The organism is Brevibacterium daeguense (genome assembly GCF_021729135.1).
Taxonomy (GTDB): Bacteria; Actinomycetota; Actinomycetes; order Actinomycetales; family Brevibacteriaceae; genus Brevibacterium; species Brevibacterium daeguense.
Window position 1 is genome coordinate 115,344 of the sequence record NZ_JAJTWW010000008.1, and the last position, 54,744, is coordinate 170,087.

Consider the following 54,744-nt stretch of genomic DNA (forward strand, 5'->3'; position numbering starts at 1 on the left):
TCATCGTGAAGATGGACGACATCGGCCTGGGCCTGACCCAGAAGGAATCAGCCGGGAAGCAGCGGTTCGGCAGACTCCTCGTCGCCGGCATGCCGCGGGTGCTCGACTTCATCTCGATCGTCGGCACCTTCGCCATGCTGTGGGTGGGCGGGCACATCATCCTCGTCGGCCTCGACGAGCTCGGCTTCACCGTCTTCTACGACTTCGTCCATCTGCTGGAGGTGCCGGCAGCGGCGGTGCCGGTGGTCGGCGGTCTCCTCGGCTGGTTGGTCAACACCTTCTTCTCGCTGATCCTCGGCTTCATCTGGGGAAGCATCATCGTGGCGGTCCTCCATGTGCTCCCCTTCGGCCGGAAGCACGAGCGCAGTGAGTCCGACACGGGCAGCGTGGCTGCCGGCAGTGGCGAGGCCGGCCCCGGGAGCACCGGATCCGGCAGGACCGGCGGGAGCACCGGGCGGCCGGACCACGCAGGCTGACCCGAGCCGGATTCCATCCAGCGTTCTCAGCTCGAGGTCGCGCGAGCGCTGGCCCGCTGCAGGGCCTCGACCAGCTCCTCCTTGTTCATCTTCGATCGTCCCGCGATGTCGAGCTTCTTCGCCAGCCCGTAGAGATGCTCCTTCGACGCGTTGGCGTCGACGCCTCCGTAGGTGGGCGCATCGTTGCGCCCGCCCTTCTCCGCACTCGGATCCGACGGGCCGGACTCGGATTTCTGCTCCCAGTGATCGCCGACCTTCTCATGAGTGTGCTTGACCGCCGCCCAAGCGGTGGCCGCGACCCGCGAAGGGTCGTCATACTGCTCCTCCGCGGAGTCGTAGGCCTTGGCGAAGGTGTCCTGCGCCTTCCGATCGGACTTCTTCAGAGTGTCGGGCAGCTCGCTCTGCTTCGCCCTGCCCGACTTGTTCGTCTTCGGCATCACAGCTCTCCTTCTGCTCGTCCTGCAATCGTAGGAATCACCGACTGCGGTGTACAGAGGCTCCTGACCAGGCACTGCAGCTCCTTCGTCCCAGACGAGCCGGCCGTCATCGCCGCGCCGCGCGCCCTCGCTGCCGGTGTGCGCAGTCAGCGCGCCGGTGTGCATGAGGTGGAGCACCTCGACGCCGGATTCCAGCAGGACGACGTCGGAGATCATGCGTCGATGGCAGCGCCACCACACGGCTTCCGAGCACATCACGGCCGTTCTGGTGCGGTGGACATCGGCGAGCAGGTCGGGCAGCGCGGCTCGGAAGTCCTCGGATCGGGTCCACGCGGCATAGCCGCGGAACGCCTTGACCCGCCACCAGGTGTCGGGCGACGCCTCGTCCTCGGCCTTGGTCAGGTTTCGCCGGCCGCCGAGGCGCTGGTCCCATCGGTATCCGACGCCGAGTCTTTCGAGCAGATCCGGGATGGCGCCTCTGGCCGCGGCCTCGTTGGCCCGGCTGCCGGGAAAGCGCCGGACGTCGACGACGAGTTCGATGTCCGCACCGCGGACCAGTTCGCCGAGCTCGTCAGCGTCGAGGCGGCCATGACCGAAAGTCAGCAGCGGTGCCGGCACGGTGGCATCCCCCTCCTCGCACTGTCCCGCCTGGGCCCCTCCTCACCGGGGCCGGGCCCTTGGCAGGGTTGTCCGTCGAACGTAGCATGAGCGGCAGACCCGGTGCGGTGCACGCAGGCAGGAGGGCAGGACGGTGAACTCGGACGAGACGTCGGGCTCGGACCACCCGCGCGGCCCGGTGAGCCGGCGGGCAGCGAAGCCGGCCACCGTCCCGAAGATTCGGCAGGTGATGAGCGAGCTCGGCCGGGTTCCGTTCCTGCCCGAATCGCAGCACCGGTTCGCGGATGCCGATGTGCCGCTGCCGATCGGCTACGGCCAGACCAACTCGCAGCCGTCGACGGTGGCCGCGATGATCGAACTCCTCGAGGTCGTGCCCGGCACCAGAATCCTTGACATCGGCTGCGGCTCCGGGTGGACCACCGCGATCCTCGCGCGGCTGACGGGCGAATCCGGCGAGGTGATCGGAGTGGAGCGGATTCCGGAGATCACCCGTCGCGCTCGCGCTGCCGTCGCTGCCCAGGGCATGGGCTGGGCCGAGGTGCGCCAGGCTGTTCCAGGAGTCTTCGGGCTGCCGGAAGATGAGCCGTTCGATCGGATCCTGGTGTCTGCGGCGGCCGACACGCTGCCGACCGAGCTGCTCGATCAGCTGGCGCCCGGGGGAATCCTCGTGATCCCCGTGGGTACTCACATGCGCCGCCTGCGCAAGCGTCCCGATGGTCAGGTCGAGGACACCAGGCACGGTCTCTACACCTTCGTCCCGCTGATCCGGGACGAGGCGAAGGACCGCGGACGGGACCCTATTTGAGCAGGCGGTCCATTCGGCGGTCGGACAGCCTCTTGCCGCCGGTCTGGCAACCGGGACAGTACTGCATCGACCTCTCCGAGAAGGACACCTCGGCGATCGACGTGCCGCAGACGGGGCACGGCTCACCCGTGCGGCCGTGGACCTGCAGACCCTTCTGCTTGGCGGCCTTGATCCTGCCCGGCGGCAGGCCGATCAGAGCCTCGCGCGCTGCGCCGAGGAGCCGGCGCAGCGCGTCGTGGACCGGCTCCGGTTCGACAGTGTTCGCCGCCGCGTAGGGGGAGACTCGGGCGAAGTGGAGAATCTCATCCGAGTAGGCGTTGCCGATCCCGGCGATCAGGTGCTGGTCCTGCAGGACCGTCTTGATGCGCGCTCGGGAGCCGGCGAGCACCGCGGCGAACTGGTCGAGGCTGATCGTCAGAGCGTCCGGACCCAGCGCTGCGATCGCGGGAACCTCCGCCCGGTCCTGAACGACGTAGGCGGCCGCGTTCTTCTTGCTGCCTTCCTCGCGCAGGTCGAATGCGGCGCCGGAGGCGAGGTGCACGCGCATGCCCAGAGGCCCGCGTCCCATCTTCACCCGGCTGCTCGGCGCCTGCTGGTGCCAGACGATCCAGCCTCCGCGGGCGAAGCCGAAGACGAGCTCGAGTCCGTCGAACTCCAGCACCAGGCGCTTGCCGGCCCTGCTGACGCCCGTGAGCTCCAATCCGTGCAGCGCTTCGAGCGGAGGCTCGAACGTCTTGAGCAGGCTGAGCTCCGCGACCTCGGTCGCGGCGATGAAGTCGCCGACGGCTTCTGCGGTGAAGAAGGCGGCCAGCGCATCGATTTCGGGAAGCTCCGGCATGGCACCATTATGCGCGACGCTCGCAGCTGCCGGGTAGATCCTTGCGGGTGTCAGCAGGTGGTGATCGTACAGGACAAGTTGAGAAGCCCGCCCAACCCGAAGCGTCGCTTCGCCGCGCCAGTCTCCCTGCGGCGTCGGCTCCCGGTCGCCGGCCCCGGGGTGACTCCATGAGCCGTGAATCCCGTTCCTCTGTTGCGGTGTCTGCCGCTCGGGCTACCGTGGATCCATGATGAACAGCGACTCGCACGGGCAGACTCGCGGATGAAGGCTGTCAGCGTCGTCGTGACGGGGAACGTGCAGGGCGTGTACTTCCGCGACACCTGCCGACAGGTCGCCCGCCGCCACTCGGTGCGGGGCTGGGTGCGCAATCGGGAGGACGGATCGGTCGAGGCCGTCTTCGCAGGCTCCGACGACGCCGTCGATGCGCTCGTCGACTGGAGCCGGATCGGTCCTGATGCCGCTGTCGTCGAATCAGTCGTCACCGAGCCTCTCGTCCAGTTCGACCAGTCCGACCTTCCGGCCGAGTTCGAGGTCCGCTGAGACTTTCGAGTGCGCTGATCACCTCTGTCGTGCCGGCAGCTGTCAGGTCATACTGTCTCCATGGCTGACGAGGTCTTCCACGCTGATCCCGAGCATTCGGGGGTGATCGGGCAGATGCTGCACGACTTCAACGCCGAGTTCGGCGCCCCCGGCCCCGGCGCCGAGGAATTCGCCCACCGGTTCAGTCACCTTCTCACTCGCGATGACGTCATCGTGCTGCTCTCCGGTCGTGTCGATCGACCCACAGGTCTGGCTTTCCTGACGCTGCGACCGAGCCCCTACTTCGACGGTCCCCTGGCCCAGCTCGAGGAGCTCTACGTCGTGCCCGAGCTGCGAGATCACGGGATCGGCACCGCCCTGCTCCGCGCTGCCGTCGCGACGGTCCGCGAACGCAATGCCGGCGAACTGCACATCAACGTCGACGAGGTCGACGTCGACACCCGCCGCTTCTACGAACGCCACGGCTTCACGAACATCGAGCCGGGCCAGGATCACCGCATGCTCTTCTACATCCGGGAACTGTGAAGCCACAGCCAGACGGGTCCGAAGGTGACACAATGATTGGCATGCCGCACGAACTTCACCTGTCCGGCGACCGCGACGCCGATGCGCTGCTCGCCCGCAATCCCTTCGCCCTGCTCATCGGCATGCTGCTCGACCAGCAGGTCACCATGGAATCCGCCTTCGCGGGACCCGCCAAGCTGGAACAGCGGCTGGGACGGCTGGATCCGGAGATCATCGCCGGTCACGACCCGGAGGGGCTTGTCGAGGTGTTCGCGCAGTCCCCTGCCGTGCACCGGTTCCCCAAATCGATGGCCGGCCGCGTGCAGAACCTCGCGCAGGTGATCGTCGACGACTACGGCGGCCGCGCAGAGGCGCTGTGGACCGACGGCGCGCCCGACGGTCGGGAGATCCTCAAGCGACTCAAGGCCCTGCCCGGATTCGGCGCCCAGAAATCGCAGATCTTCCTGGCCCTGCTCGGCAAGCAGTTCGCTCTCGAGGCCGACGGCTGGCGCGAGGCAGCCGGCGACTACGGGGACCCGGAGGCCCGGCGATCCATCGCCGACGTCACCGACGAGCAGTCGCTGGCGGAAGTGCGCGCGTTCAAGAAGCAGATGAAAGCGCAGGCGAAGGCCGCGAAGAAGTCGTGAGCACGGACGAGCCCTCCGGAGCCGCGAGCCTGCCGGATCCGGAGCACCTGTTCGACGTCGTCGTCATCGGTGCCGGCCAAGCGGGGCTGGCAGGTGCTCACGGCCTGGTGCGGGCGGGCCTGCGCGCCGGTTCCGACTTCCTCGTCCTCGACGGCAACGAAGGACCGGGTGGGGCGTGGCGCCATCGCTGGGACTCGCTCACGCTCGGCCGCGCACACGGCATCGCCGACCTGCCCGGGTCTGAGCTGGGCGAGCCGGATCCGGAGGTTCCCGCCTCCCGGGTGGTGGCCGACTACTACGGTCGCTACGAGCACGACTTCAGCCTTGCTGTCGTGCGCCCCGCACGCGTGAATGCAGTCGTCTCCGACACCGCGGAGGAGCGCAGCGGACCTCTGCGCATCGAGTTCGATCTGCGCGGTGAGCCCACGTCGGTGCGAACACGCTATGTCCTCAACGCCACCGGCACCTGGACCCGCCCGTTCGTCCCCTATATCCGCGGAATCGATTCCTTCGAGGGCCGGCAGCTGCACACGGTCGGCTATCGGCGTGCCGAGGATTTCGCCGGCCGGCGCACGCTCGTCGTGGGCGGCGGGCTCTCCGCGGTGCAGTTCCTCCTGGAGCTCGGTCCTGTCACCGAGACGCTGTGGACGACGCGCCGGCCGCCGAACTTCAGCCCGGTGGCCTTCAACACCCAATGGGGGCGCGACGTCGAGGCTGCCGTCCGCGAGCGCACGGAAGCCGGGCAGAATCCTGCCAGTGTCGTCCGCACCACCGGCATCCCCCAGCTGCCCGAGTACATGAGAGCGGTTGAGGACAGAATTCTCGTCAGCCGAGGCATGATCGATGAGATCCATCCCTCCGGCGTGCACTTCCCCGGAGCAGCAGAGGCCCAGGCACAGGCCGCCGCTCTTCCCGGAGGGGCCGGCGGACTCGGTCCCTCGGCCGCGCGCGAGCTGCAGGTGCCGGAATCGTGGCAGCCCTTCCCACAGCCTCGGTTCGAGGAGGTCGACGTGATCTTCTGGAACACCGGGTTCAGGGCGGCGCTCGACCACCTCGCTCCCCTGGAGCTGCGCGAGCCCGGCGGCGGGATCACAGTCCGCAACGAGGTCGAGGTCGTCGTCGACTCCCGCGTGCTGCTCGTCGGCTGCGGCTCCAGCGCCTCGACGATCGGCGCCACCCGGGCCGGGAGGCGCGCGTCGCGGGTGGCCCTGAAGCGCCTCGGGCTCAGATAGCGCGACCGCGCTCGGGAGCGGTCCCACCCGAGGACCTCGTGCGCTGGGCTGCCAGATACGAGGCCGGGCTCTGCCCGATGCTGCCGGTGAAGTCACGCGTCAGATGCGCCTGGTCGGCGTAGCCGAGGCGGGCGGCCAGCTCCGCCCAGTCGATGTGGTGGCCGTCCCGTGCGGCTTCGGCGGCGTCGAGCAGTCGGTACCGTCGGATCACCCGGGTCGGGGACACACCGGCGTATCGCAGGAACGTCCGCTGCAGGGTCCGCGGAGACACTCCGGCCAGAGCCGCCAGCTCTTCGACCCGGACCAGCTCGCGGTCGTATTCGGCTGCCGCGGCGACGCGGGCGACTTCTCGTGCGGTGCTGATCGTGTCGCCGGATCGAGTCGCCAGCCGGTCGATCATCCACCCGGTGAGGAGCATCCGCGCCTCCTCGATGCCCGCTTCGGCGATCCTGTCCACGAGTGGTGAGACATCGGCGTCGAAGAGCTCTTCCGCCGGGACCTCGACGTCATTGATCGAGGCGACATCGTCCCACCATGCACCGAATCCGCCGACGGTCGTGCGAACCGCCAGATTCCAGCCGCTGCCGCTGAGCACCCGGGTCGTCAGTCCGGTCGTGACCCCGCTGACGTACATCCGCAGCGGATACGGCCCCGGCGGTGGGTCCGGGCCGGCGGGCGGGGCAGGGCCGACGCTGATGTTGACCGCGGTGTGGGCGAGCACATCCTGCCGGTGCTCCTCCCCGGGCGGCAGGTCCCAGGCGACGAACCACACGTGGGCGGCGAGTCCTGCGAGCTCCGACGGCGCGGCGGAGCGCTGGAAGTCGACGCGGCGCAGCATCGCGCGCGGGGACATGATGCCCCGCGTATCGTCAGGCGGGACCTGCTCGATCACGCTCACACGGTAGCAGGCCGCCTGGGCACCCGCCGATCAGTCATCCTGCTGCGATCGAACCCGATACCCGACACCCCGGTGGTCCTCGGCGAGATGCGGCCCCGCCCCCATGATCTGCTCGCGCACGGTGGCTCCGATCCGCGGCTCCTGCAGCAGTCCGCGCCGACGCAGCTCGGGCGAGACGAAGCGGCCGAACCGCTCCAGGTCTGCAGGGCGGACGGCGGCCGAGATGTTGAAGCCGTCGATTCCGGCCTCGTCCATCCACCGTTCGAGTTCGTCTGCCACCGTTGCGGGAGATCCGGTGATCACCGGACCGCGCCCGCCGATGGCCACGAACTCTGCCAGGTCCCGGACCGTCCAGGTGCGGTCGCCGGCCAGTGTGGTGAAGGATGCGAGCGCGGACTGGTTCGCATCGGTGGCCACGTGTTCCAGGGGCGAGTCGGGCTCGGCACCGGAGAGGTCCACGCCGGTCCAGCCGCCGAACAGCGCAAGTGCCGACTCCGTGTCCACGTACTCCGTGTACTCTGCCAGCCGTTCCTGGGCCGCCTCGTCCGTCTCGTCGACGATGACGGTGGCGAGCGTGAACATCTTCACCGCGTCCCGGGATCTGCCCCGCATCTGAAGACCGTCGCGCACGCCGTCCGCCCACCCGCGCACGAGCTGCGGGGTCCCGCCGGAGAAGAAGATCGCCTCGGCATGGTCGACGGCGAACTGCTGGCCGCGCTTGGAGGCTCCGGCCTGGAACAGCAGCGGGGTGCGCTGCGGACCCGGCGCGGCCAATGCCTGCCCGGGCACCGAGAAGTAGCTGCCTGCGTGGCCGATCGGGTGGACCTTCGCCGGATCGACGAACACGTTGGCTGCGGCGTCGGCCGCGACGGCACCCGGCTCGAAGGAGCCTTCGAAGAGCTTGTACATCACCTCCATGTACTCATCGGCCCGGTCGTAGCGCTCATCGTGCGGGATCTGCCCTTCCATACCGAGGTTCCTGGCGGCCGAGTCCTGGTAGCTGGTGACGATGTTCCAGGCCACCCGCCCGTTCGTGAAGTGGTCCAGCGTGCTCAGCGTGCGCGCCAGCAGATACGGCTGCTCGTAGGTCACGGAGGCGGTGACGCCGAAGCCCAGGCTCTGTGTGACGGCCGCCATCGCCGGCACCGCCACGAGCGGGTCGAGCAACGGGAACTGCACTCCCCCACGCGCGGCGGCATCGGCGCTTCCGCCGTACACGTCGTAGACCCCGGGGATGTCAGCCAGGAACAGGGAGCTGAAGCCGGCGCTGTCGAGTGTGCGGGCGAGGTCCGTCCAGTACGACAGCGAGGTGTAGTCGGCCACCCGGGCGCCGGGATGGCGCCACAGTCCGGGTGACTGGTGGACCGGGACCATCATGTCGAAGGCGTTGAGCAGGATCGGGCGGGGTGATGTGCTCATGCCTTCTCCTTCCCGCTCGCGTCGCCGATCGCGCTGAGGCCTTCCGGCAGGGTGCCGTTGATCCAGTAGTCGCCCAGTGCCCGTGCTCGGAAGGCGATCGGGTTGTGGGTGGCGACGGTCTGCGCGTTGCGCCAGTGACGGTCGAGCGCCTTCCCGGTCGACGTCGCCGAGGCGCCCACAGTCAGGAACAGGTCCTGCGCCGCTCCCAGCGCAAGCTCCGGCACAGTGACCTGCGCATGCTCGACGGCGATCTCCGACCAGTGCAGCGCCTCGGGCACGGCGCCCTGGTAGTCGGGGCGATCCGCACCCGCTGCGATGGCCGCGTCGATCCCGGCATCCAGTGCGCGTGCGGCGTGGAGCACGGTCGCCTCGGCGGAGAACGCCTTGGCCGCGATCCGCCCGGTCGCCTCCTGGATCAGTGGATCCTCGCGGAACGGCAGCCCTGAGCCGGTGTTGAAGGTGCGTCTGCGGGAGGCGATGGTGGTGGCGGCGTCATGCCGGGCGGCGTGCGCGATGCCGGCGAGCACGGCCAGCAGCACCAGTTGGAAGAATGCGGCCTCGTGGACCGCCTCGGGCGTGCCCGCCACCCGGTCGAGGATCGCGTCCTCGGCCACCGGAACGCCGGCGAAGGTGGTGGTCCCCGTGCCGGTGAGCCGCTGCCCGAAGCCGTCCCAGTCATCGTCGATCGTCACTCCCGGCGCGTCGGTGGCGACCACGGCGAACTGCCGTCCGTCGCGGCCCTCGACTGCGGCAGAGACTCGGGTGTAGTCGGAGAAGATGGTGCCGGTCGAATAGAACTTCTGGCCGGACAGCACCGCTCCGGCATCCGTGTGCTCCAGCACGGTGTTGAGGCTGCCGAGCGCATTGCCCCCCTTCTCGGTGGAGGCATTGCCGACGGTCAGGCCGGCGAGCACTCGCGGGTACCAGACCTGCTGTATCCGCGGGGGCTGGAACCGCAGCGACTCGAGGAAGCCGAAGTGAGACCGGTAGAGGTGGGCGATATTCGAATCGGACCGGGCGAGGTCGATGAGCAGCCGGGTGCAGGTCTCGATGCTCGCACCGGGACCGCCGTGCTCGGCGGGAACCCTGAGTGTGCCGAACCCTGCTTCGTCGAGCCGCCGCACCTCGGCGAAGGGCAGCTCACGATTGCGCTCCCGGCGCAGAGCGCCCCGGGCGATCTCATCGAACAGGGGGTGGAGGATCTCCGCGAGCGCGTCGTAATCCGCCGGAAGGACCGCAGAGGGGGCCGATTTCGGAGTCCTCGTCCGCGAGGTCCCCTGGGAGGAGGTGACCTGCTGTGCGATGTCGGCTGTCATGAGCGAATCCCTTTCGTCGAGGCAAGAACGCGCAGCAGCGCGTGTGCATACCTCGTGGAATCTAGCCAGCGGCAACGGCTCCGGGTGTAGTCGTCGTCACAGTTCGTCACCTCGGTGAGTGATATGACACGCCCGAATGTGAGCCGGTCAACAGCGCTGGCGCCGCCAGTCTGAGATGGTGGACGGGATGTCCGAAAGTCTTGTCTGGTATGTCAGCTATGGATCCAACATGTCCCGGGGTCGCCTGGGCTGCTACATCGGGGGCGGCTGCCCACCGGGAGCAGCGGTGACCTATCTGGGAGCCCGCGACTCCACTCCGCCGCGCGCCGAGGCCGGCGTCGCATTGCCCGGCCGGCTCTACTTCGCCGGCGATTCCCACGTCTGGGGCGGCGGTGTGGCCTTCTACGACCACGATGTGCCGGGTCCCACTCCCGCCAAGGCGTATCTCGTCACCACCGAGCAGTTCTCGGATATCGCCGCGCAGGAGATGCATCGGCTCCCCGACCCCGACGACCCTCTCGAAGAGGTCCTCATGGGCATTCCGGAGGGCGGCCGCCATCGTGCCGGGCCGGGTCACTATGAGACGCTCATCGATGTCGGCCGGCGGGACGGGCTTCCGATGCTGACCTTCACGTCGCCGCATGGAGCCGGCGCTGTCGAGCACACCGAGCCAAGCGAGGCCTACCTGGCGATGATCGCCAACGGGCTCCAGGAGGCTCACGGCTGGCACGAGGCCGAGGTGACGGAGCACCTGCGATCCCTCGTCGCCGCCTGAGCCGTTTCGGCGCTTGAGCCGGTCCCGCCGAGGAGCCGGTTCCCGCGGTGAGCCCGCCTCGAAGCCCCTGCAAATCCGTCAGTCCCTGGAATCCGTCAGTCCTCGAGCACGGGTCGCTCTCGCCCATCCTCCACGATGTAGGTTCCCTGCCGCAGCTCCCCGGGAGTGGCCTCGATGTAGAGGCCGCCGGCTGCGGTCGTCCGCGTCGTGATGGGCCGGAAGCTTCGCGGCGGCCCGTCCTCGGCGAACAGCCGTTTCCCCGCGCCCACGGTGACCGGGAAGATCACCAGCCGGTACTCGTCGATCAGACCGGCATTGTGCAGCGACCGGGCCAGCTGCCAGCTCCCGTGCACCTGCAGCTCTCCTGTCCCGGACTCCTTGAGGGCGCGGATGGCGGGCAGCGGATCCGAGCCGGAGATCAGGTGCGAGCTCTCCCAGCCGGGTTCGAAGCCGTCATGGGCGACCACGTACTTGGGGCTGTGGTTGAGCACGCGGGCCACCGGGTCGGTGTCGTCGACGTGCGGCCAGAACTCGCGGAACATCTCGAACGTGGTCCGGCCCAGCAGCACGGCGCTGGTCTTCGCGAACCAGGAGTCGACGATCTCGCCGAAGCCCTCGTCCGTATAGGGGACCGTCCAGCCGCCGGCAGAGAACCCGCCGGAAGTATCCTCATCCTTCCCGCCGGGCCCCTGCATCACGCCGTCGAGTGTCATGAATGTGTGCAATGTCAGCAGCATCGGTCCACCTCAGCCTTCGGGCATCTGGGAGGACATCCAGAGGATCTCCCACTGATGTCCATCCGGGTCGAGAAATGTCCGTCCGTACATCAGGCCGGCGTCGATCATCTCCTGCGCGGGGTCGGGATCGGACGGCGGCACCTCGGTGCCGCCGGCTGAGAGCGCGGCGCCGACGAACTCGTCAACCGCTTCCAGGGAGTCGGCATCGAGGCAGATCAGACAGCCGCTGCTCACCGAGGTGTCGGCGATGTCCCTGCCCGACGGGAGGAACTCCCGGTAGAAGTCGCGCTGCAGCAGCATCGCCACCACATGTTTGCTGAACGCCAGGGCGACCGCGTTCTCATCCGAGTAGGCCTCCGAGATGCGGACTCCGACGTCTGACCAGAATCTGCGAGCCGCGGCAGCGTTGCGGATGGGGAGATTGAGGTACATGGCCGTGCCGATGGTCTGAGTCAAACCTGATCCAGTCATGCATTGACAGTACGAATCCGAAGCGCCGCTGCACGACTCCTATTCTGCTCATCGCCAGGGCTGACGACTCACTCTGCGGCGTCGAGGACTGCCGGCAGTGCGGTGAGCAGCGGAGGAGCCCCCTGCTGGGCGAAATCGAGCACGAGGTCACGGTGCTCACCGTCCCGAACGGCCGGCCCGGACGCGGCCACCACCTGGATCGCGGGAGTGAGGTGCTCGTGCGGTCCTGCATCGCGGGGGAAGGCGGCGGCCAGCAGCCAGCGGCCGGCCGCGGGAATCCGCAGCGTGAACCCGCCGTCTCCGAAGCGCAGCACGCCGGTCAGCGGACGCCGGGCGGGGCGCGGCGATGCGAACAGTCCGACCCAGATCTGGGGCAGCGGGCCGAGCACGGTCCGCGCCCGCTCGGTGAGGGCGACGGTGCCCGTCATCGTGCCGACGACGTCGGGGGCGTCGAGCGTGTACGCGTGCAGCGTCCGGTCGGCGATGCTCTCGGAGAGCCTGCGGATCCCCCCGGGTGAAACCCCCACCTCCAAGGTGAAGCGCCTGGTGAAGGTGCCCAGCGAGGAGAACCCGACCGCACAGCAGATATCGCTCACCGTGTGGTCGGATCCGACCAGCAGCTCCTTGGCGCGCTGGAAGCGCTGCGCCGCCAGGTACTGCACCGGCGAGCACCCGAAGGCCCGCGCGAACAGGCGCGTGAAATGGAACTCGCTGTAGCCCACGTGGTCGGCGATGTCTGCCACCGACAGGGGTTCGGCGAGGTTGTCGCGCACGAAGAGCGCCGCCGCATGGGCGGCGTCGGCGTGCTGCAGCGTGCTGGGCATTGCGCCTCCTCATCGAAGCAGCCCGATCAGCGAACGAACATGCCTTCCCAGTGTGCCACTCGATCCCGGCGGAGAACAGCACCAGCCGGCGCTATCTGCTACCCAGGGGTTGCATAACGAACGAGTCAGTGCAACTATGGAGTTGCGGTCAAAGAAGACGATGCAGTGCCAGAGGAGGCAGACATGGCAATCGCAGATCGGATCGAGCGTCGCACGGAGATCTCGGCTCCGGCCCGAACGGTGTGGGAGCTGATATCCGAACCGGGATGGTTCATCAACGACGGCGCTCTCGTCGAGCACCGACTCGACGACCGCGGGGACGGTGTGACTGCGGTCCACGATCCCGTGCACGGCGAGTTCCTCATCAGGACGGAGACCCTGGACCCGCCCCGGTACGCGGCATTCAGATGGATCGCGGAGCCGCCTGACCCGGACCACGACCCGGCCGGCTCAGGCGCGGACGGAGCCGACCGCGGCGCCCCCGGTCAGTCGGCTCCCCCGCCCTCGACCCTCGTCGAGTTCTGGATCGAGGAGGCCGGGGATGCGACATGCACCCTGCGCGTCGTCGAGAGCGGATTCTCGTCCCTGCCCGGGAGCGAGGCCGAGCGTCGCAGGCAGGTCGAGGAGAACACGCAGGGCTGGGAGGAGGAGCTCGCACTCGCTCGCGCGCACGCGGAGCGTGCCTCGCAGCAGGAGGAGGTGCGCTGATGAGCCGGCTGTCGCCCGTCGAGCTGTCCGAGGCATTCGCCGCCCTCGGCGATCCGACGCGGTGGACCGTCCTGGTGAGGCTGTCGCAGGAGCCGCGCTCCGCCTCGGCGCTGGCCCGGGACCTGCCGATCAGCCGACAGGCGATCGCCAAACACCTCGCGGTGCTGCGGGAGTCGGGTCTGATCGCGACCGAGCGCCGAGGACGCGAAATCGTCTATCTGCCGCTGGGCTCGCGACTCAGCGCCCTCGGCGACGACCTCATCCGCCTCGGCGAGACCTGGGATCGCCGATTGGCGGCCATCAAGCGGGCAGCTGAGTCTTCTCCCTGATCTGCCGCTGGATCCGCGCCAGCATGCCGCTGAGCCCGCGCAGGCGCAGCGGGCTCACCGAGTTCTCCAACGACAGCCGCAGGGGCAGCTCGGCCGGGACGGACAGCACGGTCGCAGCCGGCCGGCCGTCGAGGCCCTCGTGGAGGATGCCCGCGAATCCGCGGGTGGTGGGAGCCTCGGCGGGAGCGCTGAAGTGCAGCCGCACCGTCGACTCCGGGTCGTCGGCGACCTCGGTGACGAGGAAGATCGGCGACTGGCACTCCGGGACGGGCTCCAGCAGCTCGGGATGCTCGGAGTAGCGCGCCGGCAGGTCCGGCAGCTCGTTGCTGAACTCCAACAGCAGCTGCAGCCGGTCCGGCTCCGCCATCGCGGCGAAGTCGTCGGCGATCTCCTGCAGTCCGCCGGGCAGGGGTGACGTGTCGGTGCTCATCGTGACGGCGCCTCCCCGCGCTCCTGACCCTGCGTGATCGGCACGGCCACCGCGTTGCCCCACTCGGTCCACGAGCCGTCGTAGTTGCGGACCTTCTCGAACCCCAGCAGATGCCGGAGCACGAACCAGGTGTGGCTGGAGCGCTCGCCGATCCGGCAGTAGGCGATGACGTCGTCATCGGTCTTGAGCCCGAGGTCATCCTGGTAGATCGCGCGCAGCTCGTCGGCGCTCTTGAAGGTGCCGTCCTCATTGGCCGCCTTCGCCCAGGGCACCGAGTGCGCGGTCGGGATGTGACCACCGCGCAGGGCCCCCTCCTCGGGGTAGGCGGGCATGTGGGTCCGCTGACCGGTGTACTCCTCCGGGCTGCGAACGTCGATGAGCGGCTTCCCGAGGTGGTCGAGGACCTCCGGCAGGAACGCGCGGATCTCCTCGTCGCGGCGTTCGACGACCGGGTATTCGGACCGGTCCCGCTCAGGTGCCTCGGTGGTGGTCTCCCGGCCCTCCTCGATCCACTTGGCACGGCCGCCGTCCATCAGGCGCACGTCCTCGTGACCGAACAGGGTGAACACCCACAGCGCGTAGGCCGCCCACCAGTTGGACTTGTCGCCGTAGATCACCACGGTGTCCTCGCGCCGGATGCCCTTGGCGCCCATGAGCTCGGCGAAGCCCGCACCGTCGACGTAGTCACGGGTGACGGGATCGTTGAGCTCGGTGTGCCAGTCGATCTTCACCGCGCCGGGGATGTGACCGGTCTCGTACAGCAGCACGTCCTCATCGGTCTCGACGATCACGACGCCGTCGGTGCCGAGATTGTCCGCCACCCACTGGGTGCTCACCAGCCGCTCCGGATCTGCGTAGGATGCGAACTTCGCGGTGCTGGTGTCGGTCGGTGCTGTCACTGTTCCTCCGTGTGAGTCGGTTCTGCTCCGTCAACGATGTGTCGCCCCCACCCTATTCCCTGCGTCCGGGTCGTGATTCCCGGCGGCCGGATGAACCTAGTCGCCCCGGGTGAGGAACCAGCGCACGGTCGAGATGAATTCCTCGGGCCGCTCGGAGTGCACCCAGTGCCCGGCACCCTTGATGGAGATGCGGGTGGTGCGGGGGAAGAGCTCGCGCATGCTGTCGGCGTCCTCGTCGCGGACATAGTCCGAGTCGCCGCCGGCCACCCACAGCACCGGTCCCTCGTACTGGGCGCCGCCCGGGTCCGGGAAGCCGCCGATCTGCGGCAGCGCCCGGTACAGCATGTGCAGGTTCGGCTGCCAGGCGAACGACGACCGGCCGCTGTCCGCATCCTTCACACGGCGCAGATTCTGCAGCAGGAAGCCCCGCACCCGCGCATCGCCGATCGGCTCGGACAGCGCCTCGTCGGCATCGGTGCGGCTGTCGAGCGCCGCTAGATCGAGCGCGGAGAGGGTGCCGAGGAGGTGCTCGAACTCGCCTTCGCCGTCGTCGCGGGGAACGGGCGAGATGTCGACGACGACCAGCGCGGAGACCAGCTCGGGATGCCGCAGCGCAAGCACCATCGCGACCTTGCCGCCGAGCGAGTGGCCCACCACGGCGACGGGACCGTCGGCGGCGAAGCCGGCGCGCAGCTGCGCCGCCACGATATCGGCCGTCTCCGCGTAGTCGAAGTCCTCGGTCCATCCGGAGTCGCCGTGGTTGGGCAGGTCGACGAGGAGTGATCGGAAGTCGTCGGCGAGTGCCTTGGCGATGCTCGTGAAGTTCTTTCCGCGCCCCATCAGGCCGTGGAGGAACACCACCCTGCGGCTTCCCGCCCCGACCTCCGATGTGCTCAGACGGACGTCTTCGGCGCTATGGGACACGGATTCGCTGCTCACTCTGCCAGCGTAGCCCGAAGACTACTCGGGCGCAGTGCGCGGCCGGTCGCGGTAGGGCGAGGTCCACGACGAGCGGGCGGCGACTGGGAAGCGGCGCCCGGTGATCGAGGCCGCCTCGACGCGCACGAACGTGCCCTTCCGCCCCGCCTGCCACGGGAACAGAGGCAGGTCGAAGGAGTCGTTGAGCTCGTCGACGTCCCGCATCTGCTGCGCTCGCCCTTTGAGCACCACGCTCCAGGCCTTGCCCGACTGCTGCTCATAGCCGTCGACCTCGAAGGCGACCGGCCCTGCGAGCGCAGCCGTGAGCTTGGTGCCCGGCGCCGAGCGGAACACGACCGTTCCGCTGTCGACCACGTAGTTCACAGGGAAGATGTCGGGATGATCGTCGACGATCACTGCGAGCCGGGCGACATCCCCCGAGCGCAGCAGTTCCCAGCACTGGTCGGCGCTCAGCTCGGTGACTGCGCTGCCGGGATCATGGTGATCGGCCATTGTTCGCCTCCTGGACAAGGGGTGCGTTCCGGTCGCTGCTGCCCGTGCTGACGAGTGTAGTGCCTCGACCGTGACGATCCGGAGCGGAGAGCGGTCCGGCTCCGTGCCCTGAGAACCGGTTCCGGCAGCGGTGCCGAGGCGTCCCAGCGCCCCGGCACCGTGTGACCTTGCGAATCCCAGCCCGGTCAGAGGGCCGCGTCGAGGCCTCGCACCGCCAGCCGCTCCCGCTGGTTCGGGTTCGCCGACTCGCGGAAGGGCATCGCCACCACCTCGGCTTCGACCGGTTGCCCCGGCGCCTCCGCGTAGCGGTCCGGCAGGTGGACCCACAGCTGGGTGCCGATGTCCGCGGCCGTCACGGGAACGAAGCCCATCGCGATGTTCCCGCCGAGCTCCGGGGAGAACCACGGTGAGGTGACGTAGCCGACCGGTTCCCCGTCCCGCTCGGCGCTGATGAGCCAGAAGTCCGGGGCATAGTCGTCGATCGGCTTTCCGCCCAGCCGCATCCCCACGAGCTGCTGGGTGAACGGCGGATTCCCGGCCTCGATCGCCTCCCGTGCGGACTCGAGCGCGGCCTTGCCGATGTAGTCCGCCGCCTTCTTCCGTGGGACCTGGTAGCCCAGGTTGACCTGGAAGGGCAGGGTCTCAGCGTCCATGTCCTGTCCCCAGGACAGGATCCCGGCCGCGATCCGGCGGTGATGGGCCGGCGCGATCACCGCGAGCTGGTGGGCGACTCCCGCCTCGAGCACGGCTTTCCACAGCGCCTCGGCGTGCACCGTCGCGTCCTTGAGGTAGATCTCGTAGCCCTTCTCCCCCGAGAACCCGGTCTGCGACACGATGACCTCGCAGCCGGCGATCTGCCCGGCCAGCAGTCCGTAGGACGGCAGCTCGCGCACCTCGTCGCCCACGAGATCTGCCATCAGCGCTGTCGACTTGGGCCCCTGGATCTGGACCGGGGCGACGTCGATCTCGTTGATCTCGACGTCGAACCGGCGTCCGACGTTGACGCCCTGCAGCCAGAACATCAGGTCCGAGTCCGAGAGGCTGAACCAGAACTCGTCGTCGGCCACGCGCAGGAGCACCGGATCGTTGAGCACTCCCCCTGCCTCGTTGCACAGGATCACGTAGCGGGCGCGCATGGGCGGGATCTTCGTGGCGTCCCGCGTGATGACGAAATCGACGAACTGGGCCGCCTCCGGCCCCTTGACCTGGATCTGACGCTCGACTGCCACGTTCCACAGCGTCACGTGGTTGACCAGCGCGTCGTACTCCACCATCGCGCCGCCGTCCTCGGGCCGGACGTAGCCGCGCGGGTGATACATGCGGTTGTAGACGGAGGCCCTCCAGCACCCTGCCGCCATCGACAGGTGCCAGTAGGGCGACTTCCGGACGCGGGTGTCGATGAGCATCTCCACCGGGGTCGGGCCGGACTGGCGCAGATTGATCGGAACTCGACGGTCGGACTGGTCGACGGACGGGATGTTGGCGGTCCCGGCCGACACGGTGAAGTTGGCGGATGGGTCGTTGGCCTTCATCTGGCTCTCCTGCTGTTGTACGGGTCCCCATTGACCTGCAGGTGTGTTGCGTATTAAGAAACACGTTTCGTAATACGCTCGGGTGTGCCCAGAATAGCCCCTCGACGGCCCCACGGGGAAGGGGTGCTGGGACTGCTCAGGACAGCTGGGCCAGCAGGTCCCGGCGCCAGCTCTCGGTGCCGGCGAATTCGTTGAAGGTGAACACGTGCAGCCCGCTGATCCGGGTCGCAGAGCCGGGCAGCGCCCGCGCGAGGCCGACGACCAGGCGAGTCGGGTCGTACCCGGACGGCGTGAAGAATCGCCACAGCATGCTCCGCTGCTTGCGCAGGAAGTTCGCCGACTGCCCGAGGCCCAGGCCGGCAGAGATCCGCACCAGCTTCTGCCTGCTCGCCGGGGCGGGAATGCCGACGTGGATCGGCAGCTCGATGCCGTCGTCGGCCACGTCGGCGGCCCACCGCACGACGGTGTCGGCGTCGAAGCAGATCTGGGTGAGCAGCGCAGTGGCCAGCGGCGCCTTGTTCCGCAGCGCCGCGGCCATGACGTCCGCGGCGACGAACGCATGCCCTTCGGGATAGCCGGCGATCCCCAGCGTCGAGAAGGCATGGCCGCGCTCCCGCATCGCCGTCAGCAGGCTGAGCGCGTCGGGGAACTCTCCGGCCTGCTCGTCCACGTCCCCGCCGATGACGAACAGCCGGTCGATGCCCGCGTCCTCCAAGCGGCTGAGGATCTCGTCGAGCTCCAGCGCGTCGTGCACCATGCGGGCCGGGAGGTGCGGGGCGATCGCGTAGCCCTGGCCTGCGAGCGCGGTTGCCAGGCGGATCGTCGGCTCCACGCCCTTGCCCCCGGTGACCGTGGCGGTCAGGGGAATGTCGGTGGGCACGTGGGCGAGCACCTGCTCCTCGGCCGAGCGGAACGGCATCACCTCATAGCTCACGTTGCCGAGCAGGCCCGCGAGCGCCTCCTTGTGCTCGTCGCCCAGGACGCGAACACTCAGCGCCCGCCGCGGACTCATGTCCGCATCCTCGTGCCGGCCGGGTCGAAGAGCGGCTCCTCGCACACCGTCGCGGGGTAGCGCTGGTCGAAGTAGGCGATGTCCACGCGCCGGCCGGGTGCGGCGAGCTCAGCCGGCAGCCAGGCGTAGGCAATGGACAGCCCGGTGCTGAAGCCCTGGTCGGCGCTCGTCACGTACCCGATGGGTTCTGCAGCCCCGGCACCGGAAGCAGCCCCGGCACCGGAAGCAGGGCCGGCATCGGGAGCAGCCACGGCATCATCGGCAGCCCCGGAGGACGTCGCGGCGCGGGTGGGAGTCGCGAGCGGGTACACGGGCTCGGAACCCATGAGCACCTCGGCCGGATCGTCGACGACCAGGCAGCACAGCCGCCGAGGCGCCCCTCGGCCTCGGTCGACCGGCCGGGCTGCCGGCCGCTCGGCGGCCGGCCCGCGGACAGCGAAGTCCAGGCCCGCCTCGGCCGGGGTGTGCTCGCGGGTGACGTCCGTGCCCCACAGCCGGTACCCCTTCTCCAGCCGCATCGACTCGAAGGCCCGCCGACCGACCGGCACGATCCCGTGCTCCCGCCCCGCGGAGAAGACCGCGTCCCACAGGTGCCTGCCGAATTCGGCGGGGGTGTACAGCTCCCACCCGAGCTCACCGACGTAGCTCAGCCGCAGCGCCAGCGTCGGGGCGCCTGCCACCCGCAGGCGCCGGCACCGGTAGAACCCGAACGCCTCGCGGGAGATGTCGTCCTCCACGAGTGCGGAGAGCACCTCGCGCGCCTTGGGCCCCCACAGGCCCAGTCCGCAGTGGCCGGCGCCCGTGTCGCTCAGGTGCAGGTGGACTCCGCGGCGGCGCATCTGCAGTCGCAGCCAGGCGGCGTCGAGATTCCCGTTGGCCCCCAGGTGGTACTCCTCCTCGCCGAGGCGGGCGACGGTGATGTCCGACAGCACGCCGCCCGTCTCATCGAGCAGCAGGGCGTACACGATGCTGCCCACCGACTTCCCGACCGGCCGGCTGAGCACGCTGTCGAGGAATTCCGTCGCGCCCTCACCGGTGAGCATCAGGCGCGGCAGCGAGGACATGTCCACCACCCCGACACCATCGCGCAGCGCACGCGCCTCGACTGCTGCGGTCGGGCTCCAGTGCCTGCTCGACCAGCGATCCCGCGGCGGCAGCGGTCGATTCCCGAGCATCGGGCGGCCCGCCTCGGCGTTCGCTTCGTACCACAATGGCCGCTCCCACCCGTTCGCCGAGCCGAAGACCGCCCCGAGCGCCTGCTGCCGCTCGTGGAAGGGTGAGGTGCGCAGGCCGCGCAGACGCAGCGTGTCGGCCCGCGGGTGGATGATGTCGTAGACCTCGTCGTAGGATTCCTCCCCCAGCTGGCGGGACCAGGTCCGGGACACGACCGCCGGATCGAAGCGGCTGAGGTCCAGTCCGTGGGTGTCGATTCCCGGATCCCCCGTCGTCAGCCAGTCGGCGATCACCTGGCCGACCCCGCCGGACTGGGTGATCCACACCGCCTGGGCCAGCCACAGGCCCTCGATGTCGGGCACCGGCCCGAGCAGGGGTCCGCCATCGGGGGTGAAGGAGAAGATGCCGTTGAACGCGCGGGCCGTGTCGAGGGAGGAGCTCTGCAGCTCCGGCAACAGGCGTCGGGCCTCTTCCCACGTCGGAAGGTAGTCCTCCGAGGTGAAGGGGTGGATCGCCGGCTGCACTCCCGAGGCCGCCGCCTCCTCCGCGCTGCTGATCTGCTCCGGCTCGACGGGGATCGGGCGGTGCTCGTACGCCCCGATGGCGATCCGATCGCCCCACTCGCGCAGGTACATCGCATGATCCTGATGCCGCAGGATGGGCCGGACCACCTCGGTCGCCTCATCGATGTGGCGCAGGCCGGCCAGCGGCTCGCTGAGCCCGAACCCGTGTTCGACCGGCAGCATGGGGATCTCCAGCCCCACCAGGTCCCGCAGCAGGCCCGGCCCCCAGAGTCCCGTGCAGGAGATCACGATGTCGGCGTCGATGGTCTGCCCCGGGGCCTCCGGTGAGCCTCCGACCGGGCGGACGTCGACGCCGGTGACCTTGCCGCGGTGCGTGCGGATCGCGGTGACCCGGGTCCGGTCCAGGATGCGAGCGCCGGCGGCCTGCGCACGGCGGGCCTGGAACTCGACCGCGCGCACGCTCTTGACCACGGCGTCCGTGGGCGTGTGGAGCCCGCCGTGCACGACGGAGACATCCAGGCCCGGCCACACCTCGGCCGTCTCCCCCGGATCGAGGAGCCGCGAGGGCACCCCGAAGGACTCCGCAAGATTGTGGCGCCGGTGCAGCTCGGCGAGGCGTTCGGGGGTGGTGGCGATCTCCAGCCCACCGACCCGCTTGGCGACCCAGCCGTCCGTGACGGTGATCCCGTCGAACTTGTCGAGGGTCCGCTGGGCGAGCTCGCTCATCGCCTTGACCGGCGAGATCTGGTAGACGAACCCCGGGGCGTGCGAGCTCGAGCCGCCGGTGGCGAACAGCGGACCCTGCTCGACGATCGTCAGCCGCTGCCATCCGCGCTGGGCCAGCTCATCCGCGACGGCTGCCCCGACGACCCCCAGACCGATGATGAGGACTGCCGGTCCCCGGGCTGCCACGGCCGAGGCGTGAGGACCTTCCGACATGTGCGCCACCCCCGTTGCTGAGCGCGAAGTGCAAGGTGGGACCAGCCTACGCACGGCGCTGCGGCGCCGACAAGACTTCTCTGCCGCTGCCGCTACCGCTGACCGCGGCCGTAGCCGAGGCGGGCCTCCAGGGAGGCGGCCCCCGTGCGCAGCTGCGCGGCGAGCGCGGCGAACTCGGACTCGGGCATCCGAAACTCCGGGGCGGTCAGCGACACCGCGGCGGCGACGGACCCGGAGGCATCGCGGACGGGCACGGCCAGCGCGTTGGTGCCGTCCTCCCACTCCGCGACCGCCGCGGCCCATCCGCGTTCGCGGATCGACGTGAGATCAGCGGCGAGCGCCTCGGGATCGGTGATGGTGAGGTCGGTGAACGATTCGAGCCCGCGCTCCAGCAGCCCGTCCCACTCCGCCTCGCCGGCGTGCGCCAGCAGCAGCTTCCCGGTCGAGGTGGCGTGCAGCGGGGCGGGCTGCCCCACGTACTGCCGGGCCGCGCCGATCACCCGGTCTCCCACGCTCTGGGTGATCGTCACCGCATATCCCCCGTCGAGGACTGCCAGGTTGACCGTCTCGTTGAGTTGGGCGGCCAGGACGTCGCACACCAGCTGGCCCTCGCGGGCGAGATCGGTCCGAGCGATGACGGAGTGCGCCATCCGCAGCAGCCCGAAGCCCAGCCGGTAGGAGCCGCGTTCGGCGACCTGCTCGACCAGATCGTGGGCCTCCAGGGTGGCCAGCAGGCGGAACGCGGTCGAGCGGTGGACACCGAGGCGGCGGGAGAGCTCGGAGACGCCGAGCACGGGTTCGGCGGTGAGCAGCTGGAGGATCTGCACCGCGCGATCGACCGACTGCACCGCCGGGGCCGGGAGTGCGCCGTCGGTCCCGCCGCGGCTGTCCGTGCCTGGATCCATGAGTGCGCACCTTCTCTGCTCAACTGTGTGCATAGTACCCGTGACCGGGAAAGCTTCGGCACCGCGCAGGAGCGGGCCGACTCTGAGAGGATGCGTGCACCGCATCATCTCAGGAAGGAGATCCGAACGTGATCATCGCCAATGCAGCGCTTCGGGGACGCGAGGGGTTATGGGACGTCGAAATCGACCAGGGAGTATTCCGGTCGATCACTCCCAGCCGCGGCCTGGCGGCCGGTCAGGACCTGCCGGCCGGTCAGGACCTGCCGGCCGGTCAGGACCTGCCGGCCGGCCACGACCTGGCCGGCCGTCAGGACTCAGCCCTCGGTCCGAGCCGAGGAGGAGGCGATGGCTTCGACGCGGGTGGAAGACTCCTGGTCGAGCCGTTCGTCGACGCCCATGTGCACCTCGACTATGCCAACACTGTCGGGCGGCCGCGGCTCAATCAGTCGGGCACGCTCTTCGAGGCGATCGACATCTGGGCTGAACGCAAGGAGCAGGGCCTCAACAGCTTCGACGAGATCTACCGCAACGCACTGGCCGCGGTGCGCTCGGAGGCCTCCCACGGCACCGGCTTCATCCGCTCCCAGGTCGACATCACCGACCCGGAGCTCACCGCGCTGCGCGCGATCCTGCAGCTGCGCGAGGACGTGCGCGACTGGATGGAGATCCAGATCGTGGCCTTCCCGCAGAACATGATCCTGTCGTTCCCGAACGGGCCGGCGCTGCTGGAGCGCGCGCTGGAGATGGGAGCCGATGTGGTCGGCGGCATCCCCCACAACGAGGCGACCCGGGAGGACGGCGTCGAGTCGCTGCGCATCGTCTTCGACCTCGCCGACAAGTACGGAGTGCCGGTCGACGTCCACTGCGACGAGATCGATGACGAGCAGTCCCGGTTCGTCGAGGAGATGGCGGCTTTCGCGGCCCGGTCCGAGCTGAGCGCTCCGGTGACTGCCAGCCACTCCGTCGCGATGGCGTACTACAGCTCCTCCTACCTGGCCAAGCTCACCTCGAAGCTGGTCGCGGCCGACCTCCATTTCGCTGTGTGTCCCACGGAGAACCTCCAGCTGCAGGGCTGGGGCATGACGCCGATGCCCCGCGGCGTGGCACCGATCAAGCACCTCACCGAGGCGGGTCTCACCGTGGCCTTCGGGCAGGACTCCATCGCCGATCCCTTCTACCCGGTCGGCGAGGGCAATCTGCTGCGGATCCTCGACTTCGGCCTCCACGTCGGGCACATGCTGTCGGCCGAGCATCTGGATCGGGCGCTGGACTTCATCACGGTCCACGGAGCGAAGAACCTGGGCATCACCGACCGATACGGGATCGAGGAGGGCAAGCCTGCGCACTGCATCGTGCTCGACTGCAGCAGCGATCAGGCGGCGGTCCAACATCAGGCCGCGGTGCTGTTCTCGATCCACGACGGCCGCACCGTCTTCACCCGCCGACCGGCCTCATACGAGCACACCAGTGCGGGATTCGCCGCGGACTGAGGCGCGTGCACCCGGCCGCCGACCGACGCGCGTGCGCCGCGCTGCGAGCGCGGTTGCCTCGACGTGCCGCTCGAACCTTCAGCGGCCCGCGGTGAAGTGGCGGCGGCAGCGGGCCTGGTATGTCTCGCTGCCGCCCACGTGCTCGGCCTCGGGCGTCAGCGAGCTCTCGCCCGCGCTGCCGGTCGGCCGGGCGTCCGTCCGCTGGTGGTAGGCGGCATCCTCGCCGCAGACCGAGCACACAGCGGTGAGCTTGACCACCTCTTCCGCCAGGGCCATGAGCGAGGGCAGCGGCTCGAACGGCAGCCCGTCGAAGGTGACGCACAGGCCGGAGACCGCCACGGTGACACCGGCGAGGACGAGCTCGTCCACCACCGGGATCAGCTCGGCGCCGAAGAACTGGGCCTCGTCGATCGCCAGCAGATCGAGTCGGCGGCCGGTGACGAGCTGCCGCAGACCGGTTGCATCGGGCACCGCCCGGGACGCGAGTCGCAGCCCGGTGTGAGCGGCGATGTCACCGGTTCCACGGCCCGCGTCGAGTTCGTGGTTGACCGCCTCGACGCTGAGCCCGGCCAGCTGCGCGCGCCGCACCCGCCGCATCAGCTCCTCCGACTTGCCCGCGAACATCGGTCCGCTGATCACCTGCAGCCGTCCCGGCCCCATTCGATGCATGTTCGGGACTGTACCCCCGCCGACGGGCTCCGCACAGCCTGCAGCCGTCAGCGCCGGATGCGCAGCGCGCGGTGCGTCGCGTAGAACCCGGCCGCCAGCAGCGAGTCCCGCAGGGCGGTGACCACTGGATGCCGATCGGTGGCGGGCAGCCCGCTGATGCGCTCGATCGACAGCGCGTCGACCCCGCCCCCGCGGACGAACCGCGCAAGAGCATCTCCCAGCTGCGCGACCCGGCTCGCCTCGTCGGTGAAGAGCAGCGCAGTCCGCCCTCCCCGCTCCACGTAGAGCATCGGATGACCGCCGACGATCACCACCAGCGCGCCGGCGCGCCGGGACGGTCGCCCGCCGCCCGGCTGCGCGGCGAGCTCCGTGACCTCCGGCCAGGGCAGGGCTGCCCCGTAGGGGTTGGCGGGGTCCGCGGCGCCGATGACGAGCACCGGGTGCTCCTGCTGCTCGGCGAGCGCCCGCAGCCGATCCACGGCCCCGGTCCGGCCGAACTGAGCGCCGCCGAGCCCGTCGACGAAATACCCGCGCAGCGCATGACCGGTGTCCTCGATCGCGGTGAGCACGGGGTAGAGCCCGCCGAATCCGCCGCGCGTCCCCTCTGCGGCGACGGCTCCCCGGGTGAGCACACCGTGGCGGTCGAGGAGCACCTCGGCGCGGACCGCGGCGCGCTCGGTGTCCTCGATCTCCTGGGGCTCGACCAGCGACCAGCGCCCCGGGATGCCGGAGGCGTCGATCGTCGCCGCGGCCGTCGTGCGGCGCGGCGCGCCGGCCGGTGGCAGGTCGCGGTAGCGGCCTCTGCGCGGTCGGCGCGCGCTCGACCGGCGAGCGCGGCCGGTCCTGCTCGCGCTCGCGATGCGGCCCGCCGGCCGAGCGCGCATCGGAGCGAAGGTGTCGGCGGTGATGAGACCCGCGTCGACGAGCTTCCACAGAGCCGAGCCGAAGCTCTCCCCCTCGCCGTCGGCGTCGACCGACAGCTCGTCCGGCAGCCTCTCGGCGAGCTGGCGGGCGAAGTAGGCACCGCCGTCGGCGAGCAGCTCGAGAACGGCGCCGGCGGTGCCGCTGCTCCTCCTCCCCACCGCCTCCTCCCGCTCGGCGGCACTCGGCAGGGTCGCAGCCGCGTCCTCCGCCGGATGCAGCAGGATCCAGCTGTCGTCCCCGGACAGCGCCCCGCCACCCGTCCACAGCACCTCGCCCGCGGCGAGGAGCTCATCGAGGAGGGCGGGCCGGTAGTCGACGACCCGTGCGGGCAGCACCTGGGTCTCCAGGATCGAGGCCGGGATCGGCACCCCGGCGAGCTGTTCGATCACCGTGAACAGCCCGTCGATGCCTGCCAGCGGCTCTCTGACGTGCTGCCAATCGGTGAGGAATCGGGCGTAGGCGGCGTGGCCGACGGGGGCGATCCTGGCGCGGGCGGCGGCGAGGGAGCGGCGGCGGAGTCGGGTGAGCACCTCGGTGCCGCAGAACTCCCTGCCGCTGCGTCCGGGGGTGAACTCCCCGGCGACGATGCGTCCCGCAGCGACCAGCTCGGCCAGTGCGCGGTCGGCCACCGCTGGGGCAAGACCGAGTTCCGTGCTGAGATCGGGCGCGCGGAACGGTCCGTGGGTGCGGGCGAATCGGCTGACAAGATCACCGAGGGGATCCGCGACCGGTGCCAGGAGGTCCGGCGGAATCCCGGGCGGCAGCGCGGTGCCCAGCCCATCGCGCAGGCGTGCCGCGTCCTCGACGACTGCGAACCGCTTCTCCCCTGCGACCGTCACCGGGATCGCCCGGCCGCTGTCCACCAGTGCGCTGGTGATCGCCGCGGCGTCCTCCACCGTCGCCGATCCGCGGGAGCCTGCAGCACCGCCATCCGCCTCTGCGGGCGGGGGCTCGGTGCTCTCCCGGTCCTGCGCCGATTCGAGGCGGGCGGCGAGACCGGCACCGGAGAGCGGCCCGAGCTGCCGCAGCAGATCCGCCGCCCCTTCGATCCCGCGGCGTCGCCGGTCGGGGGCCAGGCACTGGAGTTCGGCGCCGACCCGGGCCACCACCTCGGCGTCGAGCAGCTCCCGCAGCGCGGGGGCGCCGAGCAGATCCTGCAGCAGGTCCTGGTCGAGCGACAGGTAGGCGGCCCGGCGCTCGGCCTTCGGCTGGTCCGGGTCGTAGATGAACTGGCCGACGTAGCTGAACAGCAGAGTCCGCGCGAAGGGCGACGGCGCCTCGGCCACGGTGTCGAGCAGGCGGATCCGGCCGCTGCCGATGTCGCGCTGCACGTCGAGCAGGCCGTCGAGGTCGTACACGTCCTGCAGGCATTCGCGCACGGCCTCCACGATGATCGGGAAGTCGGGGTAGGACGCGGCCACGTCGAGCAGCTGTCCGGCTCGGTGGCGCTGCTGCCACAGCGGCGCCCGGCGACCCGGCCCCGCGGTGGGCAGCAGCAGGGCGCGCGTGGCGGCCTCCCGGAAGCGGGCGGCGAAGATCGCCGAGCCGGAGACCTCTCGGCGGACCAGGGCGGACAGCTCCTCGGGTTCGAAGGCGAACAGCTCCGCTCCCGGCGGGGTGAGGTCGGTCGCCGGGAACCGCAGCACGATGCCGTCGTCGGAGGACTGCACGGAGCCGTCGATCCCGTAGCGCTCCGTCAGCCGCGCGCCGACGGCGAGTGCCCAGGGCGCGTGGACCTGGTTCCCGAAGGGCGAGTGCAGGACGACGCGCCAGTCGTCGAGCTCATCCCTGAACCTTTCGACCACCAGGGTGCGGTCGGTGGGCACTTCGCCCATCGCGGCGCGCTGCTCGGCGAGGTAGCCGACGAGGTTGTCGACGGCGTACTCGTCGAGCCCCGCGTTCCCGAGGCGCCTGCCCAGCTCCGCCGTGACCCGCACCTCGGCCTCGGAAGGGTCATCAGCTCCCGAGGTGCTGCCGGCAGCCCCCGAGGCAGTGCCGGCCCCCGACGCAGTGCCGGCAGCTGCCGAGGTGATCCCGGCGGCGGCCTCCCGGGTGAAGCTGCCGATGGCCCTGCCGAGCTGGATCGGTCTGCCGGGCCCCTCGCCGTGCCAGAACGGCAGTCGGCCCTGTCGCCCGGGTGCGGGGGTGACGGTGACATGCCCGGTGGTGATCTCGTCGATGCGCCAGCTGGTGGCTCCCAGCGCGATCACGTCCCCGACCCGCGACTCGTAGACCATCTCCTCGTCGAGCTCGCCGACCCGCTTGGGTCCGCGCTGGGCACCGGTTCCCGGCTCGTCGCCGGTGCCGGCGATGTAGACCGGATAGAGCCCCCGATCGGGGATCGTCCCGCCGGAGATCACCGCGAGCCGCTGCGCGCCGGGCCTGCCGGTCAGGGTGCCCGCGGACCGGTCGTGGACGACCCGGGGGCGCAGCGCGGCGAACTCGTCGGAGGGGTAGCGGCCCGAGATCATGTCCAGCACGGCCTGGAACGCCGACTGCGGAAGGCCGGCGAAGGGCGCGGCGCGCCGGACCGTGGCCAGCCAGTCGGCGACGTCGATGCTCTCCATCGCGGCCGCGGCGATGGTGTGCTGGGCGAGCACGTCGAGCGGATTGGCGGTGATCCGCAGGGGTTCGATGCGACCCGTGCGCATCTGCTCGACCACGACCGCCGAATGGAGGACATCGGCCCGATGCTTGGGGAAGAACACCCCGACCGACACCTCGCCGACCTGGTGGCCCGCCCGGCCGACTCGTTGCAGGCCCGAGGCGGCCGACGGCGGAGCCTCGATCTGGATCACCTGGTCGACATGTCCCATGTCGATGCCCAGCTCCAGCGAGCTGGTGGCGATCACGCAGCGCAAGCGCCCGGCCTTGAGGTCGTCCTCGATCGCCGCCCGCTGCTCCTTGGCCACCGAACCGTGGTGGGCCCGGGCGAGCAGGCCGTCGTCATCGCAGTCGGGGGACGCTGCCGTGCGTTCGGCGTGGATCTCGTTGACCCGCGCCGTCAGCTTCTCCGCCAGGCCGCGCGAGTTGGCGAACACCAGGGTCGAGGTGGTCGCCAGCACGAGGTCGACGATCCGCTCCTCGATGCGCGGCCACAGCGATCCGGGCTCGTCGCTGCCGGCCGGCGCCTCGACCCGGCTCATGTCCGCGACCGGGACCGTGACGGTGAGCTCCCAGCGCTTCTGCGATTCGGGCCTGACCACGGTGACGGGCCGGGCACCGCCGAGGAAGCGGGCGACCTCCGCGACGGGTTCGACGGTGGCGGACAGCCCGATGCGCTGTGCGGGAGTCCACAGCTGCTCGTCGAGTCGCTCCAGGGACAGCGCGAGGTGAGCACCGCGCTTGCTGCCGGCGACCGCGTGGATCTCGTCGACGATGACGGTGTGGACGTCGCCGAGCGTGGATCGCGCCCGGGACGTCAGCATCAGGTACAGCGACTCCGGAGTGGTGATGAGGATGTCGGGCGGGTGCGCGACCAGCGTCCGGCGCTCGGATGCCGGGGTGTCTCCGGTCCGGACCCCCACGGTCGGTGACGGGACGTCGAGACCCTGTGCCGCGGCCTCGGCCCGGATGCCCGACAGCGGCAGGCGCAGGTTGCGCTCGATGTCGACTCCCAGCGCTTTGAGCGGAGAGATGTACAGCACCGAGGTGGTCCGCTGGGCGGGGGCGGCGGGCAGGTCGCCGATGAGCCGGTCGAGCGCGGAGAGGAAGGCCGCCAGGGTCTTGCCCGAACCGGTGGGAGCGACGACCAACGCGTTCTCGCCCGCGCCGATGGCCCGCCAGGCGCCGTCCTGGGCGGCGGTCGGGTTCCCGAACTGCGAGGTGAACCAGGTGCGGGTGGCGGGGCCGAATGCGGTCAGGGCTGTCATGCTGCCGCCGCCGCTCAGAGCACTCCGGCGATGCGTGCCACTTCACCGTAGGCGGCGGCCAGATCGTCCAGGCTCGAGTGCGCGTTGAGACCGCTCGGGTTCGGGGCGACGAACAGCTGCGTGCCCGGCCACGGCGACTCCTGGCGACCGACCGCGGCCTTGGGCGCCTCGAAGGCGGTCCGATAGGCGGTCACGCCCAGGACGGCGACGACGCTCGGCTTCCGTTCGGAGACGAGCTGCCCCAGCCGCACTGCTCCGGTCCGCAGCTCCTCGCGGGAGAGTTCGTCGGCCCGGGCCGTCGCCCGCCGCACGATGTTGCTGATCCCAATGCCGCGCTCGACCATCTGCGCGAGGTCGGAGTCCCGGTAGCCGTCCGAGGCGTCGATCAGGGTGTCGGTGATCCCGGCACGGTGCAGCGCCGGATAGAAGCGGTTGCCGCGCCGGGCGAAGTGCGCGCCGGCCGCGGCGGTCCACAGCCCGGGATTGATGCCGACGAACAGCAGCTTCAGCGGTTCCGGCAGCAGATCCGGGATCGTGGCGTCGCGGTAGCTCTCCAGCTCTGCGCGGATGAAGCCCATCGGCTCACGCGTCCAGTGCCGCGCGGAAGGCCTGCTCCGCAGCGTCGTCGAAGGGCACGAAGATCACGCGGTCGATGTCATCGCCGACCTCACCGACCAGGCTCCTGACCGTTTCCACCGCGATGCGGGCCGCGTCGGCCATCGGCCAGCCGTAGATCCCGGCGGAGATGGCGGGGAACGCGACGCTGCGGGCGCCCAGCCGGACAGCGACGCGCAGGCTCTCGCGATAGCAGGAGGCGAGGGTCTCCGATTTCTGCCGGTACTTCTCCGGCGTCTTGGCGTAGGTCGGCCCCACCGTGTGGATCACCCAGCGGGCGGGCAGCCGCCCGGCCGTGGTGGCCGCTGCCCGGCCGGCGGGCAGGCCGTCGGGATAGTCCGTACGGCGCAGCTCGCGGCATTCCGCCAGGATCTCCGGGCCGCCGCGCCGGTGGATCGCGCCGTCCACTCCGCCGCCGCCCAGCAGCGTGGAATTGGCTGCGTTGACGACGGCATCGGCGGCTGTCCGCGTGATGTCACCGGGTTGGACTTGCAGTTCCATGGCTCCAGACTAGCGAAACCAGCCGGCACCCGAGCCGGGCAATCAGCTCAGAACCGACCTGCCGGGGGCACCGCCGGGCCGAACCAGCAGGAGTGACAGCGCGACGAGCAGAGCCGCGCCGGAAGCCGCGGCCGCGAACCACAGCACGGTCACCAGCGCATCGCCGCTGGGGTAGGGAACCCCGGCGACCACGACCGTGCTCGCCGCGCCCACCGCGGCGAGGGTGGCGCTCGAGGTCGACGTCCCGAGCGCCCGAAGAAGTGTATTGAGGCCGTTGGCCGACGCGGTCTCGGTGATCGGCGCCATCGCCATGATCAGGACCGGCATCGCCGCGAACGCCAGCGAGGTGCCCGCGCTCACGACGATCGATCCCGCCACGACCTCGAACAGGGTGCTGTCGAAGAACGTCCGGAGCGCATAGGCGGCGCACATCGTCCCTCCGCCGACCGCAAGCGTCAGCTCCGCGCCCAGTCGCCTGATCATCGCGGCGGCGACCGGTGCCATGAAGCCGAACACCAGCGCACCGGGAGCCAGCCACAGCCCAGATTCGAGTGTCGTCAGGCCCAGTCCGTCGGCGGTGGGCAGCTGCAGGCGCTGGGTGGTGATGAGCATGTTGGCGAACATCCCGAAGCCGGTGAGCACGGCACAGAAGTTGACGAGTGCGACGGCGGGCCGGGACGCGGCGCGGAGGTCGATGAGGGGGTGGGCAGCGCGCAGCGTCATCGGCACCCACAGCGCGAGGAGCGCTGCCCCGCCCGCAGCTGTGCCGAGGGTGACCGGCGCGGTCCATCCCCACTGCCCGCCCTTCGAGACCGAGAGCAGGGCGAGGCAGAGTCCGGCCGAGAGGACGACGGCACCCGGGAGGTCGAACCGGCCGCCGGTGGCCAGCGGCGATTCCGGCAGGATGCGCACCGCACCGACGAGCAGCGCCGCTCCGACGAGCGCGGTGGCCCAGAAGATCGAGTACCACGCGAACCTGTCGACGAGCAGTCCCGCCAGGGGCAGGCCGGCGCCGGCGCCGATCGCCAGGGTCCCGCTCATCAGGGAGACTCCCAGGGGCACGCGCTCGGCAGGCAGGACATCGCGCATCATCGCCATGCCGACGGGCACGAGCGCCATCCCGACGCCCTGCAGGACGCGGGCGAGGATCACCGCTGCGAAGTGCTCGTGCGCCAGGGCGCCCAGGACGGAGCCGGTGACCATCACGGCAAGCGCCACCACGATCATGCGGCGCTTGCCGTACATGTCCGCCAGGCGTGAGACGACCGGAGTGGACACCGCACCGGTCAGCAGGGTGGCGGTGACCAGCCAGGAGGCGTCGTCGACCGAGATGCCGAGGAGTGTCGGGAACTCCGGCAGCAGCGGGACCACCATGGTCTGCTGGAGCGAGACGATCACCCCGCACAGCGCGAGCATCGCCATGACGGTGTTCGCGCGGCCGTTCGATCCGGCCGCGGGCCGCCGTTCAGCCATGCTGCTCCGCGGCGGCGAGGAATGCGTCGACCTCACCGCGGGCGGCGGCGGTCGCCGGTCCCCGTCGGGTGACCTTGATCGCCGCGGCCGCGTTGGCGCGGCGGGCGGCGGTGGTCCAGTCCGTCCCCAGGGTGCGCTCCGCGAGCAGCACTCCGGTGTGGGCGTCGCCGGCACCGTTGGTGTCGACGGCCTCCTGCGGGAACCCGGGGACGGCGACGGTCGAACCCTCGGCATGGAGATAGCAGCCCGCTGCCCCGTCGCGAACGACGACGACTCCCCCGGTCGGCAGCAGACGGGCGACCGCCCCAGCGGATTCGGCGGGGTCGGCGATGCCGGTCAGCGCCTCCGCCTCGGCGGCGTTCGAGGTGAACACGCCCACGCGGGAGAGCACGGCACCGCGCAGCCCGGCGTCGAAGTCGGCGAACGGCTCCCCGGGGTCGAGGACGACGCGGACCCCCTCCGGCAGGGAGGCCAGATACTGCAGCAGCGGCTCGCGGGTGGGTTCGAACAGGGTGTAGCCGGTGATGCACACGATGTCGCCGGCCTCCGCTCCAGCAGCGCCCAGCGAAGCGCAGGTGATCATCCGCTCGGCACCGTACGTGGTCACGAAGGTCCGCTGGCCATCCGGTTCGACGAGCACGACGCAGACCGCGGTGTCGGCGTCGGTGACCGGCGGATTGGCCAGTTCGATGCCCTCGGCCGCAGCCAGCGATCGCAGCAGGTCGCCGTTGGGACCATCGCCGACCGCGCCGGCGTGCACGGTGCGCGCTCCCGCCCGCGCCGCGGCGGTGAGGATGTTCAGCGCTCCGCCCGGGCAGTGGAAGTGCGCCTCGGCGTTGACGTTCCTGCCGCTGGCCGGCAGCGCGGGCACCTGGACGACGAGGTCGACCAGCGCCTGTCCGCTGTGGATGACGCGCGGCATGGAACCTCCTGGTCCGTTGGGATGGCGTACGTGTGCTCAATTCTAAGCGAGCGGACGTTCGCTTCTCCTCAAGGCGCTCACACAGCCTGGTACCTGCGGCGGCACGGCGTAGGGTGAGCGGCAGACGAAAGGAGCAGCTCATGGCAGCACAGCACAGTGAGACCGTCGATCTTCTCGTGATCGGCTGGGGCAAGGCCGGCAAGACCCTCGCGGGGACAGCCGCCCGCGCCGGGAGGCGGGTCGCCCTCGTCGAGCAGTCCGCCGACATGGTCGGCGGATCGTGCATCAACATCGCCTGCGTGCCCACCAAGATCCTCATCCACGACGCCCAGGGGCGCACAGCCGAGGACGACCCCGAGGACTGGTTCGCCGCCGCGGTGGCGCGCCGTGATTCCCTCACGGCTGCGATGCGGAAGAAGAACTTCGAGCTGCTCGATGACCTCGATTCGGTGCTGCTGGTCTCCGGGCGGGCACGGTTCACCGGCGAGCGCGAGGTACTCGTCACCGACGGACCCGACACCCTGACGCTCACGGCGGACGCCGTGGTGATCAACACAGGATCGGTTCCTGCCGTGCCGCCGATCCCGGGCGCGCGGATCGGCGGGCGGATCCACAGCTCGGAGACGCTGCAGCACGTCGACCCGCTTCCGCGCTCGCTCATCGTGGTCGGCGGCGGCTACGTCGGCCTCGAGTTCGCCTCGATGTTCGCCCACTTCGGTGCCGAGGTCACCGTCCTCGACCGGGGTGAGCGGCCGCTCGCCGACGAGGATCCGGACGTCGCGGAAACGGTCGCCGAGGCGCTGCGCGGCGATGGCGCGGCCATCACCTCGGGCGCCACCGTCACCGAGGTCCGCGACGGGGCCGACAGCGCCGAGGTCGTGTACGAGGTCGCCGGCGTCGAGCAGCGGGCAGCGGCAGACGCGGTGCTGCTGGCACTGGGCCGCTCTCCCGCCACCGCCGGTCTGGGTCTGGACGTCGCCGGCGTCGACACCGACGACAGCGGGTACGTGATCGTCGACGAGCGCCTGCGGACCAGCGCCGCCGGAGTCTACGCCGCCGGTGATGTCAACGGCGGTCCCCAGTTCACCTACGTGTCACTCGACGACAGCCGGATCCTGACCGACCAGCTGCTGGGCGAAGGTGCTCGGTCGACGGCCGACCGGCGGGCACTCCAGTACACGATGTTCCTGACGCCCCCGCTGTCGCGGGCGGGCCTGACCGAGGCGCAGGCCCGCGAGCAGGGGTACGACGTGCGGGTCGGCGTCAAGCCGGTCGCCGATGTCGCCGCCGCGCCGCGGGCGAAGATCGAGGGCGATCCGCGCGGCATCATCAAGGTCGTCGTCGACGGGGCCACCGACCAGGTGCTGGGCGCGGCGCTCATGCACGTGCATTCTCAGGAGGTCATCAACCTGGTCGCCCTGGCGATGCGCCACGGCATCACCGCCTCCCAGCTGCGCGATGAGATCTACACGCACCCGTCTGCGACCGAGGCGCTCAACGAGGTGCTCGGCACGCTGCACAGCTGAGCCGCGGCCGCCTCGTCGAGGAACACCTCGGCGGCCGGATGGCGCTGCAGGGCGCTGGCCGGCACTGCAGCGGTGACCGGACCGTCGATCATGGCGGCGGTCGCCTCGGCCTTGGCACTGCCGAACGCGAGCAGGACGGCCCGCCGGGACCGGAGGATGGTGCCCACTCCCTGGGTGATCGCCTTCGTGGGCACATCGGCCGCGGACGGGAAGAACCGGGCGTTCGCCTCGACGGTGCTGTCGCTGAGCGACACGACCCGGACTCCGGACTCCAGTGCCGATCCGGGTTCGTTGAAGGCGATGTGGCCGTTGGGGCCGATCCCCAGGATCTGCAGGTCGACTCCGCCGAGGCGCTGGAGGCCGCGGTCGAAGTCGGCGGCCGCCTGCTGCGGTTCGGCGGCCCCGTCGGGCACGACGATATTGCCGGGATCGATGCCCAGCGGCTCGATGACGTGCCGCTGCACGAAGTGCCGATAGCTCTGCGGGTGATCGGCGCCCAGCCCGACGTACTCGTCGAGGGACGCGATCCGCAGCCGGCTGAAATCGAGTCCGGCGGCAGCGCGCGCGGCGAGCTCCGCGTAGAGGGGCTCGGGGGTCGACCCGGTGGCGATTCCCAGGACGGCGTCCGGCCGGGTGCGCACGAGCGCTTCGATCAGGTCGGCCGCTCGGGCGACCAGCCGCGTGATGTCGGAGTCGACGTCGATTCTCATGGGGTACGACGGTATCGCATCCGTCACCGCCCGCGCGCCTCGCACGGCTGTTTGTGACCGATACCATCGTGAGCAGGCACGAAGCACCCACGCTTCAGCGAACCTCAGGAGGAGCACATGCGCATCGGGAATCTGGCAGGCCGACTGGTCGTGGTGTCCGGCGATCGGGCACTGGACGTCGAGCGGGCGAGCGGCGGGCAGTTCGATTCGCAGCCGCAGGCGATCTTCGATCGCTGGGCGGAGTTCACCGAATGGGCCGCGGGGCAGGACGCGGCCAGCGGCGACCCCTTTGATCCGCAGCAGCTCGAAGCGCCGGTTCCCCGACCGCCCCAGGTCTTCGGGATCGGCTTGAATTATCGCGACCACGCCGCCGAGGCGAACCTCGACATCCCGTCCGAGCCCATGGTCTTCACCAAGTTCCCGACCTCGGTCACGGGCCCCCACGCCGAGGTGGCGCTGTCCAGCGATCGGGTGGACTGGGAGGTCGAACTCGTCGTCGTGATCGGGCGGACCGGGCACCGGATTCCGCAGGAGCAGGCGTGGGATCACGTGGCGGGGCTGACCATCGGCCAGGACATCAGCGACCGGCGGGTGCAGTTCCGGGAGAAGCCCCCGCAGTTCTCCCTGGGCAAGTCCTACCCCGGCTACTCCCCCATCGGCCCGATCGTCGTCACCGCGGATGAGCTGCCCGACAGGGATCGGCTGGCGATCGGGTGCCGGCTGGGCGAGGAGTCCGTGCAGGACGGGACGACGGCCGACCTGATCTTCCCCGTGGCCGAGATCATCGCCAAGCTCTCCGAGGTCGTCACACTGCTTCCCGGCGACATCATCTTCACCGGTACCCCGGCCGGCGTCGGCTCGACCCGCGAGCCCCGCCGGTACCTGCAGCCGGGCGAGGTCCTCACGAGCACGATCGAAGGCATCGGCCAGATGCGCACGAGCTTCGTGTGAGTCCTCAGCGCACGACTGTCCGGTGACCGGCGTCCAGTCGCCGGGTCCACCCGCGGGCATCGAGGTGCTCGAGGAGCGGGATCGCGACCCGACGGCTGGTGCCCAGCGCCTGCCTGGCCTGGCTGGTGGTGAACGGCTGCGGCAGGCGCGCCAGCTCTCTCATCGCCCGTGCCGGGGCGTCCGGCAGCAGTACGAGCCCTTCACCGATCCGCAGCAGGCGGCCCGCCCGCTCCGCGGCGGCGAGCTCCCGGGCACCGAGCCCGAGCCGGCGCAGGTCGTGGGCTTCCGGAGCGGTGAAGGGGTCGGCGGTCAGTCGCCGCTCGATCTCGCAGATCCCGGGCTCCGCTGCCCCGAGGTCCGGACGCCGCCCCGGCAGCCCGATGACGCCGCGGTCCGATTCGAGCCGGGCTTCGCGGACGACGACGTCGAGGAGTGCGTCGTCGGCGGGAGCCAGCAGATCGCGCGCGGCTTTGCGGGTGAGTCCGGCCGACAGCGGTTCGCGCACTGCGAGCTCCTCGACTGCTGAGCGCAGTCGGTCCCGCCAGGCGCCGAGCACCGGAGCGTGCACCCACCAGTCCCCGATCACCCGCACCGTCCCAGGCACCTGTGAAGGCGCCCGCAGGCCGAGCTTCTCCAGGTCCGCCAGGCGCACCGCCGCCCGCCGCTGCACCTCGGTGAGCACGTCGCCTTCGGGGACCATCCCGGCCAGCTGGGCCGCGCGCCGGGCGCTGTCACCGCGGCGGGTCAGTGCGGGCGGGTCGAGGTCGAGGAGCTGGGCGCCGGCCAGCACGGAGCGGCTCCCCGGTCCGCGCAGCACCAGGCGGTCCCCCAGCTGGAGGGGCAGACCGTGGTCGAGGCTCAGGCGGGCATGCTCGCCGTCGAACGGGCGCAGTCGACCGGGGACGGCCGCGGTGCCGACATGGACCTGCACCTGCAAGGGGGCAGCGCTCAGGAGCGCACCGGTCGTGCGCCGCACATCGATGCCGGACACCACCGGCCAGCGTTCAGGGGTGACCAGCACGTCACCGCGCTGGACCTCGTCGGCGGCGATGCCGCGCAGGTTGACCGCGACGCGGCTGCTCGGGCCGATCGCGGACTGTGCCGTATTGCGGCTGTGGAGTGCCCGGACCGTGACCATCCGCTGCTCGCCCCGCGCGTGCAGCTGCAGGCTGTCGCCGGTGCGCAGGGTTCCGGCGGTCAGCGTGCCGGTGACGACGGTTCCCGCCCCGGTGATCGTGAATGAGCGGTCGACCCACAGCCGGACCCGCGCGGTCGGGTCCGGGGCGGGCAGAGTGCGCAGCACCTCGTCGAGGGTGCGGGTGAGCTCCGGCAGACCTCCTCCGGTCACCGCGGACACGGCAACCACCGGCGCATCGCGCAACCCGGTTGCGGCCAGTTCGGCGCGCACCTGGGCTCGCACCTCGTCGGCGCGGCCCGGGGCGCGGTCGCTGCGGGTGAGGACCACCAGGCCGTGCTCGATTCCGAGGGCGGCGACGGCGTCACGGTGGTCGCTCGACTGCGCCTGCCAGCCCTCGTCGGCGGCCACGACGAAGCAGACTGCGGGAGCCGGGCCCAGCCCGGCGAGCATGTTGCCGAGGAAGCGCTCGTGCCCGGGAACGTCGACGAATGCGACATCCCGACCCGAAGGCAGCCGCGTCCACGCGAAGCCGAGGTCGATGGTGAGTCCCCGGCGTCGCTCCTCCTCCCAGCGGTCGGGCTCCATGCCGGTCATGGCGCGCACCAGTGTGCTCTTGCCGTGGTCGACGTGGCCGGCGGTGGCGACGACGAACATCAGCCGGTGCCGTCTGCGGTGTTGGGTGAGCCGGCCAGGCGAGTCGCCGCGATCGCGCTGTGCAGCGCGGTGAGCAGCCGCTCGTCCTCGCCTTCCGGGATGCATCTGAGGTCGAGCAGGCACGCCCCGCCGTGGACGCGCGGGAGGACAGCAGGGTCCCCGACGCGCAGCGGACGGGCGACCGCCGCGGGCAGCCGGACGGCCCAGCCGGGCAGCGGCACCTCGGGCGCTCCCCCGCCGCCGACCCGCCCGTCGTGCTGGACCAGTTCCCCGCCGACGGCTGCGGCAAGGCGCTCCGCCCGCTCCCGGAGGCGGTCGGGGTCGGCGTGCAGCGCTTCCGCAACGGGTGTCGGCCCACCGGCGAGGGTGGCCTCCAATGCCGCGAGGGTGAGCTTGTCGGCGCGCACTGCTCGGGCCAGCGGGTGGCGGGCCAGCCGGGCGATCACCTCGGCGCGTCCCAGCAGCAGTCCCGCCTGGGGGCCGCCGAGGAGTTTGTCGCCGCTCGCGATGACGACGTCCGCCCCGGCGCTGAGCGCACCGGACAGGTCGGGCTCGTCGGGGAGCAGGAGGTCGCGGTTCGGCAGTCCGCTGCCGAGGTCGACGACGAGCGGCACGCCGTGCTCTGCTGCCAGACCGCGCAGCCGACCGATGTCGACGCCCGAGGTGAAGCCGCTGATCCGGAAGTTGCTCGGGTGCACCTTGAGCAGGCAGCCGGTGTCCGGGCCGAGCGCGTCGGCGTAGTCGTTCAGGTGGGTCCGGTTCGTGGTGCCGACCTCGCGCAGCCGCGATCCGGTGGACGCGATGAGGTCCGGCAACCGGAAGCCCGCGCCGATCTCGATGAGCTCCCCGCGGCTGATGACCACTTCACCGGTGCCGGCCAGCGCAGTCGTGGCGAGCACCAGCGCGGCGGCGCCGTTGTTGACGATGAGGGCGTCCTCCGCTCCCGGGCACACCGCCAGCAGTGCCTCGCGGGCAGCTGCGCCGCGCCGGGACCGCTGACCGGTCGCCAGGTCCAGCTCCACGTCGACGTAGCCGGCGGCGGCGAGCAGCGCCGCGCGCGCGGCATCCGAGAGCGGCGCACGGCCGAGGTTCGTGTGGACGACGACGCCGGTGGCATTGAGCACGGGGCGCAGCGACGCGGCATCGGTGACGCTGATCGTGTTGATGACTGCTTCGGCGACGTCCTCGGGCGCGAGTTCACCGCGCCGGGCCTGTTCCTGTGCCTCCTGCACGATCCTGCGGATGCGGCCCTCGCTGAGCCGGCCGTGCTCCCGCTGCACGTCGGGCTGGGCCAGCAGCTGGTCGGTGCGCGGAATCCGTCGCCGCGGCTCGTCGCGGGTCACAGTCCCACCCCTCCTCGCTCTGCCGGTGAGCGCGGTGTCGGCGACCGCACAGCCGGCGCTCGCCCGGCCGTGTGCCGGCTCTTAAGTCCGTTGGCGGAGGCGGACGGGAATCGAACCCGCCAGACCGAGATGCTCGGTCTCGCCGGTTTTGAAGACCGGGGGGCCCACCAGGACCCGGACGCCTCCACGTGCACAGTAGCACCGGCCGCGGACGGGTGTGTCGCAGACGACACCGGGCTATGGTGGGCGCATGAATGCCACCAGCGCTTCCCGAGGACAGGCGTCCGCAGCCGCACGCCTGCCTTCCACGGTCCGCCTCACCGGCTACGCGCACGGCGGGGGCTGCGCCTGCAAGATCCCGCCCGGTGAGCTGGAGGACGTCGTCAGGGGTCTCACCGGGCAGGCGAGCGAGAATGTGCTCGTCGGGCTCGACGACGGCGACGATGCCGCGGCCGTGCGGATCCGGGATGACCTGGCAGTGCTGTCGACCGCGGACTTCTTCACTCCGGTCGTCGACGACGCCTACGACTGGGGCCGGATCGCCGCGGCGAACGCGCTGTCGGACGTCTACGCGATGGGTGGGCGCCCCGTCACCGCGGTCAACCTGGTCGGGTGGCCGCGGGACGTGCTGCCGATGGAGCTGCTCAGCGAGGTGCTGCGCGGCGGCCTGGACGTGGCTTCTGAGGCCGGGTGCCCCGTTGCCGGCGGGCATTCCGTCGACGACCCGGAGCCCAAGTACGGAATGGCGGTCACCGGCATCGCGCATCCGGACCGGCTGCTGCGCAACGACGCCGCCGTGCCCGGGCTGCCGCTGACGCTGACCAAGCCGATCGGACTGGGGCTGCTCAACAACCGTCACAAGCAGACCGGTGAGGTGTTCGCCGATGCGGTGGCCACCATGACTCGTCTGAACCGGGATGCCGCCGAGGCGGCCGTCGCTGCCGGCATCCGTGCCGCCACCGACATCACCGGCTTCGGTCTGCTCGGCCATCTCCACAAGCTGTGCCGCGCCTCGGGTGTGGGTGCGGTCATCGATCGCAGCGCGGTTCCCCTCATCGACGGCGCGGCCGAGGCGCTGCGCGACGGCTTCATCTCCGGGGGCACCCGCCGCAACCTCGACTGGGTCCGCCCGCACCTGCGTCCCGGGCCGGGAATCGCCGAGGACGACCTGCTGGTGCTCGCGGATGCGCAGACCTCCGGGGGACTGCTGGTCGTCGGCGAACTGCCCGGACATCCGGTGATCGGCCACACCGTGGCCGGGTCCGGCATCGAGATCCGCTGACTCGCCAGGGCCGCCGCTGGCGTCAGTCGGCGGTCGTGTCAGCCGGCGGTCGTGATCGAGTCGTGGGTGATGCCCGCGCGGCGGCGCGCGGCCAGCCGCCTCTTCTGCGGTTCGATCGTGTAGCGGGGGTCGGCGGCGGAGTTCAGTCCCGCGTGCAGGACTCCGAAGCGGGTCAGCGCCGACCCCGCGAGCAGAGCGGCCCCCGAGGCGGCAGCCACGATCCGATTGCCCCCGCCGAGCAGCGCGCCGAGACCGCCGACGGCCACGAGCCGCCGGCTCCAGCGGAGCGTCTGCCCGGGACCTCCCTCGTGCAGCGGCTCCGCGGCCACCGGGTCCATTCGTCGCTCCATCACCTGCGTGGCGACGAGATCCCCGGCTGCGCCGAGCACCGCGAGCGCCCGGGCTGGACGCGCCTGGGACACCGAGGTGGTGATGATGCCCAGCCCGCCTGAGGCCAGCGCGGCCGAGCTCACGAAGACGAACGGCAGGTCCTCCCTGGCGGCGTTCCACGTGGGGACGGCGGTGTCGGACAGGAGTACGGCCGTGTAGGCGGCCAGCGGAGCGGCGAACACCGCCGCCACCACGCCGGCCGGGTGCTCCGCCGCACGCAGCACCTTCCGCAGCGGACCCAGCGGCGCCCGGCAGTCGGTCATCCGGTCGACTTCCGAGACCGCGGCGACCCCGGCGCCGGTGCTGAACGCAGCCAGGATCCAGGAGCCCAGGCTCATCGGCGAGGTGAGCTTGATGGTGCGCAGCATGTTGAGGAAGCGTTCGGGCCGGCCCAGATCGGTGACCAGCGCGATCGCACCGACGCCGGCGGCCGCCACCGCCGAGATCCGGCTGTTGCGCCGCAGCTCCGGCAGGTCCGCGAGCTGGGCACCCAGGGCGAGAAGCGACGAGCCGCCGGCGACCCCGCCGAGGACGAAGTAGACGGCGATCGGATTCTCCCAGGGCGGCGCCTTGACCACCGGCCGGCCGTAGTACGAGGTGAATTCCGGCTCCGGCACCATCGGCATCTCGCGGGAGCCGTCTGCCCCACCCGCGCCGCGGCGGCGCCCCTTCCCCCCGCGCCGGCGCTTCCGGGGCGGTTCGGGAGGACGGTAGCTGTCGAATTCGGTGACGGTCACCGGCGCCCTCCTGCGACGAACGCCACCGCTGTCGCTGCCAGCATCCCCGCAGCGGCGATCCCGGCGCGCTTGAACATCTGCGGCAGGTCCGCTGTCGGCACCCGAGGATCCGGCGGCAGTCCGTAGACCTCGGGCTCGTCGAGCAGCAGGAACACCGAACCGGTGCCGCCGACGCCGTCGAAGTCGTTGGCACCGTAGAGGCGCGCCTCCGACATGCCCTGCGTCTGGAGTTCCGCCACCCGCTGCCGGGCGGTGGCGACCATCTCCTCGCGGTCGCCGTACTTGATCGACGTCGTGGGGCAGGCCTGGGCGCACGCCGGGGTCTGGTCGTCGACCATCCGGTCGTAGCACAGGGTGCACTTCTGGGCGACGCCGACGTTGCGGGTGGCTGCCTGCTCCCCCGGCGTGAAGTCACGCTCGGTCTTCGGGGCGACGATGCCGTCGCTGCGCCGCTCGATGACACCGAACGGACAGCCCGCCACACAGGTTCCGCAGCCGTTGCACACGTCGTCCTGCACCACCACCGTCCCGAACTCCGTGCGGAACAGCGCACCGGTCGGGCACACGTCCAGACAGCCGGCGTTCGTGCAGTGCTTGCACACATCCGAGGACATCAGCCAGCGGAACTCGGGCGTGTCCGGCGGCGTGGTGTCGGAGGAAGCGGTGTCGGATGGCACGATGCCGGGTGCGGCGGAGCTCGGTCGGGAGGCGGGGGGTCCGATGCCGGGCATGCCGAGGCTGACGAGGGCGCGGCCGGATTCGCGGGCCTGCTCGATCTGCTGTCCGCTCTGCTCGACGAAGGCGACGTGGCGCCAGGTGTCGGCGCCGAGTGAGCCGGTGTTGTCGTAGGAGGATTCGAGCAGCTCGAAGGCGGAGTCGTGCGGGTTGCGATTCCATTCCTTGCAAGCGACCTCACAGGCCTTGCAGCCGATGCAGATCGAGGTGTCGGTGAAGAACCCCTTGCGCGGATGCTCGTGATGCGCGATGTGGTCGGGAGCCTCGGTGAGCTGTCGCATCTAGCCCTCCCTCTCGGTCTCGGTGCCCGGTGTGTCCGGTGCGGCAGGTGTGCCCGGTATCCCGGCTGCGTTCGCTGTCCCCGGTGCGGCAGGTCCCCCGACTGCGCCCGATGTGCCGGGGTCGGTGACGCGCTCGTTGCTGGTCTCCGGTGTCAGGCCGGCGCGGGTCTGGTAGTCGGCGATCAGCGCGAGCAGCTCTGCGCCGTGCGGGCGGCGCCCGGGCCTGATGTCGCAGGAGCCGACCTTCGACTCCTGGATCTGCACGTTCGGGTCCAGGGTGATGCCCAGCAGATCGTTGGCCGCGTCGCCGGTCACGAAGGCCTCGCCGCCGACGCCCCAGTGGTAGGGCAGCCCGACCTGGTGCACCGGCCGGCCGCCCACGGTCAGCGTCCTCATCCGCTCGGTGACGAGCACCTTCGCCTCGATGGCCGCGCGCGGGGAGATGATCGTCGCCCAGCCGTAGGGTTCGAGGCCGCGCTCCGCGGCCAGCTCCGGCGAGACCTCGCAGAACATCTCCGGCTGCAGCTCGGACAGGTAGGGCAGCCACCGGCTCATGCCCCCGGCCGTGTGGTGCTCGGTCAGCCGGTAGGTCGTGAAGATGCAGGGGTAGACGCCCACCCCTGCGGCGTTCGCGCTCGGGGCGCTGAGGTTGTCGGTGCGGGGGAAGGTGATGCGGGCCGGGCTCTGCTGCTGGGTGTAGAGCGGGTTGTCGACCGGCGACTCCTGGGCCTCGTAATGGGTGGGCAGCGGTCCGTCGACCATGCCCTTGGGAGCGAACAGCCAGCCCTTGCCGTCCGCCTGCATGATAAAGGGATCATCACCGGCCAGACCCGCAGCACCGCCGGCCCTCGGGTCGGACGGGCTGCCGGGCGCTCGGTCGACCGGGAAGTCGGGGACGTCCTGCCCGGTCCACTGCTGCTTCTCCTCGTCCCACCACACGAACTTCTTCCGCTCGCTCCAGGGCCTGCCCTCGGGGTCGGCGGAGGCACGGTTGTAGAGGATCCGCCGGTTCGACGGCCACGCCCAGCCCCACTCGGGCGCGTTCGGACCCTGCTCGTGGCCGGGTCGGCGATTGGCGGCGTGGTTGATGCCGTCGGCGTACACCCCCGAGTAGATCCAGCAGCCGCCGGCCGTGGAGCCGTCGGGCTTCATCTCGGTGTACGACGACAGCGGCCGGCCGGCCTGCGGGCCGGTGAGGTGAGTGCCGTTGATCTCGGCGAGGACCGCCTCGGGGTCGGGGTCGCCGTGCTCGTCCGTGGGGTAGTCCCACATCAGATCGAGCAGCGGCCGGTCGCGCTCGTCGGTCGACTCTGCCAGCCTGGACCGGATGCGCCTGCCCAGCTCGTAGAAGAAGTGCAGCTCGCTCTGGCAGTCGCCCGGCGGGGTGGTCGCCTGATGCCGCCACTGCAGGAGTCGCTGCGTCTGCGTGAAGGTGCCGGCCTTCTCGACGTGGGTGGCGGCCGGCATGAAGAACACCTCGGTCTCGATGTCCTCGGTGCGCAGCTCGCCCGAGGCGATCTCCGGGCCGTCCTTCCACCAGGTCGCGGTCTCGATCAGGCTGAAGTCGCGGACCACCAGCCACTTGAGGTGGGCCATGCCCAGGCGCTGCATCCGGCCGTGCGCCGAACCGACCGCAGGGTTCTGCCCGAACACGAAGTAGCCGTCGACCTCGTCGTCGAGCATGCTCATCACGGTCTGGTAGGTGCCGTGCGCGCCGTTGAGCCGCGGCAGGTAGCTGTAGGCCCAGTCGTTGTCCGCCTGCGCGGCATCGCCCCACCACGCCTTGAGCAGGCTGATGGTGTAGGCGTCCGCATGAGCCCAGTACCCCTTCTGGGTTCGGCTCGACACGGAGTCGAGGTAGTCCTCCAGACTGTCCATCCCGACCCGCGGCATCGGGAGATATCCGGGCAGCAGGTTGAACAGCGTCGGAATGTCGGTCGAGCCCTGGATGCTCGCGTGGCCGCGCAGCGCCATGATGCCGCCGCCGGGCCTGCCCATGTTGCCCAGCAGCAGCTGGAGGATCGAGGCTGCGCGAATGAACTGGGCGCCCGTGGTGTGCTGGGTCCAGCCGACCGCGTAGGCGAAGCACGTGGTCCGCTCCCGGCCGGAGTTCTCCGTGATCGTCCGCGCCAGGTAGTCGAAGTCCTCGACGGAGATCCCGCAGGCGTCGCGGACCATCTCCGGGGTGTAGCGCGAATAGTGGCGCTTGAGGATCTGGAACACCGTGCGGGGATGCTGCAGAGTGGGATCCGATTCGAACTCTGGATGCTCGATCGGCGGGCCGCCGCTGCCGTACTGGTGCCCGGCCGCCCGCTCGGAGGTGTCCGCCCCGTGCTCGTAGTCGTCGGCGTGCGCGTCGTCTTCCCGGTGCTCGTGGTCGTCGGGGTCGGTTGTCCCGGAACCGGCCTCCGTCCCCGAGGCGTCGTGCTCCCTGCGCGAGTACGCCCAGGACTCCAGGTCGTACTCCCCCGTCTCCGGGTCGTACCCGGAGAACAGCCCGTCGAGGTCTTCCGTGTCACGGAAGTCCTCGTTGACGATGGTCGCAGCGTTCGTGTACGCGACGACGTACTCCTTGAACCACAGCTCGTTGCTCAGGACGTGGTTGATGAGCGCGCCGAGCAGCACGATGTCGGAGCCGGCCCGAATGGGGACGTGTCTGTCGGCGACGGCGCTGGTCCGCGTGAACCGTGGGTCGACATGGATGACCTTGGCGCCTCGGGCCTTGGCCTCAGTGACCCACTGGTAGCCGACAGGGTGGCATTCGGCCATGTTCGAGCCCTGGATGACGATGCAGTCCGCATTGGCCATGTCCTGCAGCGTCTGCGTGGCACCGCCGCGTCCGAACGAGGTTCCCAGACCGGGAACCGTGGCGGAGTGTCAAATGCGGGCCTGGTTCTCGATCTGCACGGCGCCGGCGGCGGTGAAGAGCTTCTTGATCAGGTAGTTCTCTTCGTTGTCGAGGGTGGCACCGCCGAGTGCTGCGATTCCCATCGTGCGGCGCAGCCGACGACCGTGCTCGTCCGTGTCCTGCCACCCCCTCCGACGGGCCGCGATGAACCGGTCGGCGATCATGTCGATGGCGGTGTCGAGGTCGAGGTGCTGCCACTCGGTCGCCCGAGGCGCCCGGTACAGCAGCCTCGTCTGGCGGCCGGGAGCGTTGACGAGCTGCTCGCTGGCTGCGCCCTTGGGGCAGAGCCGACCGCGCGAGATGGGCGAATCGGGATCGCCCTCGATCTGAACGACCTTGCCGTCCTTGACGAACACCCGCTGACCGCAGCCCACGGCGCAGTACGGACAGACGCTCTGCACGACGCGATCCGCAGTCGCCGTGCGGGGAGCGATCTCACGGGTGCGCTGGGAGGTCACGGCTTCGCCACGCCCGAGCGAATCGCTCGACCGGAGCTGCCGGATCACCGGCCACTCGAGGAAGCTGAACCGCGCCATGGCCACACACTAGCCGAAGTCAGCGCGGCTGTTAAGGGTCCGGCCGACGGCGTCTCAGGCACCCGTCGGAGCGCGCTGCGCAGTTCCGGAAGGGGCGCGTCGCGAAGTACACTCGGATGCCAGATCCCATTCGAGCGGAAGCAGATTCTGAGAGGTCGACGATGACCTGGGAGACCCATCCCGTCACCCCTGATCGGTTCGAGGACTTCGCCGATGTCGTCAATCCCAACCGGCGCGCCGACGCCTGCTGGTGTCTGTCGCATCGCCTTCGCGCCAAGGACATCAGGGCCCTCGGCGGGGACAGTCGGGAGCAGGCGATGCTGCGGCTGTGCGAGCGGGAGAATCCGCCGGGGGTCGTGACGTACCACGATGGCGTGCCGGTCGGCTGGTGCAGCATCGGCCCACGCGCCGAGATCCCGCGTCTTATCGCCTCGAAGCTCATCCGGCCGGTCGACGAGGTTCCCGTGTGGAGCATCATCTGCGTCGTCGTCCGCGGTGGGCACCGGAGGAAGGGTGTCACTGCGACGATGCTGGACGGGGCAGTCGAATACGCGGAATCACGCGGTGCGCCCGCGGTCGAGGCCTATCCGGTGGATCCTGCGGGCCGGATGGACACGACCATGGCGTTCGTGGGGACGCGCTCGATGTTCGAGCACGCCGGGTTCGAGGTCGTGGGCACCACGGATGCGGTGGCCAGCAGAATGCCGCGCCTGATCATGCGGCGCACTCTCCGAACCTAGTCGGTCGAGAACGCCCACATCACGCCGAAGCGGTCGAACACCTGGCCGTACCAGCCGCCCCACGGCGCCTGCTCGAACGGCATGTTCTCCGAACCCCCGCCGTCGAGGAGCTTCTGGATCAGCATCCGCGCGTCGTCTGGGGTGTCCAAGGTGTAGAGCAGCGAGTACGCGGTGTCCTTGAGCGGGTACTCCTCGCCGGGCATGCCGTCGCTGCCGGCGATGTCGCCGCCGGGAGCGTGCAGCACGGCATGGGCGACCCCCTCGGGATTCACCTCGAAGTCCATGTCGGGCATTCCCTCGTCGCCGTACTTCATCAGGTCAAGGGTCCCGCCGAACACCTCATGCCAGTGGGCGAACGCCTCGGCGGCAGTGCCGGGCAGGGCGATGTAGGTCGCGATCGAGTTGGCCATGGCTGCTCCTCGTGTTCTCGTCCGGGTCTCCGGCGCCCGGCACCTGATCCGAGTATCGGCCGCCGAGGCGCCCCGCGGCTTCTCCGATCGTGCGCAGTCGGTCGTGACCGGGCGGCTGGGCAGGGCAGTCATGGCCGGGCGGCTGGGCAGGGCACTGTCGCTGTGAACGCGAATCGTCCATGATGGCAGACAGGTGCCGATGAGAAGGGAATTCGTGATGACGGACAGGGAGCGCATCGTGCTCATCACCGGGGCGACCAGCGGCTTGGGTCGGGAACTATCGCACGTGCTCAGCACCGAGCCCGGCCGGCTCATCCTGCACGGCCGCGATCCCGACAAGCTCAAGACGCTGCGCAACGAGCTCTCGCACTCCCAGGCCGAGATCGACACCGTCACTGCGGACCTGGCCGAGCAGGCGGAGGTCCACCAGCTCGCCGATGACGTCACAGGACTCACCGAGTACCTCAGCGTGCTCGTCAACAACGCCGGCATCGGCAAGGGCCGCAGCGATGCGCGTGAACTGTCTCCCGACGGCTACGAGCTCCGCCTGGCCGTCAACCACCTCGCACCCTTCGCGCTGACGCTGCGCCTGCTGCCGCTGCTGGAAGCCGGTGCACCGAGCCGGGTGGTCAACGTCGCCTCCGCCGCTCAGCAGCCGATCGACTTCGACGATCTGCACCTGGCACGTGAGTACTCCGGGTCCCGCGCCTATGCGCAGAGCAAACTGGCCATGATCGCCACCGGCTTCCACCTCGCCGAACGTCTGCCTCCCAGGCTGGTCACGGTCAACAGCCTGCATCCCGCCACTCTCATGCCGACCGCGATGGTGCGAGAAGGCTATGGCTACAGTGTGGACGACCTCGACACCGGAGTCGCCGCAGTCAAGCGCCTGATCGACTCACCCGAGTTGGAAGGCGTCTCCGGTCGCTACTTCTCCCGGACCGAGCAGTCCCGCGCGATTGCAGCAGCCTACTCACCTGAGGTACAGCTGCGACTGTGGGACATCAGCCAGGAGCTGACCGACACGCGGCTCTGACATCGGCCCGTCGATGCACGTCGGGCAGTGCCCGGGCCGTCAGCCGGTCGGTCCGTGGCGGCCGTCACCGACGGTGGCCGAGCGGCGGGGTTCGACGGTGAGCGGGCTGCTCGAGGCGCTCTCCCTGGTGATCTCGGGATCACCGAGCAGCCCCGCGAACGCGCTGAACCATCCCCTCTGCCGGTAGAGGATGAACGCGGCTGCCACGATCACGGCTGAGAGCGTGCCCACCACCATGTCGGTCATCGTGTCGGTGTTGGTCAGCTGCGACGAGGTGCCGATCGTCAGATCTGCGAAGAACTCGGCGAATTCCCACAGCATGGCCACGGATGCGCTGACGGAGATCACCACTGCTGCCTCGAACCAGACCGGCAGGACCAGTCGGTACCTGCGGATGGTGACGCCCAGGGCGAAGACCGCGGCGAGGGCGATGAGGAATCCCGAGAAGAAGTGGACGACGGTGTCCCACGGACTCCATACCGCGTAGAAGTGGAGGTGACTGCCGAAGAAGGGCCCAGACAGCAGCAATAGGGCGTAGAGCAGCTGGAGTCGGAGGGGAATCCTCACGGCCGCCAGCTTCTCGACGGGCAGTGGGACAAGCGCCGCCAGGAACAGGGCGGAGGGCAGAAGAGCCTCCGTACCGTTCCCGCGGAATACGGCGGTCAGGGCGAAAGCCGCGAGGATGACTTCCGTGACGATGAGGGGCGCATGGCGCCTCGCTGTGCTGCGCTTCGAGTCCAGGGTATTCATTCCGGCCAAGGCTACCGAACGCACCCGAGCGCCGACTGTGAAGCCGAGGGCACGGTCACGGCGACCATGGCTACAGCCCGCCTCCGGTCACTGCTCGGTTGAAGTCCATCGCGACCGCGAACCAGAAGCTGAGGCTCTCGTCGTCGTCGATCGATTCGGCCCCCACAGCGATCCAGCCGGGACCCATGTCGCGGCCCGCGCCCATCTCCGCCTGGCGCGCTCCGGGAACCGACAGGAGCGCTGCATGGCGGTCGGGAGGAACGCGGACCAGCAGCCCGCCATCCTTCGCGGCGCTGAAAGCCATCTTCTCGTTGACCATGAACGACCGGCCGCCGAACATCGAGACCTCTCGCTTCACCGGCTCATCGTCGAGCAGATTGCGGAGGCGCCTGACAAGATCATCCTGCGCAGCCGTCATCGAACCAGCATGTCACGGTTGAACGGCCAAGGGCAGAGCATGGACCGACTCTGTCTGCACCGATGTGACGCGAGTACGGCAGACTGGTCGGTGTGGACGATCTGCGCGCAGCTCCGGGCCCCGGAGCTCCCCGAGGGCTCACGGTGCCGGGCCGGGAGCTCTTCGAGCAGTTCTCCCACGCATCGGGCCCCGGCGGGCAGGGGGTCAACACCGCCGATTCGCGCGTGCAGCTCAGCCTCGATCTGGCAACCACGACGGCGCTGAACGAGGATCAGCGCCGACTCGCGCTCGAACGGCTCGCCGCTCGCCTGTCGGGCACAGTGCTCACCGTCACTGCGGCGGAGCACCGCTCCCAACGACGCAATCGCGCCGCAGCGCGGGAACGCCTCGCGGATCTGCTCCGCGAGGCAGTGGCTCCACCGGCCGTCCGTCGTCCGACGCGTCGAACCCGCGGATCTCAGCGTCGCCGGCTCCAGGGAAAGCGCAGACGGTCGGAGATCAAGCAGAACCGCAGACGCCCTCCTCTCGACTGACGACGGCGAGCCCGGTGGCCGGTGGTCGTCCGCAGACACTCGTGCGCCTACGCCTCCGGCAGCCAGATCCATCCTTCGCGGCGAGCAGTCCCCCGCAGCTCTTCCGGCGGCGGCTCGCCGCGACCGTGAGACACCTCGCGGGCGACGAGAGCAGCGAGCACGGCATCGAGCGCATTGTCGTCGGCGACGCACAGGTCTCGGTGTCCATTCCACTCCAGCCGGGCCAACTTCTCCGACAGGGCGACGACCAGGGCAGAGCGCTCCCCTGCGTTCTTCGCACCCTTGTAGCCGCGATGGGGCAGAGACCAGCGTCGCAGCGCTGCCGCGGGATACACCTCGCAGACAGCACCTGAGCCGTCCCGGGCGACATCGACACCGATGTCCCGCAGCCGCGCCTCGATGCCGGCCCAGCGCATGGCAGGGTGGGCGATTCGGTCGGTCGAGACGCTCAGCGGAGTGAGGCCCGTGGCGCGGTGGACCATCCGGTCCGTCACACGCATGGCGAGGCCCCGACGCCATTCGGGACCGGTGGACGCAGGAGCAGCCACGGCACCGCGAGCATGAGCTTGGATCAGCTGGACGAACCGATCCGGCCAGCCCATTGGCACATCGACTCCGGCTTTGTCGGCCGTGCTGATCGCCTCGACCACATCGTCGTCATCAGCACCGACGTGGACATCCTCGACGATGCAGCGGCCATTCCCGCTCACGACCGCGAGACCGGTGCGCGTGGGATCGGCCGCCAGGTCGATGCCCACGAACGTCCTGGATTCGGGCAGCTCGGAGTCAGTCAGCTCTTCTTCAGCTCCTCGGCGAGCATCACGATGATGCCACTGGGGCCGCGCAGATAGGTGAGCTTGTAGACGTCCTCATATGTCGCGACACCGCGCAGGGGGCGGCACCCGTGCTTCGCGGCTGTCTCCAGCGCCTCGTCGATGTCGTCGACCGAGAAGGCGACCCGGTGCATTCCGATCTCATTGGGCTGAATGGGCGGTGATTCGATCGCTCGAGGATGGATGTACTCGAAGAGTTCGAGGCGCCCGTGACCGTCCGGGGTCTGGAGCATCGCGATGTTCGCATGGTTGCCATCGAGGCCGACGGCCGTGTCGGTCCACTCGCCGCTGACCGTGTCACGACCCAGAACCGTGAGACCGAGATCGGTGAAGAAGGCGATCGCGGCCTCCAGGTCGCGCACGGCGATTCCGACATTCTCAAGCTTGATAGCCATGGGCTGAGGTTAGCGAGCACCCGGTGCCGCCAACAAGAGCTGCGCCTCCCTCAGAAGGTCAATCGACGGGCCGCGCGGCCTGAGTAGGCTGGGCGCATGCGAACGCTCGTGGTGTACACGTCGAAGACCGGGTTCACGAAGACCTACGCCGAATGGATCGCCGAGGATCTCGGCGCAGAGATTGTCAGGACCCAGGATCTCAGCCGGGAGCAGCTCGCTTCCGCTGATGTCGTCATCCACGGCGGTGGGCTTCGTGCCTCCCGAATCGAAGGCCTGCGCACGTTCCTGCGCCATTGGCCGCTGCTCAAGGGCAAGCACGTAGCGCTGTGGCACACCGGCGCGAACCCTGGCCGTCCGGAGACGGTCGAAGGCGTCTGGGAGCAGAATCTCACTCCCGAGCAGCTCGAGCGCACGACGCGCTTCTACCTGCGGGGCGGTTTCGACTTCACCAGGCTGCGCGGTGTGGACAGACTCGTCATGAGCATCATGCGGTTTGTTCTCAAGCGCAAGAAGAACCCGAGTGCTGACGACAGGGGGATGCTCGCGATGTATGAGCACCCGACCACTGAGCTCAGCCGTGAGAACACCGCCCCGTTGGTGAACCACGTCAGAAGTCTCGACGCGTGATCCACGCGCTGCGGACGGAAACCGCGGCTCAACCGGCCTGGACCGACACCACTCGCCGTGGGTCTTCGCAGGTGATCTAGCGTAGGACCATGTTCCGACGCCTCGCCGCGCGCGCATTCTGGTCGGTCAGCCGCTGGACGCTGACCACCGAGCCCGCTCCTGACCGCCCCACGGTGCTCATCGGCGCCCCCCATACCTCGAACTGGGACTTCGTGTTCATGCTGGGCATCGCCTGGCGGATGGATATGAATGTTCGCTGGCTGGGTAAGAAGAGCCTGTTCAAGAGCTGGCGCGGCCCGGTGATGAGCGCGCTGGGGGGAATTCCCGTCGATCGCGAATCGCCGAGCACGGTTGTCGCCGAAGTCGTCGAGCGCGTCCGAGCGGGCGAGGTCTTCGGGCTGGTGATCACCCCCGACGGGACCCGCGGAGCACACTCGCATTGGAAATCCGGCTTCTATCGCATCGCCCGGGAGACGGGGATGCCGGTGACCCTCGGCTTCGTCGATCGCACCACCAGGACTGCTGGTCTCGGCCCGACGCTCGAGCTCTCCGGCGATATTGCACAGGACATGGACGGCGTCCGAGCGTTCTACGCCGACAAGGCGGGAATCCGCCCCGAGCGCCGCGTCGAACCGCGACTGCGCGAGGAAGGCGAACAGTGATCAGGGATCGTGAGCTTCGAGGATGTCACGCAGGCGAGCGAGGTCTTCCCGCACCATCGCGGCATCTCGCGCAAACTCGTCGTCCGTGGCGGACGGCAGTCGATAGAGGGTGAAGACGACTTCGCTGCCGTCGTCGTTGCGCAGGATGCGCAGCGGGTTGTGGACCACTGTGCCGTCGGGCAGTATCACGTCGTGGTCGAGGATGCCGAGATCGACTCCTCCGAGGAAGCGCACCTCGACGACGCCCATCGGAGAATCGGTGATCCACCGTCCGTTCTCCAGCCGGATGCCGGTGCTGAGACCGGCCGCCCAGCGGGGCAGATTCCTCGGATCGCCCGCGAATGCGGCAACGTCTGAGGGCGCGCGGCGGATCGACTGGGAGATGTGGTGCGCCTCGTAGGTCATGCTGTCTCCTGGGACTCGGAAGCGAGCTGGTCGGCCAGACCGGCGAAGTCAACCGCGACGACGTCCCAGTCGCCCGTGGGAGCCAGGTCGCTCGTCTGGCCCGGGCCGTGCTCGGCAGGGCGGGCGACGAAGGCAGTGCGCAGTCCAGCCGCCTGGGCGGCGGCAAGATCACTGTTGTGTGCGGCCACCATCATGACCTGCTCCGGTGCAAGGCCGAGAACTTCTGCGGTGCGCACATAGGCTGCGCGGTCCGGCTTGTATGCTCCTGCGACTTCTGCACCGAGGATCGCGTCCCATGGAATCTGGGAACGCTTGGCCACATCGATCGCCAGGCGCACGTTCGCGTTCGACAGCGGGGCGATGATGAAGTCCTGGCACAACCGGGTGAGCCCAGGGATGACGTCGGGCCAGGGGTCGAGTCGATGCCAGGAGAGATTCGCCTCGTCGAGGACCTGTGCGGGGATCATCCGCGGATCGACCTCCAAGCGGGCGAGGACGGTGTCGAGGTTCTCCCGATGCAGCACGTCCAAGCGCACAAAGGGACGACTGCCGTTGCGAACCTGCTCCATCGCGGGCTGGTATTCCGACCGCCACAGGTCCGCGAACTCCCACGGGTCCAGCGACGGCAGATACTCTCCCAAGCAGTCGGCGACTCCGGTCGCGACTCCCTCGCGCCAATCGACGACGGTTCCGAACATGTCGAACACCAACGCCTCGACCTCACTGTCGCCGATCCCCATGTGCACGCTCCTCCTCGAGTGGCCTCGGGTCGAGCGTACGTGAGCACGAACCATCCGGATAACCTCCGTCAGGTCGGGGGCCACCCCCAGTGCGGCTTGGACCTCATGAGCGTACGGTTCCAGGTATGGGAAAGATCTTTGACCTCATTCGCCAATCCGGCCTGCGGCGCGGCCCTCGACGGTTGTTCGGGGGCATCGGCGGAGCCATCGCCGCGCGACTCGGGCTCAACGTATGGCTGGCCCGCCTGCTGATCCTCCTGTCCTTCCTGCTTCCAGTGCTGGGCGTCGGCGCCTACCTGGTCGCCTGGGCACTGACTCCCTGGCAGGACGGCAGCATCCCGCTGGAGCGGGCCCTCGGCACAACCCACCGCAGGGATCCGGGCCGTATCTCTGCTGCGGGTGAGGAGCCATACCGCTGATCCGCCCTGTGGGTCAGCAGTACTCAACCGCGTCATGGTGTACTGAAACGGGGCAGCGGTGCACCTGCTCGTTCACGGCTCGAGAATCCTGCGGACGACAGCAAGGTCCCTCTCACGGTCTCTGACGATCCGCTTTGACTTCACCACGAAGGCCGATTTGTCGAGCACGATGAGGCGCAATCCGTGCTTGGGAATGAGCAGCGCTTTGCGCTCATCGTAGAGTCGGCGCTGCTCGCCGCGGTCGACACGGGATACCGTCTGGCGGCGGTCGAAGAACGGTGACGAATTCGTGTGCTGCTCCTCGTGGAACTCGACGACGAGCTTCAATTCGGCCCAGTACCCGTCCACGGGCAGCTTCGTCCCGCGCGGTCGCGACAAGGACGGGTCGCCGCGCAACCAGTCGAACGTTGCCTGGCGGCGCCCGCTCTCCCCGAGAATCTCGTCGAACAGGTCGAGAATGTAGTACTCATCGGAATCAGCGCGGCTTGCCATACCGAGCAATTCTCGCAGACCCGCGGTGTGACAGTGCCGGTTCGGGCACGCTTGGCCGGAAACATCGTCCGGCCACACACTCACTACCGGAGCACGTACCGCAGGGTCTCCACCACCTGGTCGGTGGTCGTGCACCAGGCCTGAGCCTCGGCGTCGACTTCCTTGAGCGGATGGACGATACCTGCGTCGTGAAGGGTCACGTAGGGCT

At 69.9% G+C, this 54,744-nt stretch carries 57 protein-coding genes and 1 tRNA gene (2 of these 58 running past the window's edge); 20 read left to right on the forward strand and 38 right to left on the reverse strand.

Annotated features, from left to right (window positions below; genetic code table 11):
• Positions 1–476, forward strand: partial view of a DUF808 domain-containing protein gene (locus LXN01_RS08500; protein WP_236864233.1) — the 3' end only. It extends 571 nt beyond the left edge of the window; the window shows 476 of its 1,047 coding nt (coding positions 572–1,047); its start codon lies beyond the left edge, outside the window; it ends in the stop codon at positions 474–476.
• A 26-nt stretch (positions 477–502) separates the two neighbouring features.
• Here LXN01_RS08500 and LXN01_RS16335 read toward each other — a convergent pair whose 3' ends face one another.
• Positions 503–1,531, reverse strand: coding sequence for a ChaB family protein (locus LXN01_RS16335; protein ID WP_336885256.1), 1,029 nt, complete (start codon positions 1,529–1,531; stop codon positions 503–505).
• 133 nt (positions 1,532–1,664) lie between these two features.
• Between LXN01_RS16335 and LXN01_RS08515 the strand changes: the two genes are divergently transcribed.
• Entirely contained in the window at positions 1,665–2,336 is a 672-nt protein-coding gene (locus tag LXN01_RS08515; RefSeq protein ID WP_236864234.1) for a protein-L-isoaspartate O-methyltransferase family protein, read from the forward strand.
• Here LXN01_RS08515 and LXN01_RS08520 read toward each other — a convergent pair.
• Positions 2,329–3,174 carry a DNA-formamidopyrimidine glycosylase family protein gene (locus LXN01_RS08520; RefSeq protein ID WP_236864235.1) on the reverse strand — a complete coding sequence of 282 codons (846 nt, stop codon included), beginning with the start codon at positions 3,172–3,174 and terminating at the stop codon, positions 2,329–2,331. The genes LXN01_RS08515 and LXN01_RS08520 overlap by 8 nt on opposite strands.
• A gap of 261 nt (positions 3,175–3,435) precedes the next feature.
• Between LXN01_RS08520 and LXN01_RS08525 the strand changes: the two genes are divergently transcribed.
• From LXN01_RS08525 to LXN01_RS08540, 4 genes are read left to right on the forward strand one after another with little or no spacing between them, the layout of a single operon-like run.
• Complete coding sequence (locus LXN01_RS08525) at positions 3,436–3,714, forward strand: acylphosphatase (protein ID WP_236864236.1); 279 nt, start codon at positions 3,436–3,438, stop codon at positions 3,712–3,714.
• A gap of 60 nt (positions 3,715–3,774) precedes the next feature.
• Entirely contained in the window at positions 3,775–4,239 is a 465-nt protein-coding gene (locus LXN01_RS08530; protein WP_236864237.1) for a GNAT family N-acetyltransferase, read from the forward strand.
• 41 nt (positions 4,240–4,280) lie between these two features.
• Positions 4,281–4,865 carry an HhH-GPD-type base excision DNA repair protein gene (locus tag LXN01_RS08535; protein ID WP_236864238.1) on the forward strand — a complete coding sequence of 195 codons (585 nt, stop codon included), beginning with the start codon at positions 4,281–4,283 and terminating at the stop codon, positions 4,863–4,865.
• The gene (locus LXN01_RS08540) at positions 4,862–6,097 is read left to right on the forward strand and encodes an NAD(P)-binding domain-containing protein (protein ID WP_236864239.1); all 1,236 of its coding nucleotides are present in this window, start codon (positions 4,862–4,864) and stop codon (positions 6,095–6,097) included. The genes LXN01_RS08535 and LXN01_RS08540 overlap by 4 nt, the downstream gene beginning before the upstream one ends.
• Here LXN01_RS08540 and LXN01_RS16340 read toward each other — a convergent pair.
• From LXN01_RS16340 to LXN01_RS08555, 3 genes are read right to left on the reverse strand one after another with little or no spacing between them, the layout of a single operon-like run.
• Complete coding sequence (locus LXN01_RS16340; RefSeq protein WP_236864240.1) at positions 6,090–6,989, reverse strand: helix-turn-helix domain-containing protein; 900 nt, start codon at positions 6,987–6,989, stop codon at positions 6,090–6,092. The genes LXN01_RS08540 and LXN01_RS16340 overlap by 8 nt on opposite strands.
• Before the next feature lie 36 nt (positions 6,990–7,025).
• On the reverse strand, positions 7,026–8,414 hold the full coding sequence (locus LXN01_RS08550) for an LLM class flavin-dependent oxidoreductase (protein ID WP_236864241.1): 1,389 nt from the start codon (positions 8,412–8,414) through the stop codon (positions 7,026–7,028).
• The gene (locus LXN01_RS08555) at positions 8,411–9,730 is read right to left on the reverse strand and encodes an acyl-CoA dehydrogenase family protein (protein ID WP_236864242.1); all 1,320 of its coding nucleotides are present in this window, start codon (positions 9,728–9,730) and stop codon (positions 8,411–8,413) included. Before LXN01_RS08555 ends, LXN01_RS08550 begins: the two co-directional genes overlap by 4 nt.
• A 187-nt stretch (positions 9,731–9,917) precedes the next feature.
• On the opposite strand from LXN01_RS08555, the gene LXN01_RS08560 reads away from it, so the two are divergent.
• Positions 9,918–10,505 carry a histone deacetylase gene (locus LXN01_RS08560; protein ID WP_236864243.1) on the forward strand — a complete coding sequence of 196 codons (588 nt, stop codon included), beginning with the start codon at positions 9,918–9,920 and terminating at the stop codon, positions 10,503–10,505.
• A 95-nt stretch (positions 10,506–10,600) separates the two neighbouring features.
• Here the strand turns inward: LXN01_RS08560 and LXN01_RS08565 are convergent, their stop codons facing one another.
• From LXN01_RS08565 to LXN01_RS08575, 3 genes are all read right to left on the reverse strand, one after another.
• A complete protein-coding gene (locus LXN01_RS08565; protein WP_236864244.1) occupies positions 10,601–11,242 on the reverse strand; it encodes a dihydrofolate reductase family protein in 642 nt (213 codons plus the stop codon).
• 9 nt (positions 11,243–11,251) lie between these two features.
• Positions 11,252–11,698, reverse strand: coding sequence for a VOC family protein (locus LXN01_RS08570; protein WP_236864245.1), 447 nt, complete (start codon positions 11,696–11,698; stop codon positions 11,252–11,254).
• 83 nt (positions 11,699–11,781) lie between these two features.
• Positions 11,782–12,537: a helix-turn-helix transcriptional regulator gene (locus LXN01_RS08575; protein WP_236864246.1), complete on the reverse strand. Its 756-nt coding sequence runs from the start codon at positions 12,535–12,537 to the stop codon at positions 11,782–11,784.
• 183 nt (positions 12,538–12,720) lie between these two features.
• Between LXN01_RS08575 and LXN01_RS08580 the strand changes: the two genes are divergently transcribed.
• Positions 12,721–13,245, forward strand: coding sequence for an SRPBCC family protein (locus tag LXN01_RS08580; RefSeq protein WP_236864247.1), 525 nt, complete (start codon positions 12,721–12,723; stop codon positions 13,243–13,245).
• Positions 13,245–13,574, forward strand: a complete 330-nt coding sequence (locus tag LXN01_RS08585) for an ArsR/SmtB family transcription factor (RefSeq protein ID WP_236864248.1) — start codon at positions 13,245–13,247, stop codon at positions 13,572–13,574. Before LXN01_RS08580 ends, LXN01_RS08585 begins: the two co-directional genes overlap by 1 nt.
• Here LXN01_RS08585 and LXN01_RS08590 read toward each other — a convergent pair.
• The 8 genes from LXN01_RS08590 to LXN01_RS08625 form a co-directional block, all read right to left on the reverse strand.
• Positions 13,546–14,004 carry a SufE family protein gene (locus LXN01_RS08590; protein WP_236864249.1) on the reverse strand — a complete coding sequence of 153 codons (459 nt, stop codon included), beginning with the start codon at positions 14,002–14,004 and terminating at the stop codon, positions 13,546–13,548. The genes LXN01_RS08585 and LXN01_RS08590 overlap by 29 nt on opposite strands.
• On the reverse strand, positions 14,001–14,903 hold the full coding sequence (locus LXN01_RS08595) for a sulfurtransferase (protein WP_236864250.1): 903 nt from the start codon (positions 14,901–14,903) through the stop codon (positions 14,001–14,003). Before LXN01_RS08595 ends, LXN01_RS08590 begins: the two co-directional genes overlap by 4 nt.
• Before the next feature lie 96 nt (positions 14,904–14,999).
• Positions 15,000–15,842 carry an alpha/beta fold hydrolase gene (locus tag LXN01_RS08600; protein WP_236864251.1) on the reverse strand — a complete coding sequence of 281 codons (843 nt, stop codon included), beginning with the start codon at positions 15,840–15,842 and terminating at the stop codon, positions 15,000–15,002.
• A gap of 21 nt (positions 15,843–15,863) precedes the next feature.
• Positions 15,864–16,334 (reverse strand): pyridoxamine 5'-phosphate oxidase family protein, encoded by a 471-nt coding sequence (locus LXN01_RS08605; protein WP_236864252.1) that lies wholly within the window; start codon positions 16,332–16,334, stop codon positions 15,864–15,866.
• Between the two features lie 185 nt (positions 16,335–16,519).
• Positions 16,520–17,866 (reverse strand): glycine cleavage T C-terminal barrel domain-containing protein, encoded by a 1,347-nt coding sequence (locus LXN01_RS08610; protein WP_236864253.1) that lies wholly within the window; start codon positions 17,864–17,866, stop codon positions 16,520–16,522.
• Positions 17,867–18,002: 136 nt separating this feature from the next.
• Positions 18,003–18,878: a methylenetetrahydrofolate reductase gene (locus LXN01_RS08615; RefSeq protein WP_236864254.1), complete on the reverse strand. Its 876-nt coding sequence runs from the start codon at positions 18,876–18,878 to the stop codon at positions 18,003–18,005.
• Entirely contained in the window at positions 18,875–21,514 is a 2,640-nt protein-coding gene (locus tag LXN01_RS08620; protein ID WP_236864255.1) for a GcvT family protein, read from the reverse strand. The genes LXN01_RS08615 and LXN01_RS08620 overlap by 4 nt, the downstream gene beginning before the upstream one ends.
• Positions 21,515–21,606: 92 nt before the next feature.
• Positions 21,607–22,419: an IclR family transcriptional regulator gene (locus LXN01_RS08625; protein ID WP_236864256.1), complete on the reverse strand. Its 813-nt coding sequence runs from the start codon at positions 22,417–22,419 to the stop codon at positions 21,607–21,609.
• Positions 22,420–22,547: 128 nt separating this feature from the next.
• On the opposite strand from LXN01_RS08625, the gene LXN01_RS08630 reads away from it, so the two are divergent.
• Complete coding sequence (locus LXN01_RS08630; protein ID WP_236864257.1) at positions 22,548–23,909, forward strand: amidohydrolase family protein; 1,362 nt, start codon at positions 22,548–22,550, stop codon at positions 23,907–23,909.
• A gap of 78 nt (positions 23,910–23,987) precedes the next feature.
• On the opposite strand, the gene LXN01_RS08635 is transcribed toward LXN01_RS08630, so the two are convergent.
• From LXN01_RS08635 to LXN01_RS08660, 6 genes are read right to left on the reverse strand one after another with little or no spacing between them, the layout of a single operon-like run.
• Positions 23,988–24,578 (reverse strand): thymidine kinase, encoded by a 591-nt coding sequence (locus LXN01_RS08635; protein ID WP_236864258.1) that lies wholly within the window; start codon positions 24,576–24,578, stop codon positions 23,988–23,990.
• A 47-nt stretch (positions 24,579–24,625) separates the two neighbouring features.
• Positions 24,626–29,374 carry a DNA glycosylase AlkZ-like family protein gene (locus tag LXN01_RS08640; protein ID WP_236864259.1) on the reverse strand — a complete coding sequence of 1,583 codons (4,749 nt, stop codon included), beginning with the start codon at positions 29,372–29,374 and terminating at the stop codon, positions 24,626–24,628.
• Between the two features lie 14 nt (positions 29,375–29,388).
• Positions 29,389–29,952, reverse strand: a complete 564-nt coding sequence (locus LXN01_RS08645; RefSeq protein WP_236864260.1) for a mismatch-specific DNA-glycosylase — start codon at positions 29,950–29,952, stop codon at positions 29,389–29,391.
• Between the two features lie 4 nt (positions 29,953–29,956).
• Entirely contained in the window at positions 29,957–30,490 is a 534-nt protein-coding gene (locus LXN01_RS08650) for an O-acetyl-ADP-ribose deacetylase (RefSeq protein ID WP_236864261.1), read from the reverse strand.
• Between the two features lie 42 nt (positions 30,491–30,532).
• Positions 30,533–31,963 (reverse strand): MFS transporter, encoded by a 1,431-nt coding sequence (locus tag LXN01_RS08655; protein WP_236864262.1) that lies wholly within the window; start codon positions 31,961–31,963, stop codon positions 30,533–30,535.
• On the reverse strand, positions 31,956–32,885 hold the full coding sequence (locus LXN01_RS08660) for a PfkB family carbohydrate kinase (RefSeq protein WP_236864263.1): 930 nt from the start codon (positions 32,883–32,885) through the stop codon (positions 31,956–31,958). The genes LXN01_RS08655 and LXN01_RS08660 overlap by 8 nt, the downstream gene beginning before the upstream one ends.
• 140 nt (positions 32,886–33,025) lie before the next feature.
• Between LXN01_RS08660 and LXN01_RS08665 the strand changes: the two genes are divergently transcribed.
• Positions 33,026–34,411: a dihydrolipoyl dehydrogenase family protein gene (locus LXN01_RS08665; protein ID WP_236864264.1), complete on the forward strand. Its 1,386-nt coding sequence runs from the start codon at positions 33,026–33,028 to the stop codon at positions 34,409–34,411.
• On the opposite strand, the gene LXN01_RS08670 is transcribed toward LXN01_RS08665, so the two are convergent.
• The gene (locus tag LXN01_RS08670) at positions 34,351–35,121 is read right to left on the reverse strand and encodes a glucosamine-6-phosphate deaminase (protein WP_236864265.1); all 771 of its coding nucleotides are present in this window, start codon (positions 35,119–35,121) and stop codon (positions 34,351–34,353) included. The genes LXN01_RS08665 and LXN01_RS08670 overlap by 61 nt on opposite strands.
• Positions 35,122–35,238: 117 nt before the next feature.
• On the opposite strand from LXN01_RS08670, the gene LXN01_RS08675 reads away from it, so the two are divergent.
• Positions 35,239–36,072 carry a fumarylacetoacetate hydrolase family protein gene (locus LXN01_RS08675; protein ID WP_236864266.1) on the forward strand — a complete coding sequence of 278 codons (834 nt, stop codon included), beginning with the start codon at positions 35,239–35,241 and terminating at the stop codon, positions 36,070–36,072.
• 4 nt (positions 36,073–36,076) lie between these two features.
• Here LXN01_RS08675 and selB read toward each other — a convergent pair whose 3' ends face one another.
• The 3 genes from selB to LXN01_RS08690 form a co-directional block, all read right to left on the reverse strand.
• A complete protein-coding gene (gene selB / locus LXN01_RS08680; RefSeq protein ID WP_236864267.1) occupies positions 36,077–37,864 on the reverse strand; it encodes a selenocysteine-specific translation elongation factor in 1,788 nt (595 codons plus the stop codon).
• Positions 37,864–39,207 (reverse strand): L-seryl-tRNA(Sec) selenium transferase, encoded by a 1,344-nt coding sequence (selA, locus tag LXN01_RS08685; RefSeq protein ID WP_236864268.1) that lies wholly within the window; start codon positions 39,205–39,207, stop codon positions 37,864–37,866. The genes selB and selA overlap by 1 nt, the downstream gene beginning before the upstream one ends.
• Positions 39,208–39,298: 91 nt before the next feature.
• Positions 39,299–39,393 (reverse strand) — tRNA-Sec (locus LXN01_RS08690).
• A gap of 64 nt (positions 39,394–39,457) precedes the next feature.
• Between LXN01_RS08690 and selD the strand changes: the two genes are divergently transcribed.
• The gene (gene selD, locus LXN01_RS08695; RefSeq protein ID WP_236864269.1) at positions 39,458–40,489 is read left to right on the forward strand and encodes a selenide, water dikinase SelD; all 1,032 of its coding nucleotides are present in this window, start codon (positions 39,458–39,460) and stop codon (positions 40,487–40,489) included.
• 38 nt (positions 40,490–40,527) lie between these two features.
• Here the strand turns inward: selD and nrfD are convergent, their stop codons facing one another.
• Genes nrfD through fdh form a run of 3 tightly spaced genes read right to left on the reverse strand, consistent with a single transcriptional unit; the run spans position 40,528 to position 46,082 of the window.
• A complete protein-coding gene (gene nrfD, locus LXN01_RS08700; protein WP_236864270.1) occupies positions 40,528–41,616 on the reverse strand; it encodes an NrfD/PsrC family molybdoenzyme membrane anchor subunit in 1,089 nt (362 codons plus the stop codon).
• Positions 41,613–42,632: a 4Fe-4S dicluster domain-containing protein gene (locus LXN01_RS08705; RefSeq protein WP_236864271.1), complete on the reverse strand. Its 1,020-nt coding sequence runs from the start codon at positions 42,630–42,632 to the stop codon at positions 41,613–41,615. The genes nrfD and LXN01_RS08705 overlap by 4 nt, the downstream gene beginning before the upstream one ends.
• Positions 42,633–46,082: a formate dehydrogenase gene (gene fdh, locus LXN01_RS08710; protein ID WP_236864272.1), complete on the reverse strand. Its 3,450-nt coding sequence runs from the start codon at positions 46,080–46,082 to the stop codon at positions 42,633–42,635.
• A 155-nt stretch (positions 46,083–46,237) separates the two neighbouring features.
• Here fdh and LXN01_RS08715 point away from each other — a divergent pair, with 155 nt between their 5' ends.
• Positions 46,238–46,816: a GNAT family N-acetyltransferase gene (locus LXN01_RS08715; RefSeq protein WP_236864273.1), complete on the forward strand. Its 579-nt coding sequence runs from the start codon at positions 46,238–46,240 to the stop codon at positions 46,814–46,816.
• Here the strand turns inward: LXN01_RS08715 and LXN01_RS08720 are convergent.
• Positions 46,813–47,226 carry a VOC family protein gene (locus LXN01_RS08720; protein WP_236864274.1) on the reverse strand — a complete coding sequence of 138 codons (414 nt, stop codon included), beginning with the start codon at positions 47,224–47,226 and terminating at the stop codon, positions 46,813–46,815. The genes LXN01_RS08715 and LXN01_RS08720 overlap by 4 nt on opposite strands.
• Here LXN01_RS08720 and LXN01_RS08725 point away from each other — a divergent pair.
• Both LXN01_RS08725 and LXN01_RS08730 read left to right on the forward strand, forming a co-directional pair.
• Positions 47,225–47,392 (forward strand): hypothetical protein, encoded by a 168-nt coding sequence (locus LXN01_RS08725; RefSeq protein WP_236864275.1) that lies wholly within the window; start codon positions 47,225–47,227, stop codon positions 47,390–47,392. The genes LXN01_RS08720 and LXN01_RS08725 overlap by 2 nt on opposite strands.
• Positions 47,393–47,425: 33 nt before the next feature.
• On the forward strand, positions 47,426–48,262 hold the full coding sequence (locus LXN01_RS08730) for an SDR family NAD(P)-dependent oxidoreductase (RefSeq protein ID WP_236864276.1): 837 nt from the start codon (positions 47,426–47,428) through the stop codon (positions 48,260–48,262).
• Positions 48,263–48,301: 39 nt separating this feature from the next.
• Here the strand turns inward: LXN01_RS08730 and LXN01_RS08735 are convergent, their stop codons facing one another.
• Together LXN01_RS08735 and LXN01_RS08740 are read right to left on the reverse strand one after the other, a co-directional pair.
• Positions 48,302–49,012 carry a DUF2238 domain-containing protein gene (locus tag LXN01_RS08735; RefSeq protein WP_236864277.1) on the reverse strand — a complete coding sequence of 237 codons (711 nt, stop codon included), beginning with the start codon at positions 49,010–49,012 and terminating at the stop codon, positions 48,302–48,304.
• Between the two features lie 70 nt (positions 49,013–49,082).
• The gene (locus LXN01_RS08740) at positions 49,083–49,430 is read right to left on the reverse strand and encodes a TfoX/Sxy family protein (RefSeq protein ID WP_236864278.1); all 348 of its coding nucleotides are present in this window, start codon (positions 49,428–49,430) and stop codon (positions 49,083–49,085) included.
• 92 nt (positions 49,431–49,522) lie between these two features.
• On the opposite strand from LXN01_RS08740, the gene arfB reads away from it, so the two are divergent.
• Complete coding sequence (gene arfB, locus LXN01_RS08745; protein WP_236864279.1) at positions 49,523–49,963, forward strand: alternative ribosome rescue aminoacyl-tRNA hydrolase ArfB; 441 nt, start codon at positions 49,523–49,525, stop codon at positions 49,961–49,963.
• Between the two features lie 47 nt (positions 49,964–50,010).
• Here the strand turns inward: arfB and LXN01_RS08750 are convergent, their stop codons facing one another.
• Both LXN01_RS08750 and LXN01_RS08755 read right to left on the reverse strand, forming a co-directional pair.
• Positions 50,011–50,721: a DUF429 domain-containing protein gene (locus LXN01_RS08750; protein WP_236864280.1), complete on the reverse strand. Its 711-nt coding sequence runs from the start codon at positions 50,719–50,721 to the stop codon at positions 50,011–50,013.
• Positions 50,722–50,753: 32 nt separating this feature from the next.
• A complete protein-coding gene (locus LXN01_RS08755) occupies positions 50,754–51,191 on the reverse strand; it encodes a VOC family protein (RefSeq protein ID WP_236864281.1) in 438 nt (145 codons plus the stop codon).
• A gap of 96 nt (positions 51,192–51,287) precedes the next feature.
• Between LXN01_RS08755 and LXN01_RS08760 the strand changes: the two genes are divergently transcribed.
• Together LXN01_RS08760 and LXN01_RS08765 are read left to right on the forward strand one after the other, a co-directional pair.
• Positions 51,288–51,818, forward strand: coding sequence for a flavodoxin domain-containing protein (locus LXN01_RS08760; protein ID WP_236864282.1), 531 nt, complete (start codon positions 51,288–51,290; stop codon positions 51,816–51,818).
• Between the two features lie 89 nt (positions 51,819–51,907).
• Positions 51,908–52,480: a 1-acyl-sn-glycerol-3-phosphate acyltransferase gene (locus LXN01_RS08765; protein WP_236864283.1), complete on the forward strand. Its 573-nt coding sequence runs from the start codon at positions 51,908–51,910 to the stop codon at positions 52,478–52,480.
• Here the strand turns inward: LXN01_RS08765 and LXN01_RS08770 are convergent, their stop codons facing one another.
• Together LXN01_RS08770 and LXN01_RS08775 are read right to left on the reverse strand one after the other, a co-directional pair.
• Complete coding sequence (locus LXN01_RS08770; RefSeq protein ID WP_236864284.1) at positions 52,481–52,885, reverse strand: SRPBCC family protein; 405 nt, start codon at positions 52,883–52,885, stop codon at positions 52,481–52,483.
• Entirely contained in the window at positions 52,882–53,625 is a 744-nt protein-coding gene (locus LXN01_RS08775; RefSeq protein ID WP_236864285.1) for a haloacid dehalogenase type II, read from the reverse strand. Before LXN01_RS08775 ends, LXN01_RS08770 begins: the two co-directional genes overlap by 4 nt.
• 125 nt (positions 53,626–53,750) lie before the next feature.
• On the opposite strand from LXN01_RS08775, the gene LXN01_RS08780 reads away from it, so the two are divergent.
• Positions 53,751–54,044 (forward strand): PspC domain-containing protein, encoded by a 294-nt coding sequence (locus LXN01_RS08780; RefSeq protein ID WP_236864286.1) that lies wholly within the window; start codon positions 53,751–53,753, stop codon positions 54,042–54,044.
• Between the two features lie 72 nt (positions 54,045–54,116).
• Here LXN01_RS08780 and LXN01_RS08785 read toward each other — a convergent pair whose 3' ends face one another.
• Together LXN01_RS08785 and LXN01_RS08790 are read right to left on the reverse strand one after the other, a co-directional pair.
• Positions 54,117–54,536, reverse strand: coding sequence for a hypothetical protein (locus LXN01_RS08785; protein ID WP_236864287.1), 420 nt, complete (start codon positions 54,534–54,536; stop codon positions 54,117–54,119).
• Positions 54,537–54,619: 83 nt separating this feature from the next.
• Positions 54,620–54,744: the 3' end of a YtoQ family protein gene (locus tag LXN01_RS08790; protein ID WP_236864288.1), read on the reverse strand. The gene runs 313 nt beyond the window's last position; the window shows 125 of its 438 coding nt (coding positions 314–438); its start codon lies beyond the right edge, outside the window — the gene reads right to left on this strand; it ends in the stop codon at positions 54,620–54,622.

Excerpts from the sequence above, each read along its gene's own strand:
- LXN01_RS08725 (WP_236864275.1), top strand. The coding sequence starts at position 47,225 with ATGGCTGCTCCTCGTGTTCTCGTCCGGGTCTCCGGCGCCCGGCACCTG.
- LXN01_RS08705 (WP_236864271.1), bottom strand. The coding sequence starts at position 42,632 with ATGCGACAGCTCACCGAGGCTCCCGACCACATCGCGCATCACGAGCAT.
- LXN01_RS08605 (WP_236864252.1), bottom strand. The coding sequence starts at position 16,334 with ATGGCCGATCACCATGATCCCGGCAGCGCAGTCACCGAGCTGAGCGCC.
- LXN01_RS08520 (WP_236864235.1), bottom strand. The coding sequence starts at position 3,174 with ATGCCGGAGCTTCCCGAAATCGATGCGCTGGCCGCCTTCTTCACCGCA.
- LXN01_RS08525 (WP_236864236.1), top strand. The coding sequence starts at position 3,436 with ATGAAGGCTGTCAGCGTCGTCGTGACGGGGAACGTGCAGGGCGTGTAC.
- LXN01_RS08560 (WP_236864243.1), top strand. The coding sequence starts at position 9,918 with ATGTCCGAAAGTCTTGTCTGGTATGTCAGCTATGGATCCAACATGTCC.
- LXN01_RS08760 (WP_236864282.1), top strand. The coding sequence starts at position 51,288 with ATGCGAACGCTCGTGGTGTACACGTCGAAGACCGGGTTCACGAAGACC.
- LXN01_RS08665 (WP_236864264.1), top strand. The coding sequence starts at position 33,026 with ATGGCAGCACAGCACAGTGAGACCGTCGATCTTCTCGTGATCGGCTGG.
- LXN01_RS08635 (WP_236864258.1), bottom strand. The coding sequence starts at position 24,578 with ATGCATCGAATGGGGCCGGGACGGCTGCAGGTGATCAGCGGACCGATG.
- LXN01_RS08735 (WP_236864277.1), bottom strand. The coding sequence starts at position 49,012 with ATGAATACCCTGGACTCGAAGCGCAGCACAGCGAGGCGCCATGCGCCC.
- LXN01_RS08775 (WP_236864285.1), bottom strand. The coding sequence starts at position 53,625 with ATGGGGATCGGCGACAGTGAGGTCGAGGCGTTGGTGTTCGACATGTTC.
- LXN01_RS08620 (WP_236864255.1), bottom strand. The coding sequence starts at position 21,514 with ATGTCGGAAGGTCCTCACGCCTCGGCCGTGGCAGCCCGGGGACCGGCA.
- LXN01_RS08575 (WP_236864246.1), bottom strand. The coding sequence starts at position 12,537 with ATGCCCAGCACGCTGCAGCACGCCGACGCCGCCCATGCGGCGGCGCTC.
- LXN01_RS08555 (WP_236864242.1), bottom strand. The coding sequence starts at position 9,730 with ATGACAGCCGACATCGCACAGCAGGTCACCTCCTCCCAGGGGACCTCG.
- LXN01_RS08615 (WP_236864254.1), bottom strand. The coding sequence starts at position 18,878 with ATGAGTCCGCGGCGGGCGCTGAGTGTTCGCGTCCTGGGCGACGAGCAC.
- LXN01_RS08715 (WP_236864273.1), top strand. The coding sequence starts at position 46,238 with ATGACCTGGGAGACCCATCCCGTCACCCCTGATCGGTTCGAGGACTTC.
- LXN01_RS08550 (WP_236864241.1), bottom strand. The coding sequence starts at position 8,414 with ATGAGCACATCACCCCGCCCGATCCTGCTCAACGCCTTCGACATGATG.
- LXN01_RS08590 (WP_236864249.1), bottom strand. The coding sequence starts at position 14,004 with ATGAGCACCGACACGTCACCCCTGCCCGGCGGACTGCAGGAGATCGCC.
- LXN01_RS08730 (WP_236864276.1), top strand. The coding sequence starts at position 47,426 with ATGAGAAGGGAATTCGTGATGACGGACAGGGAGCGCATCGTGCTCATC.
- selD (WP_236864269.1), top strand. The coding sequence starts at position 39,458 with ATGAATGCCACCAGCGCTTCCCGAGGACAGGCGTCCGCAGCCGCACGC.
- LXN01_RS08530 (WP_236864237.1), top strand. The coding sequence starts at position 3,775 with ATGGCTGACGAGGTCTTCCACGCTGATCCCGAGCATTCGGGGGTGATC.
- LXN01_RS08585 (WP_236864248.1), top strand. The coding sequence starts at position 13,245 with ATGAGCCGGCTGTCGCCCGTCGAGCTGTCCGAGGCATTCGCCGCCCTC.
- LXN01_RS08580 (WP_236864247.1), top strand. The coding sequence starts at position 12,721 with ATGGCAATCGCAGATCGGATCGAGCGTCGCACGGAGATCTCGGCTCCG.
- LXN01_RS08720 (WP_236864274.1), bottom strand. The coding sequence starts at position 47,226 with ATGGCCAACTCGATCGCGACCTACATCGCCCTGCCCGGCACTGCCGCC.
- LXN01_RS08765 (WP_236864283.1), top strand. The coding sequence starts at position 51,908 with ATGTTCCGACGCCTCGCCGCGCGCGCATTCTGGTCGGTCAGCCGCTGG.
- LXN01_RS08650 (WP_236864261.1), bottom strand. The coding sequence starts at position 30,490 with ATGGAACTGCAAGTCCAACCCGGTGACATCACGCGGACAGCCGCCGAT.
- LXN01_RS08670 (WP_236864265.1), bottom strand. The coding sequence starts at position 35,121 with ATGAGAATCGACGTCGACTCCGACATCACGCGGCTGGTCGCCCGAGCG.
- LXN01_RS08780 (WP_236864286.1), top strand. The coding sequence starts at position 53,751 with ATGGGAAAGATCTTTGACCTCATTCGCCAATCCGGCCTGCGGCGCGGC.
- LXN01_RS08785 (WP_236864287.1), bottom strand. The coding sequence starts at position 54,536 with ATGGCAAGCCGCGCTGATTCCGATGAGTACTACATTCTCGACCTGTTC.
- selB (WP_236864267.1), bottom strand. The coding sequence starts at position 37,864 with ATGTTCGTCGTCGCCACCGCCGGCCACGTCGACCACGGCAAGAGCACA.
- LXN01_RS08770 (WP_236864284.1), bottom strand. The coding sequence starts at position 52,885 with ATGACCTACGAGGCGCACCACATCTCCCAGTCGATCCGCCGCGCGCCC.
- LXN01_RS08535 (WP_236864238.1), top strand. The coding sequence starts at position 4,281 with ATGCCGCACGAACTTCACCTGTCCGGCGACCGCGACGCCGATGCGCTG.
- LXN01_RS08625 (WP_236864256.1), bottom strand. The coding sequence starts at position 22,419 with ATGGATCCAGGCACGGACAGCCGCGGCGGGACCGACGGCGCACTCCCG.
- LXN01_RS08675 (WP_236864266.1), top strand. The coding sequence starts at position 35,239 with ATGCGCATCGGGAATCTGGCAGGCCGACTGGTCGTGGTGTCCGGCGAT.
- LXN01_RS08645 (WP_236864260.1), bottom strand. The coding sequence starts at position 29,952 with ATGGGCTTCATCCGCGCAGAGCTGGAGAGCTACCGCGACGCCACGATC.
- LXN01_RS08660 (WP_236864263.1), bottom strand. The coding sequence starts at position 32,885 with ATGCCGCGCGTCATCCACAGCGGACAGGCGCTGGTCGACCTCGTCGTC.
- LXN01_RS08565 (WP_236864244.1), bottom strand. The coding sequence starts at position 11,242 with ATGCTGCTGACATTGCACACATTCATGACACTCGACGGCGTGATGCAG.
- LXN01_RS08640 (WP_236864259.1), bottom strand. The coding sequence starts at position 29,374 with ATGACAGCCCTGACCGCATTCGGCCCCGCCACCCGCACCTGGTTCACC.
- LXN01_RS08755 (WP_236864281.1), bottom strand. The coding sequence starts at position 51,191 with ATGGCTATCAAGCTTGAGAATGTCGGAATCGCCGTGCGCGACCTGGAG.
- LXN01_RS08740 (WP_236864278.1), bottom strand. The coding sequence starts at position 49,430 with ATGACGGCTGCGCAGGATGATCTTGTCAGGCGCCTCCGCAATCTGCTC.
- LXN01_RS08655 (WP_236864262.1), bottom strand. The coding sequence starts at position 31,963 with ATGGCTGAACGGCGGCCCGCGGCCGGATCGAACGGCCGCGCGAACACC.
- LXN01_RS08610 (WP_236864253.1), bottom strand. The coding sequence starts at position 17,866 with ATGAAGGCCAACGACCCATCCGCCAACTTCACCGTGTCGGCCGGGACC.